Here is a 52,635-nt window from a genome sequence, read left to right on the forward strand (position 1 = left end):
AACACGTCAGGAACGGGATGCTGTCGCCCGTCGAGTTCGAGAAGCAGCAGAAAATCTAACCCGAGGGTGTCTACGAAACTCGGGGCTATTCAAACATCATCAAAGTCAGCGGTACCGTACGCGAAATCAATGGAAGAACCTTTATGGGTCATAACGGTCTGGATGCCATCGATGACATTTGGCACTACGCATATGTGATCGTGGAAAGCGCCGACGGGGAGCTGCTGAAGTTTGAGCGGGTCACAACCAACGAGAAGATCGATCCGGAGATCGAAGTCGGCAACGCCTGCACGCTCTACTTCCGGCGCATCTGGTCGTGGAAACAGTCGATTTTTCACATCATCGCAAGCGAGAGCGAAAGCCGGGGCGTCAATCACTTCGCCTTCGCAAACACAGGCAAGATCGCGCATGTGGCGACGATGGTGAAGGCCGTTCCGGGCGCGTACATTCTCGGACTAATCGCGTTCGCTTTGCCGGCACGCTTCACGGTAGGCATCGGTCATGTCTTCTGGCTGGCACTCATTCCTCCCGTCGCCTTGCTCGTCCTCAACCACGTGACGAGCATCGAACGCGTCCGCGAAGATTCCATCGCACTCCAAAAGGAATTGGAGCGGAACCGCATCGGACAGAAGTTCGATGGCCGCGAACTGAAGACGATGTGATGCGGCCATGATCGACAGTCACACCCGCAAACGCAGGCTCGTTCTCTTCTTCGGCATGCTCTTAGGCATCCCCTTCTTTGCGACGATCGGTATCGCGGCGGTCGTCATCTCCAGTACCATGGGGACCACGATCTGGAATTCGTGGTCCGCCCACTCCGACCGACTGACTCAGGAAGAGGCACGCGGCGCCCGTATTGAGAAGGAGGCGCGTGAGCAGACCTTTCAGACTTTGTGCCCTGACTATTTTGAGGTGTCGTTCTTCGACAGATGGTTGCGATACCGGGATCGCCGCTGGTGCGAGTCCTATCGGCATAAGATAGCACGGCAGTCGTGAACGGAGCGAAAGGACGTCCGGATGCCTAAAAGGAAGACTCTTGGCAAGGCATTCTTAAAGATTGCTAGTAACCCGATTGACTAAAGGAAGGATGGCAGGCAATCACTTCTTTGAAGTTTTATTGACGAGTATCGATGCCTGCACCCTACTTAACAAAGGAAATCTGGCCAGATTTCATACATGCCGAGAATACGCATTCGTTCTCTCATCTTCGGGAAATCCAAATCAATGTAACGGATTCATCGGGCGTCGATCGTGCAATCATTGCAACGTTCAGCGATCACGTATTTACCCGTGATCCTCGAGATGACGATGATCATGCAACAGCTTTCCCCGGATGTAGCCGCAACCCCGGTTTCTTCTGTCCGGAGCGTTACGCCTTTTCGCTGCAATTGCCGACGGTGGTGCCTTTGGTCTGCGGTTCTAAAGTCTGGTGCCTAACGGGGGCAGACCGCTACGCCCAGATACCGGTCGTTACGCAGGAAAGCGTGGAGCGTCTTTACGCAATAATTTTCACGCTAGATAGAATCAAGGGCTTTCCGTTCGACTTGCATATGCAGATTCGTTCTGCGTATCCGTGCACGCGAAAAGCTCCTGACACGTTTGGCGAGGTAAAATTCAAACATCTCGCGCGACTGCGCGTAGAAAATAAACACCCGAAGAAAAATCATGAACGCGGACGAAAAGTCCCGAAGAAGCCGTAAACGGAAAACGGCCCCTTTCGGAGCCGTTTCGACCAACAAAGGCCTCGGAGCGAAGCTCTCAGGATTTCTCCCTTCCCCGCATACGCAGGGACTGAGATTTGCATCTCAGTGGCGTTGGCTATCTCACGCTCAATGACCAACGATCTACACAATGCATACTTTTGCGGAGTACAGAAGTCAACGGGCGAAGCATCAAAGAGTTCAATTTCGATGCAAAACTGCTCTCAATGAAATGCGCTAGCAGACTCTTTTATCGTCGAAAAATCCAATTGGTCAACAATCCGTCCGATAAAAGCAGATCGTGCGAAGGGGACGGCAAGCATGCACGCCCCAACTCTACGGCGACCGGACAACAGTGCGAGAAATGGCTGAAACTCCATCGATCCATGATCTTGCTGCGGGTCATTCTTCGGAAGAGGGATCGTCGGCGATTCCGGCTGATATGAACAGGCCAACGAGATGCGCGAGATTCCGCGCACCAAACCGCGCCTTCAGACGCTCGACTCTATGATGGATCGTCCGGTCGGACCGATGCGACGCCTCGGCGATTTCTTTGATCGTCGCTCCCTCCGCCAGTAATTGCAGGATACCGAGATCGACATCCGCCAGAGCTGTCTTCGGAGTGGGGGGCAAGAGAACCTTCACATCGATCAGTACGAGGCACCAATCGCTCCGGCCTGAAGGATTCTTTTGTGGCAGGATCAGGCGGTCATAGATGATGACCATGCCGAGGATGCTGGTTACGATGCGGTCGGTTTCGGGACGACGGCTCTCGATCACCTTCACGTAGGCTGGAATCATGAACCTGCGCAGGTGCTGGTGGTCCGAAAGCGTTCGAACCTCTTGAAGATGCCGCATGGCAGACATCCCCGTGGGCACTTTATACCTGTGGATGACGTCCAAGGCGAAGTCGTCAGGATCGCTCGCACGCGTATCGACGACGGCGAGGATCATATTCGGCCGCAGCATCTCAAGGATTCGAGCATAGATCCCCGCCGCGTCACGATGACCGTCCAGACTGTAGATCCAGGCATCCGTCATCAGCCGCGATATCAACTTGAACGAGGCTGGCTGCTTCATCGCCTCGTCCCCGACGAGGCAGAAAGTCCGCGATCCGAGGACAGAAACGAACGGTTTTGTCACGACGCACAGAGTTCATTTGTTCCATGCGTAAGCCCCTACGAATGTTGCTTATAATGCTTTTTCTGCCTCCCCGTCAGCCGGTGACGCGAATCCGTTCGTTTCTGTCAAGCCGGTCGGGGCGCAGATGTTGGAAGGATTCATGGCGAGGATTGGATATGCACGGGTTTCCACCATCGATCAACACCTCAACCTCCAGACGGACGCCCTGCTGAAAGCGGGATGTTCGCGTATATTCGAGGATCATGGAGTGTCCGGCGCAAAACGAAAGAGATCCGGTCTTTCTTCAACGATGAGAGCTCTCCGGAAAGGCGACGTATTGGTTGTCTGGAGATTGGATCGGCTGGGTCGTTCGATTCGGCACCTCATTACGGTGATCGATGACCTGAAACGGCGTGGGATCGGCTTTCTTTCGCTGACGGAAAACATCGACACTGCGTCGGCTGGCGGGAAACTGATCTTTCATATCCTCGCGGCGATTTCAGAGTTCGAGAAGTCGTTGATCCGAGAGCGCACCATAGCGGGTATTGAGGCGGCCAAAGCCCGCGGAAAATGTCCTGGTCGGCGGCCAGCATTGAGCCAGGCACAATGTTGTGAAATCCGCGCCGCAGTTAATGCGGGAATTCCAGTCAGGGATGTCGCTCGCGAGTACAACGTTCATCCCAGAACCATCGTCAGGGGAATGGAACGATTGGAATTGGCGCAAGCCTGATCAAGCCGAATCCTACTGGAACAGCTCAGCTTGACGAGATCACAAGCGCGAAGCTTGCTGTCAATGGCGAGGTTGAAGAGCACCAGTTTGCTCGGCTGCGGAATGACGGATGGCAGATTGTCGGAGATCATGTTCAGTTCCCTGTGGGATACGCAATACGACGGGACCTCGCTGAGTGCGGCGAGCGGAAGGTCAGCGTTGTCGTCTTCGCATGGCCCTGAACATGCGGCGGATCGCACCAAGGCGATCGGAAGATAGATCGGTGACGTCCGGCGGAAACACCGACTTGCAATAACTTTAAATGCTATTATTTTAGCAATAAATACGGTTTATATGGATATATGCTATTATGTTGGCATTTAAATTGTTGTCTCCGGCCGAAGTTATTGGAGGCTTGGCGGAAAGAATGAAGCGCCGAAGAATCCAACACGGACTGACCCAGCGTGAACTGGCTGCAAGATCGAATGTCTCCTACGGATCGCTGAGGCTATTTGAGGAAACCGGGAAAATCTCGCTAGAGAGTCTCGTGAAAATTGCGTTTGCCCTTGAGGCGGAGGCTGAGTTCGAAGGCTTGTTTCCATGTCGGCCGCCACAGAATATCAATGATGTCATTGATCGTCCTCTCAAGCAGCGTGTGCGCCGGAAATGAAGTTCAGGTCAATCCAGCAGATGAGCGTTTATCTGGAGCTCGAAGGGAACGAGAGAAGGCTCGGTACGCTTGCCTGGAGTAGCAGGGAACGGAGGGCTTATTTCGAGTACTCCCCAGAGTTTCTGGCTGCGCCGCTTTTGATTTCACCATTCCATATGATAGCCTCCACGGGATTGATTGCAGCGCCTCGCGATCCGTTTGACGGGCTTCATGGGCTATTCAACGACAGCCTGCCTGACGGTTGGGGTCGTCTGTTGGTGGACCGTCGTCTCCAGCGAGCCGGCATCGACTATACCCAGCTCACTCCGATCGACCGTCTCTCGGCAGTGGGCCGAACAGGAATGGGGGCACTCTCATACGTTCCTGAACTGCCAGACGATCAGAAACAACAGAGCATCACTGATCTCGATTGGTTCGCTGATCAGGTGGAGTTGGTGCAGACTGAAATGGACGTTGCCGACATCGACAGCTTGCAGGGCGCGCAGGGTGGATCAGCGGGTGTACGGCCAAAGATCATGATCGGCTTCAACAAGGCGGATAATACCTGTGTTCTGGATTACGGCCAGCCGTTGGATCCGGGGTTTGAAAGGTGGATGGTCAAAGCGCCCAGTCCCGATGATCCGCGGGAGATCGGCGCAGAAGAAAAAGCCTATGCGCTCATGGCGGTCGCTGCAGGATTGACGATGGCCGAAACCCGGCTGTTGGAGACCCGGAAAGGAAGGCGGCTTTTTGCGACGAAGCGTTTTGACAGGACACCCGCCGGCAGGCTCCACATGCACACGGCAAGCGGCCTGCTGAACGCCAGTCATCGTGAGGCCACCCTGAATTATGAGCAACTGCACAAGCTTACGCATATGATGACCCGCGACGCTGCGGAAGTCCTCAAGATGTTCCGGAACATGGTGTTCAATGTCTTTGCCAGAAACCGCGACGACCATGCGAAGAACCACGCATTCCTAATGGACGGGAATGGTCGTTGGTCTCTGGCACCCGCATACGATCTTACTTTTTCGTCCGGACCAGACGGAGAACACAGCGTTGCAATTGCTGGAGAAGGTAGAACACCTAGAATGCCTCACCTCTTGGCGGTCGCCAGAGCGGCTTCAATCTCGGATCAAGATGCCAAGGATGTTATAGAGCAAGTGCGAACGGCCGTGGACAGATGGCCACAGTTTGCTGAGAAAGTCGGGCTATCCAAATCCCGTACCGCTGAAATCGACAAATTCTTGAACGGCAATCGGCCGGCTCGGACCGTTCGCGTACACTATGATCGAAATGACCGTAGCATTTCCAAGCCATCACGAGCAGCAAAACTGTAACCGATGATGATGCGGGTGGCTTCAGCCCAAAGCGTTGAAGCCAATCTAAGAGTTGGTGGCAGTTGCTATCCAATTTTGGCGAATTGCCTGCCGTGTGCCTGCCTGATAGCCAGCGCTTCGCGGACGATGGCGAGCACGTAAGTCTGGGCGCGTGTCGATGCTCGGATCGACGTCGCTTCCAGCATCTGCCAAGTAGCGCCGTCCTCCAGCCACAGGTCCGGCTTTTCGATGATCACGCCGTGCACCGCGAGCAGGAACGGCATCGTTGTCTAATTTCCTGAAGATGCAACTGCGAGACGCCAGTCTCCCATTGAGCGTAATTTCCGAGCGGTGCGGCTACGCGGATCAGAGCCACGTCGGCCGCGCGTTGGCGAAGCGGACCGGCTTTTCGCCAGCATACTGGTAGCTGCGGCTCCTAGCCTATCGCAGCAGTTTTTGCACGGCGCAGATGAAAACTTATTGACACCTTCGAATTTGTTCTTATTTTGTTCACCATGATCAAGATCCTGCGAATATCTCGAATAGGTTGAACGGTAAGGCCGTCCCGTGGCGGCACGAGCGATGTTTTACTGTTTGAGGATGTTCGTGATGAGCTATTCGCCCGTCGATACGTCTGCGGCGCTGTACGCCGCCTATGCACAGGCTTCCAGCAAGCTTTTCTACCCCAGGGGAACCGTCCGTTGCTCTGCAGACCCCATGTTCAGATCGCGCTCCGCCCGTGATCTGGGATGTATTCTTGACGTTGACCCTAACGTCGTCGCCTGGCTCTGCCTCCCGTTTGAGTTCGAAACCGAAGCAGGCCCGCATGTCCCGGACTACTTGGTCGACTATGAGGACGGCACGAGGATCCTTCTGGATGCTGTCGAGGAGAAGGAGCTTCCGGAAATCAAGGAGGGCGCTGCGCTCGCCGGATTCCGGTACCGCGGTGTCACCCGAGACGAAGTTGAAGGCGGCTTCCGCCTCGCGAATTCCCGCGACATGCTTCGATACGCGAATTCCCGGACGCCGTTGAACGACCGCATCCGGTTGCTGTCCGCGCTCGAAGAGTCCGGATCGCTCACTGTCGCCGAGTGCCTCAGCATCTTCAAGGAGGTCCAGCCTATGACTGGAATCTCCTGGATGTTTCTGCATAGGCTGATCGTCCTCGACCTCGATGACGCGATGATCGGACCTGAGTCCGTCATCCGTCGCTTCCAGCGCTAGGAGGGTGCGATGGACCGTCCTACGCATGGTCGCCGTACAGTCACACTTGAGCGCGTGGCCTACTCCTTCGTTCTGAAAGCCGCCGCGCGGCTTGGTGGTGCCTTCAAAAAGAACCCAACCTGCCGTCAGATCGTCGTAGCTCTGCGGCTTCCTCCGGGCTCCATTCTTGACGAATACTTCGCGGCTGCGAGCATTCTCGTACGCGAAACCGTATCCCTCCACGCCTTCGCAATTGCGGCACCGAAGGTCTTGAGCAGGGGTGGGGTCGATATCCAGGCGATTCACGGTGCCTTGAAGTCGAAACGCTCTGTACTCGTCGTCTGGCCGGCAGGACTTTCAATTCCTAGAGAGATTGCTCTGGCGGCAGACCGTGTCGTGGACGTGGGGTCTGTGCGCGCGCACCATATTGTCGCTGCAGCAAAGCAGTTCACAGGTCAAGTCATTGACCTGGCAGATGCCAGGAAGATGGTGGAATATCCTTTGCCGGAACTCTTCGCGGCATTCAGAGCCGGACGCCCGGCCTCCAGCGTGCTGGCACGCTTGGCCGAGGCGGAAGCGAATGCTCCGCTTGATGACGACGGACCCCGCCTTGAAGACCTTGCCGGCTATGGGGAGGCCAAGGCCTGGGGCCTGTCGCTGGCCGAGGATATCGAGGCCTGGAAGGAGGGCACTCTCGCCTGGGTGGACGTAGACCGAGGGCTTCTCCTCAGCGGGGCACCCGGAACCGGGAAGACCACGTTTGCAGGCGCGTTGGCTCGATCATGCGGCACTCATCTGGTTGCGACGTCCGTTGCGCAGTGGCAGGCCGCCGGACATCTCAACGACACGTTGATGGCAATGCGCAAAAGCTTCGAGCAGGCGAGGGCGCGAAAGCCGAGCATCCTGTTCGTGGACGAGTTTGACGGGATCGGCGACCGTACCAGGATTGTCGGCAACGAATACGAAACGTATTGGAGTCAAGTGATCAACTTCCTACTCGAACTGATCGACGGCCACGAAAGGCTGGAAGGCGTCGTTGTCATCGGGGCGACGAACCACCCTGAGGCGATCGATGCCGCCCTTTTAAGGCCGGGGCGTCTCGATAGGCACATCAGGATTCCGCTTCCGGACGTGACGGAGCGCAAGCATCTTTTCCGGTTCTATTTCGGCGATGGAATTTCCGACTCAGACGTCGACGCCGTCGCGGCGGCGACAACCGGGCTGACGGGCGCACATTTCGCGAAGGCCGATCGTGAAGCGAAGAGGATCGCCAGAAAAGCCGGCCGCGCCGTTTCCATGGAGGATATCCTGGCCGTACTTCCTACGCCCAGGAAGATCGCGGGCGGAGAACGAAGAACGGTCGCGATCCACGAGGCCGGTCATGCCGTGGTCGGAGTTCGGCTTGGGGTCGGCAAACTCCAGACGGTCGCCGTACCATGGCAGGCGCACGTGTCGCACCCCCTTGGGTTCGCTCGTTTTCATTTGGACGAGGACCAACTCTGGGACCGGCAGGAGTGCCTGGACAGGATCGCCATCCTGTTGGCGGGTCGGGCGGCCGAGGAGGTTATCCTCGGTACCGCGTTCGAGGGCGCAGGCGCGGCCGAAGGAGCGGACCTTCACAAAGCGAGTGATCTCGCCACCAGAATGGAACTCCAGCTCGGAATGGGAGAGGGGCTCGCGTATTCAAATCTGACATCCGTCGATCAGCGGGACCGCGCCCGCCAGAACAATCCTGTCGTCGCGGCAAGAGTGGAGCGTCTCCTTGCTCGGGAGATGGGGCGAAGCCGGGAGATCGTCACGACGTTCCGAGCAGCCGTGGAAAGGATTGCCGACGTCTTGGTCGAGAATGCGATCATTGAGGGAGACGAAGTCAGGCGCATCATGCGGGAGATGTCGGATGACGAGAGGTAAACCGACACCGAAGATCGACTGGAAACTCGTCGTTCGTAGTCTGAAGGAAAGCGGAACCGGCGAGGGGCGAGTGCTTGTAGAGAAGGCGATACTTGAGGCTAGCGGGATGCCTATTCGGATCCGCGACGCGCGACGTCGACTCTTCATCCTGACGACGCCGGCTTCCAAAGGAGAGCCGGCGATCATCGACAGTGAGGGCGGTCTGGTGTGTCTCGTCGCTCTGGACGATCTGGTGGACGTCGTGATGGCGCGGGGGCCGACGCTGGGGGAGGTGATGGAGAAAGGCGGCGGTAAGCGCCCTCTCACTATGTCCTAGTGGTCTCCGGCGTTGCTGCCGTTGCGAGCAGCGTGAGCGCACTCTCGAACGTCGGTTCTGACTGGCCTAAAGCGCTGGAGGGTCCGAAGAGGCAAAGCCGTCTCCTAAGTCACGGTCGAATGGGTTCGGATCGCCGCTACCGAGACCGATCACCATGAGAGGGTATTCCATGTTCTGCGGCCGGAGTTCTAGCAAGTCTGAAACGTCATGATCGTAGAACGCTGCGGTTGGCCATGTCCTGATGCCGATGGAGGTGGCGACCATCTGTACTGCTTGAGACAAATGGCCCGCATCCAACAACGCGACCCGATACGATCGGGAGTTTTTGTATTTCCACATCAGTTTGTCGAAGCGGCAGGTGATGATTATTGCAGCGCTCAAGTCGTCGGAGGAGCCTTGCTCACCAAACAGTCGAGCAAAGCTGAAGTTTGGGCGAACACGGCGGTCGACTTGGTGATATCGGTCCGCAGTTCGAACGCAGGGCTCTTAGCCGGGAAGGTTGCGGAAGGCAGTGTTTAGCGAGTGCCGGCACTTGCTAAACACTGCCGCAAAACTCGGGCGCAAAAAGCCTAACTTTAGTTGGAAATTTTGCGCCAAAAGCGCCCTGCCTTATTTTGTCCGAAGCGGTAGAGCTAGAAACAAATCACTCAAGGCTTTACAGTCAAACTCGAAAAGGCGGTAAGCCACTCGCTTCCCTGTCCTGAACCTTCAAAGATTCTGGAAAGGCTCACAATGATACGCAGGTTTTCTCTTGTTCTCGCCGGCGCATTGATGAGCGCAACCGCGATGAGCATCGTCTACTCGTCTGTGGCTCCGGCGGAAGCCGCGAATGACGTTACCTACAAGGAATTAGCGATTTTCGGCGAAGTGCTGGAGCGTGTCCGGGCGCAATATGTGACGCCGCCAACAGATGAGCAGCTCATCGAGAATGCCATCAACGGCATGCTGTCATCGCTTGACCCGCATTCCAGCTTCATGAACGCTCAAGACGCCGACGATACACGCACGCAGATCAAAGGTGAGTTCGGCGGCCTCGGTATTCAGGTGACGATGGAAAACGAACTGGTCAAGGTGATCGCCCCCATGGACGATACACCGGCAGCAAAGGCTGGCGTTCTGGCAGGTGATTTCATTTCCGAGATCAATGGTCAGCCCGTGCGCGGCCTGAAGCTGGAGGAAGCGGTTGAGAAGATGCGTGGGCCGGTCAATACACCGATCAAGCTGACACTGATCCGGGAGGGCGCTGACAAGCTGATCGAACTGACAATTGTGCGTGACATCATCGCTGTGGAGGCTGTAAAATCTCGCGTCGAAAACGATGTTGGATATCTCCGCGTCATCTCCTTCACCGAGAAGACCTACGACGATCTGGAAGCCGCAATCAGCAAGATTAAGAAGGACATCCCGGCCGACAAGTTGAGGGGGTATGTGCTCGACCTGCGCCTTAATCCGGGCGGTCTGTTGGATCAAGCCATCAATGTTTTGGATGCGTTTCTTGAGCGCGGTGAAGTTGTTTCCACCCGAGGCCGTACCCCCGATGAGACCCGTCGCTACAGCGCAACCGCTGGCGACCTGACCGATGGCAAGCCTGTTATTGTGCTGGTCAACGGTGGTTCTGCTTCAGCTTCGGAGATCGTCGCTGGCGCGTTGCAGGATTTACGCCGTGCGACCGTCGTTGGAACTCGCTCTTTCGGTAAGGGGTCCGTCCAGACGATTATCCCGATGGGCAATGTGGGCGCGCTTCGTCTAACGACAGCGCTCTATTACACGCCATCCGGAAAATCGATCCAAGGGACCGGTATCACACCGGACATCACGGTCGAACAGCCGCTGCCCCCCGAACTACTAGGCAAGCTGGAAACCACTGGTGAATCGAGCCTGCGTGGTCACATCCAGGGTCAAAGCGAGACGGAAGACGGCTCCGGTTCTTCAGCCTACGTACCGCCAGAGGCAAAGGATGACCTTCAGCTTCAGTACGCGCTGGAACTTATGCGTGGCGAGAAGACCGATGAAGCCTTCCCGCCGAATCCGGAAAAGGCGGTTTCCTTCAAGTAAGAAATATCACTCAGAAATAGACTCTGCATCGTGTCGCAGAAAGGCGCTAGGGTTACCGCGGCCGGTTTTGAAGATCCGGTAACCGGCAGCTTAAACGCTGGCATCGCTCAATGGTTAATTGGCAACGGCATCGCGCCTCCGTCATACATTGCCAGCCAGGGTGCTGTCCTTGGACGCGAAGAACGCGTTCATGTGGAGCAGGTCGAGTGCAAATCAACAGTCTGCCCTAAAGGTGAGCTCAGGGGCCATGGAAAACGGGTATTAGGCTTAGCGTAAAAGAATTTCTGTCGGCGAGTCCTCACTTGGTGCGTTCACGAAAATCGCAATAAGCGTTTACGCAGAACAGAGCAATCGCAATTGCCGACAAAGAAATTCCCCAAGCTACATAATAGAAAATCGTATTTTCAATCCCTATCAAAGTGGGTGAAAGGTATATCGTCATACCCAGGAGACTGATGATCATGGACGTGGTGGCTCGCACTCGACCGATTTCTTCGTTTTTCGCTAAGATCAAAATGCGGCCGTCACAAATGGCTCTCCCCAGCGCAAACATTCCACCGAGAAGCGCATAAAGGATAACAAGGACTGGGATGCTTCTAGACATTGCGAATGCAACCATTACCAATCCAATCAAAGTCAAAATAGCAAGCTCCCAACGGTGCGCGGTAAAAAGCTTGGTTTGTGCGGCCGCTGTTACCAGAATGGCTCCACCTCCGATTGCCCAAGCCGCTTCGAGAAGCCCGTATACGTCGCTACCTTGTCCAAGAGTGTCTTTGACGAAGCCCGGTACTAGAACATTTGCCATTTGGGACGCTGAGAAAAACAACCCCACATTCAGAACGCTGAAAGTCAGAGCGCGCTGACCCAACATTGCCCGTAAACCTTGTTTCCAGCTAGCCAAAATATCATTGGATCTGGCCGCAGGTTCACTTTGATAATCGGAAAAGAAGCGATTGATAATGATGAACTGAACCACCATCAGGAAGACCATTAAGAGGACCGACCATATAGTTGGGAAGTAATGCAGCAAAATCCCGCCGAGTCCTGTGCCGCATAAAATCCCGAGTTGACGACAAATAGAAACTCGAATCGAGAGCTTCATCCGTTGAGAAGCATTCACGGCCAGTTGGACGATTCCATCCAAGGCACCTGCGTTGAGAACTGTTCCTAGTGAGAATAGTGTCGCGTAAGCGAACAGCCATGGCGCAGAGGGACTGACCAACACCCCAATCGCCAAGGCAGCAACGCCCAAAAATCTTAAAGCCTGTCCTCTGCGAATGACTGACAGGCGGTTTTTGCTGTCGACGATCACCCCGGCGTAGATGGAAAAAATAAAGGACGTCGCGCTACTCACAAAGAACAGCTGACCTACCAACGAGATCGATCCCTCTACCGCTGCGATCCAGGAGGTTACAACAAGGCTTAGTCCGATGGTTGCGAAAGAAGAAAATGAAAACGCCATGATTGCGGCTTCGATTTTCCCAAACCGACGTAGATGCGGAAAAAGTCGGGTGAAACGCGTTTGCTCGGTCAAAGTCGCGCCTGTTTTCAGGATTACAAAATAATATTATTTGCCGACGACTCGAAGGCCGGCAAATAACCTGAGCGAAGAATATGCGTATCTATTAAATGACATAACCCGTATTGACCGCGTCCGTCGATACACTGCGAAGATAGTTTCGGGTTTCCTCGTGCCCAATGATCGGGTCTTGAAAAATGTCCCGTGCATGGAAGCCACTTGAATTATTCAACACGATCATCCGTCGAGACTTTTGTTGGGCTGCATATCTAAAGGGGTTACGAGCGATAGCAGCCTGAAACGCCCTCAGGCAACCTCTGAGGTCGCCAACATGACCATCCGTGAGGTCGCACAGGGACTGATGGGCGTCGATGAAAGCGATACCAGCAGGCGCTACGGCGATATGAAGGACACGGCTCGGGGACTGCTCGAAGAGCTTGAGGAGAAAAAGCCTCTCGCTGGCGAAGCATTGGCCGAGTTCGAGAGGAAGCTTGCTGAGGCCACCGGACCGTACGCCGACAATCCCGCGTATCAGGCATTCCTCGAAATGAAGCTTGCGTTCGGTACCGACGAATGAGACCTGTTCAACGCGGTGCCTCCACGCAGGCTACAGACTTCGATCCGTATGGCGATGCAAGGGACCCCCTTCGAGGAAGGCTGGGGCCATACTGCAGTTTTTGCGAACGGCGCGTCGATGCCAGCTTGGCCGTCGAACATATTCAGCCGAAAGGGCTTCCCGCTTATGCGCACCTCAAGGGACGTTGGACAAATTTTCTGCTGGCCTGCGCGAATTGCAACGCTACGAAGGGAACGAAGGATTTTCTTTTAAGCGAGGTCCTCCTTCCTGACAGGGACAACACCTTTCACGCTTTCGTCTATACTGCGGACGGCGCCGTTTCGGTTCGGCCAGGTCTTTCTCCCGCCCAGGAAGATGCGGCGCAAAAGACCCTGGAAATGGTTGGCCTCGACAAAGACGGTTACGAGTATCTCGACGACAACGGAAAGCAGGTCGTCGTCGACAGGATTTCAAAACGCAAGGAAGTCTGGTCGGCCGCCCTCAACACGTGCGAGGACGCCGCGGCTAGCGGACTAAATGAGCGACGTTTAAAGACATTGTCGGATTTCGCACAGGCTTCGGGCTGCTTCAGTGTCTGGATGACCGTCTTCGAAGGAATGAACGACGTTCGCGTCCGTCTGATTGAAGATCATCCGGGCACGGTCGGTAGCGGATGCTTCGATCTAGCGACCGGTGCTTATATCTCCCCCCATCCGAATACCGATGTTCTCGCGAGCGGTTCGAAGATTTGAACGCATGCTCTTACGTCGCCGTCGCAGGCAACGCTAGATCGCCTACGTGAAACGCTCTAACGAGCTGTTCCCGATCAGGAGTGGACGATTGCTTCAGCAATCGCTAGAAGCCTCGTCCCCGTCGTTCGGTAATAGGAAGAAGGATATGATAGTTCGGTCGTCATGGAAGTGTTTGACGTGTAACGCGCCACACACCCTCCGCCTCGGGATGGGTGCAGAGACAAGGCAGATTTTCTGGACTCCGTGTGAAGAATGCGGTGAGGACCTGGTGGTCGCTCTTTGCGTCGACTTCCAGAAGATAGAGCACTGGGTCGAGCCAGTGGAGAACGTCGAATTCATCGATGAGGTGGCCGGCGCTCATATCATCAATCTGCATGCGAACTACTCGGTGCCCGCCAGCGAGCGGAACAAGGATTTCGCGTTCCCGCATCTCCTCCAGATGCAGGAGCACGCCAAGATCGCGGAAGCGAATGGGTCGCTCATACCGGTCAGCCGCGAAGATCTGTACACCCAAAAATTCATGCAACGCCCATTCCGACGGATGGACTTTGCCGAGGAGTGGAAGCTCCTCAAGACGACTTGGTCACTGCACCGCCGAGGACGAGATCATCTGATCGTTCAACGTCTGAAGGACGCATCGGACATATACTACGCGCAAGATCCCCTCAGCACGGTCCAGGATTGGCTGTGGCGCTTCCTGCTATTCTTCAGCCAACCTGAGTTCGAAAAGCCGTTCAGGGACCTCGTTGATAAGGTACAGCCACTAATACGTTCACCCGAGTTTAAGGGTTTTCGGGACCACTATAATGAGCTGGCCCCCCAACGCGCCGAGCGGTATTTTGAACTTATGAAGTCGTATTTCGAGAACTTTGATCAGTTCGGGCAAGTCCATTTCCGAGTTGTGCGCGGGCTTGAGATACCGGACGAGAACATGGCGTCGTCGGTGGACTTTCCGGCAGTGAAGATGTTTTATGGGAACGCTTTCGAAGCCTTCGCATCCAGCATCGACATCTTGGCCTATCTGGGCAACCTGATTGGTGGGCGCTCGTTCGACCAGTTCGAAAGAATGGCACTTAGGGAATATATCAGGCTAGATAAGCCGAGCCGATTCGGGGCGCTTGCGTCAGTGCCGGAATTCGACGCGCTGTGCGTCGAGCGTGACAACCAGCTCCGTAACGCCTCGCATCACGGCGGCACACGGTTTGATGCCCAGACGCAGAAGATCACTTACCAGGCGGGAAAGGGTGGCCAGGGAGCGGCTCAGGAGATCGGCCTCGCTCGGTACTTGGCGCGATGCGACCGGATTTTCCTTCAGGCCATGGTGCTGTTTCGGTTTGAGATCATGCTGACGCAGATCGCTCCCGGATTGAAGCGCCCGATCTGAATGGAAGGCCCCGGCGGGTGAGGCCAGGGTCTTTCTCTCATGGTCTCCGATACCGATTACGGTTCCCGATATGTCGGTGCCGACGTCTTCAACGTCAGGACTTCGACCAAGATGCGATCAATCGGGTTCGTCGTGATCGGGAATGTCGGCTTGGGGCGTGATTGAAGACGGCTCGCGCGCGAAAGAGAGGTGTTAGCAGGCTAGGAATCGAAAGGGGAGTGGGCTTCTGAGCTCACGACAACCTTGAATAGCTCCCTGATCGACTTATCCAGTTGAAAACCCACGCCAGGGCGGCTCCAGAACTCCTCAAGACATCAGCATCAATCTAACGTTGAATGGAGTTCAACGTTCGGGGATCGATTCGCAGATGTTCGAGAGTGCAACCTACTTTCCAGCATTGACCACTCGCGCCGGGGAGCTTGGCGCCTACGACCAGTGTTACGACCCGGTCAAAGATTCGATTGTTCCCATCTTCACCCTGACCAGATACGCGGAAACCGAAAGTCTGGTCGACTCCGCTGAAGCGCTCATGGAAGCCCTCGGCGGACGTCGATCTATTGTTGATTTTGATGGTCGCCCACGGCCCGTGACGTCGCTCGCCGAGGCGGCGGAACGCCGAAGGAGGGAAAACCTGAAGCGGGTAGCCACCGGAAGGAACGAAACCCGTCCTCGATCCGAGAGGGAACTGGCGAACGACGCGCAGCGGATCAGACGAACCGAGGCGTTCAACCGTGAACTTTCCGATCTTCTTGATCCGGCACAAGGGCCGTCACGCTGGCTGCAGCTCCTACGGGGGGTTCCAGAGCTTGTACCGGTGCTGCGCCTAATCGACGTGCAGAGCACGAGGGTCCAATTGCAGTCCATGATCGATGAGGGGCGAGAATGCGCAATCAGGCTCCGTGTAAACGAAGCAGCCGATAGATCGGCCGTGTTGGGTTGCGCAGACCTCGTCACCACGCATGCGGATCGACTTGTCTTGATCGTCGACGCCGGGAACATCTGGGGCAGGGCGGATGCCTCCACCGCAGACGTCCTGAACGTCCTGCGCCAGCTTCGGGCCGGTATTGGAGAAGGATTCGACCGCCTTACGAAGATCGTCCTTTCGACGGCGTTTCCCCGCCAGCCGCTCAGGAACGTGTCGTCGGTACTTCCGATCAAGGATTTGGATTTGTTCCGCAGTGTCGCGGAGGAATTTGAGATTCGGTTTGGCGACTATGGCTCCCTGCCGAACAGGGTCGAAGACAGTATGGCTCGAGGTTTCCTACCGCATGTCGATCTGGTGACCCCCGATAGTTGGCACGTGGCCCTCTATGAAAACAATCGGGATTTTTCGAAGTACGTGAACGCGTGCGTCGACATCATGGCGAAAGCCACCTGGGCGCAGCGGGCCGACTGTTGGGGAACGTCAATCATCGAACAGGTGTCACGTGGCAATCTGACCGTGGCGGGAAAGAAATTCACGCATCCTGCCGCGTGGCTGACCGTGCGCGTCAATCAGCACCTGTCGCAGATGGCTCTGCACAGAGGATGACCGAACGCCCGAAAGCGAGGTCGCCAAACTCGCGTGCCAGCCTCGCCCGGACCTTCAGGATCTTTTTCACGAATGCCGATATGTCCGACACGGACATGGCCGACGAGGCACGTTCAACGAGCACGCGATAGGTTGAGCCCCTGAACCCCTTGTCAAGGTTTGCAGAGGCGAGCATCGAGATCAGCTCGTCGCGCTCCAAGGTCTCGATCAGCGCGACCTTGTCCAGCTTTCTGTTCAGCCTGCCCCTACGCACTCGCTTGAGAACAGCGTTGCCATCCGCGTCGGATGAACACACGATGACGCCCCACCAGTCCGGAACCTCCGCGACCGCCTTGTCGAGATGCCTTTGGCCGACCACCAGCGTCATGCGGTCTGCTACCGCGCCGAACATCGAGGCCTGCCTCGAAAGCCTGTCCAATTTGTCCTTGTCGCTCTTTATTTCATAGCCTTCGATACGACCATTGATCACCGCGACATCGATCCTTCCACTCCCAAAGCTCACCTTGAGCTCGTCGACGATCACGGCGTCCTCGCCCTGATGTGCGGCTGCGAGCGACGACCGGATTGCGCTTCTGATGATCGAGTCGGTAGTGTTGTGCTTCATCGCTCGGCCCTTGTGGAAGTTCTCTGCCAGCTTGGCGCCGCCTGCTGCTACCGGCAACAGCATAGTCTGATGCGACGGCTGGTCGTGTATCTTGTGAAGCTTGCCCGTGCAATTCGAATAATTCGTTACCAGCCTGCGCTGACATGGCTACGGTGGCCCGATGACACGCATGGTGATGGCGGCGGTAAAACATCGGCTACGAAAAGGGCCCGAAACAAGACGCTTTGTCGAGGCTCGACACCGCAATTTCCCGCGCCGAGAAGGCTCGGGATGCGGAAAAAGACGGCCGGATTTCGCAGGCGTTCGACTATTGGAAGTTGGTATTCGACGGGTATTTCCCAAACTATGGGTGAACGCATGGACAGAGAGCTGCTGATTAATGAAGCCAAGCGCCTGGACGAAGACCTGCTATGGTCGATGACCTCGTGCTTTCAAATCGCGACCTGGTGGCGGTTGCTCCATTGGGTTATCGGCGTGCCTAGCGTCGTCGTCGCAGCGGTCACCGGATTGAAGGCCGTGAAGGCCGCTGATCCGCAAACGCTGGTGTATTGGGCGATAACCTCTGCTGTCCTGAGCGCTCTCGCCACGTTCGTCAACCCCAGCCGTTCTGCTCGCGAATTCCACAACTCGGGAGTCAGATGCAGTGCACTGAAAGGTAAAATCCGTAGGTTCTGGCAGATTGATTGCACTACCGACGATGCCAGCCTTCGCAAGACGCTGGAAAAACTCGCAGACGAAAAAACACACCTTATGGAAACGATGCCCCACACAGGGGGGGGCTCGCCTACTGGCTAGCCACCCGCAGCATCAGGAAAGGTCAGAACAAGCACGAGGTCGATATTTAGACGGAGATTCATGTCACAAGGTTATGTCGATTTGCTATGTAGCCTAGTATCCTCTATCCCTTTGTAGTTCTGTCAGACTTTCCATTTGGGAATCGACATTTTTCGATAAGCTGGCACGCGTGAACCACCAGCGCAACCGTGGTGTTGTGACCAACACATCTCGGTTTCCACATCGTACTGTAGTCGACGGAGTAGTGGTCTACTCAGTTTTTCAGCGCGTACCGCTACAGAGCCTCCCGGCGCGAACAGGTCATATCGCACGTGAATAGCAGCTATGCCGACCCTTGCCAATTTATTCGCGCTGCCTGGTTTCAGGCGTGGAGTTGACTGTTGGCTCGATTGGGCACCACAATTATAGATACCCTTTCACAGGCGCTCCCATGACTATTGATTTGACGATACTAGAACACCAGTTTTTTGATCCCTGCTGGGAGCCGGATGACTGCAGTGTCCTCGACACGGCTTCAGGACGGCTTCAAATTTTCTGTCACTTCAGTCAGCGCCTTGTGGCGTGGGTCGACTCCAGAGACGAGGCTTGGGTTCTAATCAACAGGGCCAGGATCGGAGTAATGCTTAGACATCTCAAAACCCTTGAACCAGATGATTTCTTCCATTCTTGGTACGCCAATCGACTGAGGGTTTTCCGCGAATATATCGCAAGCAAAGGATTCCCCGCATCTGAGGGAGGTGCTCCGGAGATAGATGGGGCGGACGACAAGAACAGGACAACCGCGGGCGCTGACTTCATCAAAGGCTGTCTCGGTTCGTCCGACGAAGTTGTCGTCGAATTCACGAGCGACGTCGGAACGCCGAGGATCGTAAAGGGCAGCGCGGTACATGAGATTGACGTATCAGGCCTGAAAGAGTTTCAAAAGCGCTTCATTTCCGAACATAGAATTATTGAGAAGGCCAGAGCCAACGTCCCGCTAGATAATCGAGAGTGTGCCGCAATCGAAGATATCGATTTGGGTAACGGAATCCATTCACTATCCATCATGCGGAAACCCGCTTTCCAGCCTCAGTATCCACATGAGCTATGAGGTGAGGCCGGAGTCGTTAAGTGTACCGCGACCGCATCTGTCCCAAGACGCCTTTCAACGTTTTGGTCGCACTCATTGATTTTACGAAGTCTGGTAGAAAATGCCGCGGGAGTCCGACCTGAAAACACTACCTTGTGGTTGCCCTAGAAGGATGCGTCAGGTGGGCAAAGCGGCAACTACTTCATCTATTCAGTCTTCGTTTTTTCTGGCCGTTGGTTGAGTTATCACCCATCCACGATCGAAACGTACTGTTTGTCGGAGGTGTCGGTGCAGCGATAAATCGGTCTTCTCTCGTCTCGACGTGGGCGCTATACTCCGTCCCGTTCTGCAGAAGGAGACGACTATGGACAAGAACCCTGTCGCTGAACTGGTGGACAAACTGATCGAGGTCGGTTGTGACATTCGTGCGATCGGCACTGTCGGCTATACATTGGTTGATCCGCTGGATGACGAAGAGGTGTCGGCTCGTGTCCACGCCATTCTGGAGGATTTCGGACCGCGTGATCATCTCTTCGGCGATATAATTGCATACCTGAATACGCTCGGACGCGTCGTTCCTCTGGAAACTCATGACGCCATTCCATTGCCGCCCTCTTCGTTACATTAGCCTGCAACGTCCCGGATACGGAATTGTAGGCTTCCCAAGTTGAGTGACCTACGAAGCCGAAACTAGGTTTTTGGCGATCAACAGTGGAACTATCGATTTTGCGCCGGCACGCGCCTTCATCTTCTCAATGCGGTGTTCCACCGTTCTTGGGGAGAGTTCGATGACGTGACCGATTTCACGTGCGGACAGTCCTTCTCGGAGCAATTGAACGATAGACAGATCGATGTCATCGAAACGGACGTCGCGAATGACGGCCGAGATAGAATGGACCTCGCCGAGAATGCCGCACCAGGTCTTTTTTACCGACGGATCGGGTACAACTATGCCATTGGCGACGACCCTCGCATTCTGAATGACTTGATCGATTTTGCCGATGATAGGGCGGCCGTCGGCAATCGCTTTATCCCGCCACGCGCCGGCATCTTGCCGCATGTCCAAGTTTGATCCATACCGCTTCTACGCTGTATTCTCATAATAAAGGGGAAAATGATGTCACAAACTGGCAAGAAACAACCCAATCCGATTGACGTACATGTGGGAGGCCGCATCAGGCTGCGCCGAACCATGAACGGCATGAGCCAGGAACGGCTCGGTGCCAACCTCGGCATCACGTTCCAGCAAATCCAGAAATACGAGCGTGGAACCAATCGCGTCGGAGCCAGCCGACTTCAAAACATCGCCAGCATTTTGAATGTCCCGGTCTCGTTTTTCTTTGAAAACGCCCCCGGACAGGGTTTGTCTCTTGATGACGCTGACCTGTCACATGCTTCGCCGCGCGACGATTTTCAGACATTTCTGTCTTCATCGGAAGGCTTCCGGCTTAATCGCGAGTTCGTAAGGATTACGGATCCGAAGGTACGCCACCGTATCATCGAGATGATCAAGGCAATAGCCGCAGATCAAGACGAGGGGTCGGCATAGCAATAAAAGCACGCCGACACCAGTCGCGCTGCACGAACACAAGGCCACGCCTTTCGGCACCCTTAAAGGAATACGACTTCTTCGGCGGCTCGAAACAAAGAACTTGGTGGCCTGGCAATAGCGGAAAGTGGCGACCGGTCAGTTGGGATTATGGCTGCCGGGGGTAGTGTCCCCACTTTCCGCGATGTATTGATTATGGTATATAATTTTAAATGGCAAGTATAAAGCCCTTTTCGTAGACGCCGTCCTTCTTCTTGCGGGTTATCCTTTGTCGATTGCTGCCAGCATATCGTTGTAGGCATCCTCATCCACATAGGCTACGCCTTCGATCAGCATCCTGGTCAGTTTACTCGTCGGGCGAACGTTATCCGGGTCGAGGACGACAACGATCCGACCGGATGTCATATTCTTCTCATTAACGGGATAAAGGTCACAAAACGGATCATATCCGTCATCGGGAGCAATATACCGCCCTGTGTCCATAGTGGTCGGGATTGCAACTTGCCCTGTGCGGACTGAGGTACCAGCAACGTACTGTGCGTTAACGATATTAATAGCCCACACGTTGCTTTGTGAAATGATCTTGTGATGATCGTTGGCGTCAGGCGCATAAAGTGCTTGTGTTACCGTAACGTGATTGATCAGGAATCTGCCCTCGACACGCTCATGGGAGCCTTCACCCAACAGATTGATTGTATTCGACATAGTCTCACCATTCTGGATTACGGGCGCAAATATGGCGAGCGCAGATGGAAGAGGCAATATTCTCCTCGCAGTGCAGGGACAAAGATTTTTCGCGTTTACTGGAAAACCTGGATGCCGCCGGGATTCGATTTTAAAAACTACGACAAAAATTGTTTGACGATATTGTAGTTGACGTTTGCCATGTATCGATGCCCTTCTTGCGGTTTACAGCTATCCAATGCCTTGATCTCGTTGAGACGCGTGACGACCGCATATTTCGGGGAATAGTTTTTGTCACGAGTTTCAGGTCGGGCATTGATCTCTCGGGAACCGCAGTCAAAAAGATAGTACTGACATCGATATGTACTAGCGGGATGCCGGGTTGGTATTGCCACAGCGATGTCCTGAAGTTTCCCCCCGAACTGTAGATATGCTGGAACGATGTAGATTGGGAAACACCTTGTTTTCCCGGAGGTCAGAAGTGATTCATGCTCAGCTTCGCTCAATAGCCTGCGGAACAACAGGACAGTCTGATCCCTTGCCGACAACCCAAAGAGACTGGTTACGTTGTCGTATCCAGCGTCCAGATCGTTGACGTTGAATGACATATCAACCCCACCACCGTTATCTGTTCAGGTAGTATGGTTGTCTCTGGCAGAAGCTGCAATTCCAAAAATGTACCCGACGAATAGCGCCACGACGTGTCTATACTGAAATACCCCTATCAGGGGCAAGCAACCTTGAACAAAGGCGTTCGCTCCACGAAAAAGGGCTGAGAGCGAGTTGGGAAAAAGCGGCACACTCGAGCGTGGGTGTGCCGCTTTACAGGCTTAGCTATTGTCTTCGGTAGGTGCGTCAGGCCCATATTTCTTGATCGAAGCAATTGCGTTCTGTGCATTCACCTTGGAGGAATAACCCTCCGTCGCAAAGATCACTTCATCGTTGTATTTAAAGCGGACACGAAATTCGCCCGCCTTGTCTTTGTAGATTTCGAACTTATGCGCCATGTTACTTTCCTCGATATGGGCGGTGATTCGTACAATCAAAGCGTGCCATTGGCAAAGACCAGTCGCAAATTTGTTGCTGATCCCCTTTTCGACGCTGGCTTAGGCCCTGTTCAGATCGAGATATTTTGCCCTGAATTCCGCCGACCGCGTTCTCCGTAAAAAAGCCCATCACAGGAGATGCTCGCTCTTGGATTCGACGCCAAATTGCGTATGGTAGCGCACCGATTTTTGACCTCGAGAGGGACCCATGCAGGTTCTAGTACGCGACAATAACGTCGATCAGGCGCTGCGCATTCTCAAGAAGAAGCTCCAGCGAGAGGGCATTTTCCGCGAAATGCGTCTTCGCGAAGCTTTTGAGAAACCATCGATCAAGAAAGCGCGGGAAAAGGCTGAAGCAGTTGGCCGTCAGAGAAAACTTGCCCGTAAGCAGATGCAACGCGAAGGCCTTCTTCCGTCAAAGCCCAAAAAGGGTACGTGATCGCGGTCGCGGTGTTGCGCTAGGGGATCATCTGTACCCAACTCTCGGTCCCCGCTTCCAACGTTCCTTGCAGAAGAGGCTCGGAGGTCGGAAATACGACCGTTGCGTCTGGCCTACGAATGGTAGTCCTGTTCCATTGGCACGACGGTACACGCTCACGGAACGTCCGCCGCTACCCGTTGACAATAAAGAGGCGCGCGAGTGCCGGTTTGAAAGCTGTCAGAATATTGCCGCTGATATACGTTCCAACGCCGCATCGGCGGCACGCCCCTCCGGTGTGGTCGGGAGGAACAGGCCACCACGGTACTTACTCGTATTTGTTGTTTGGCTGTGATTGGAGACGTTGTCGGTTTCGACATACGAACTTACCGCTACCGCCTGCCTCTTCCCGGCTTCTGCAAAACTATTTAATCCGATGTACGATGCCGCCATATAATTGAAACCGTTTTGCGTCGTCATTTGTGAATTCCTGACGAGAGCGACTACCGGATATCCGCGCCGGCGGGCCTCCTTGGCAGCCGTGTGTGTCATTTCGTTCTTGAACTGTTCAGGCGGGGCAGCCGAACTGCCAGTAACGGTGAAGGTTGGGCCGATTGTATTCGACAGCGCAAATTTTGAGCGACTTGCCTGCATCGTCTGACAAGACGTTAACAGGATAAGGGAAAGCAACGTTATTGCGGACTTCATGATTGTCTCTCCGGTTAGGGAGCATTGAGACTAGTAACTACAAATATCTCATTAATTTTAGAAATCTAGTGGCGGTCAATCTCATCATAGTTTCACGGCTCAAGTTAAGATTTCCGCAATCCTAACGTCACTGGCGAGGAACTGACGTCTGATGTCGTCGCCGTGACCTGAGACCCATCGTCCCTCCAGTTTTTTGGGATCAGAGCAGTTGTAGTCGGCCGGGGCCAAACGGACAGGATGAGGTCGAGTGATTCGGTCACACCGCTACGTTCTTGCTCGCTTAGGCCAGGATGCCGGGGGCACTTAATCCTCTGAAAATGGTAAAGCAATGATCTTCTCAATCCCTCATGATCGCGACGAGCCCGGTCCCGCTCCGGATCGAAGGAGTGACGACGCGACTGCTGGAGCCATTTCCAGTCGAAACGGAGGGAGGCCGTGCGGTAGAACTTTTTGTCGAGAGTTTGGCGCTCTTGCAGGCGCCCAGTCGTTCGCGAAATGAGCTGGACGCTGCCGGCGAGATTACCCGCTTGGTTGAGGGCAATCCGCTTCCCAAGCGTTGGAACTCGGCGTGACAACGGTCCTGTAGGAGTTGAGGCGCTCCATCGATGTTCTTTCCGGCGGGGGAGGACGGCACATCCAAAGCATCGGAGCATGAGGGCGTCGATGGACTGGAGTTTCTCCATATTGCGACCGGCGGAATGGCGGGCGCCTGTCGCTCTCTACCGCGGGACCGGGAAGTTGCAGAATCCTGAAGGAGCGATGACCAGCGGCGTGCGGCAGCGTCTGTCGGACATGCATCTCATCGCGGGCAAGACCGAGATCAGGCTTCCGCATCTCGTCGCGTTATTCTGTGCGTCCCTGGCGTAGTGCCGGTCACGCGGCGCCTCCTACCAGAAGAAACCCGTCCTTCCTAGCGCTGGATTTCTTGTGAATTGATGATTGGGATATGGCGCTACGACCTTTTCGTCGGACTTGTGGTTCTCGATCACGATGAACTGCGCCTTCCCACTCAAGCTCTGGAGATGGCGGTAGAAGTGGCCCGCGAGATCGGCCTTTTGAAGCTCTATCTCCTCGGGAGACACTTCCCCAAATCTGGTCTCTTCGGCCGCCCGGTATGCCAGAAGTGGCGCGTCCAGTACCATAAAGCCAGGATGAGGCCTGCCTTTCTCTTGGCAATACAGCAGCACTGCCACCTTGAAGGCCGAGTGTAGGATCGCCCTTATGCCGGCGCCGTTGTCTTTTCGCTGCTTGCCGTCGACAACGATATCCTGGTCCAACGAGGAAAAGTGCACGGCTTCAGCGCCAGGGTAGTTCCATTGGCGAAGGACTTCCTTCACGACCTTCGAAAGCTCGTTGGCTTCGGATGTGGAAAGGTCCATGCTGAGATCGAGGTTGGTGGCCCGCTGCCTAGAGTTCACCGGCCGCGCGAGAATCTGCTGAATTTCGTTCTCATAGCTCGCAAGCAGGGAGCGGTTTCTCTGTTCTGTGCGGATAGCATCCAGTCGAAGCGATGCGTCCGTAAACAAGGCGCGGGCCGAGGTCTCCGAATCGGCGGCGTTGTCTAGCTGCTCGCGTATTTCGGCGCCCTGATCGAACAAGGCATCGAGATATCCCTTGCGTAGTTCGACCTCTTCATTGGCTTCGCCGATGGCAATTTTGAGCTGCGAAAGCTCCCGCTCGATCTTGTTGATCTCGACTTCCACGGCGGCACGCTGCTTCTCCACGTGTGCGAGTCCATGGTCGTGATGCTGGTGCTCCGGAGCGGCCCCGCACCGCGGACAGTTCATCTTGGTAAATTTCTGGAAGAGGAAAGCACCTTCTTCGAGGCCGGCCAAGCGGTCGGCGTCCGAGACGTAGATCTTCCGCAACTCATCGAACCGGATGAGCATCGTACCGAGATCGGCGACCGCGGTCTCCTGCTGACTAATTGACTCCTGAAGATCGATCGATCTGGCCTTGAGCTCATCGAGGATGTTCTGTCGCTCGGTCAGTACGTCGAGAAGGTCCGTGCATTCGCGAGAAGCCGTCTCAAGACGGTCCCGCAGAACGTCGTCATCGATCGACTCGTCGAGCTTTTGACGGAGTCGATCAGCCATCCCTGAAAGGAGCTCCACTTTCCCATCGCGGGCTGCGCGCAACTGGTCGCCCGAACGGACCTGCTCTACCGAGGAACCGTCGACGCCGGTCAAGAGAAACTTGATAAGGCTTTTGTCTTCCGACGTAACCGTCGGTGAATGAGCGAGAAGAATGCTTTTCTCGTCGATCATCCTCGTTTCGTCGACGATCAGATAACGAGCAAGCGTTCGCAGCGAAAACGGGGACTTCTCCGCTCGCTCGTTCTTGAGAAGCAGCGCCGGTCGGAAGCCGGACTCGCCCAGAATGAACTTCGAAACATTCGGCGACTGCGGGGCGTGGGTCGCCTTGAGCGCCTCGCCATACCCAGCCGAGCCAGGCACGACCGGATAGGCGTGGCCGTGCCCCATGTAGACGTCGCCGCCGTGGATCGAACGCCGAAGGGACACTGCTCCAGCCCGCGGCGTCGTCAGCCACAGGACGAAATTATCGTAACCGATACCCTCCCTCGGAACGTTGAAGCGCTCCCCGCCCAGCACGTAGTCGATCGACTTGCGAATGAACGACTTGCCCGCATTCGACGCGCCCCATACGATGTTCACCCCGTCCTCGAAATCGACGTACACCGTCTTTTTCTCAGGGCCGGTCATCGACAGGCGATCGATCCGGATGTGGCTGCTTAGTTTCGTCAAGGCGCGCGTTCCCCCACGACCTCATGCTGCCAGCGCTCTATTCCGGCTCGCAAATTGCTGAAGAAGGTCTCGAGGCCATCGTCGGCCGCTTTCCGGACGAGCCAGTGGCAGGACTTTTTCAGGCGATTATTGTAGTGGCTTCCCATCAAGTCGATGAAGGCGGAAGTCATCTCGCGCGACCGATAGGAGATGCCACGCTCGTCGTGCATTTCGTCGACTAGGAAGCACCCGACCATGAGCGAAAGTCCTTCTTGAATCAGGCTCCGCCGAACGAAATATTCGCCGGCTCGAGCTTCGAGGTCGGGATGGACGCTTTCGTCCGCGCCAGCGTCAGTCGCGTGTACGACGTAATAGTCGAGCAGGGACAGCTCCCCGATATCGAATGACGCCGGTGCGAAGGCGTCGAGGATGATCACCGTTCTCAGCCCGGCCTCGAGAGGCGAGTTGAAGAGTGCAGGGGTGGGTGTGTCGGTCATTTCCACGGCATTTTCCCGGTGTTTGCGAAGTGATGACAGGCGCCTTGCTTGACGCCGGGGGTGACACGATTGTGTTTCCCCAACGGCCCAGAGACAATCACCTTCGAGGCCTCGCTCATGATTTCAGTAAGACGGTCGTAGCTCGAGCCCGCGCTCATCTGATGGTATCGATCGATGACCCCGTCGGCGACGTCCTTGTCGACCTGCAGGATATGCTTCTCGAACAGGCTGTCTCGAAAATGAAGGCCGAACGCCCTGTGCTCGAGATATCGGCGCCTGGCCGTCACCATCTGTGTTCCGTACCGGAGGTCGCCGTTGACGTCGGCGAGGTCCGCGAATTTGGTGCCGCGGTGCTCTCCGAAAACCTCGACGAGCTGCGCGATATATGGGACCTCGTGGTTGTATGGCATCCCTGGGACGTCGTGGTCCTCCACCTTCGGAGCTTCACCTGGGTCGATGTCCATGATCTCGGCCATGACGGTCCGCATTTCAGGCTGTTCGACGAGCTTCTTGGCTTTCCACAACTTGACGTTCGAAAAGTCGTAGGACGTGATCGCCGATCGAATTTTGTCGGTCAAAGGCGATGGCGTCGAAGAAATGCCCCTCAGGCAGTATGCGTCCCAGTGGGCGATGAGATAGGGGCCCATCGTGGAGGGTAGGTCGGTGAGCGAGGTCACCGTACCGGTGCATGAATTCGGCGCTACGAAGACATATTTGGTCGGCAGGGTGAAATGCCCGGCGCAGTGGTAATGAAAGATCTTGCCGAGCTCGAGAACGAACGCACCGATGCCAAGCGGCGAGAGCAATTGCTTGCACTGGTAATTGTGCCACTCGCCCTCGTACCGCCCCTCGGAAAGAAAGCCGACGGCGTCACGTCCCATGTCAGCGGAGGCGCTTGGCTGATCGAAGTCAGGATACGTTCGCTTGAGGCGTACGATCCATTTCTTGACGAGGTCCTCGAGCTCGGCATCGCTCAAGTTCAGGATTAAGCGGTCTTCTTGGAATGGCATCACTAAAGGATTCGGCGGAGTTTGCAGCGTGACGCATCAGTTGCAGAAAGCCTGCGTCTTTGCAACTCCGGATGAGGTGGATAACGCGTCTGCCACAAGCTCTTCGTCGCCCAATGCACCTGTTTGCGCCGGTTTCCCACAGAAAGCGCTCGAATCCTTCAAGGACGGAAAAGCAATAGCAATTATCATCTTTTACAGCAGCCTAGCTACTAGACGTCCTGGAGGGTTCCCCCTCTACCTCCCAGATGCGGCCCGCTCGTCCGCGAACGATGCCGCAATCGACCAAACCTTGGTCGGCAGGACGTAACCAAGCAGGCGCCCTCCCGCTGCAGCGGAAGGACGCCTGCTTTTAGTATGATCAGAGCTTGGAACCGCCGTCCACTCGGAGCGTGTCGCCGGTCAGCAGAATGCGTCGATGGTCGATAAACTAAGGACCACCGCGGTCAGCCTCGCGAAGGAGAGTGCGCATCCACCCCCGACGTCGGACGACGACCCACAGACGCCTAAGTTCTGAACGGGCGTTCTGTGGTCTACCGAAGCGGCCAAGCAAACCTCATCAATATCCTTCTTGAGTGTGGAAAACTAACGCTTGATGCAAGTTTGAATTGCAGACAACGCCGCCGGCTGCATACACTCGACATGGGATAAGGGGGCGCTGGTTGTGAGGGACGATGACTACGGCAAGCTGTCGATCTTGACGCTGGCGAAAGCTGCGTCTCGGCGTCTTGTTGAGGCCCATGCTGAAGCCGATCTTGGCGACGTCTGCCTGAACGTCGCCGACAGCCCTTTGCCTGTCGTGAAAGCCTTGGCGAAGAGGCTAGCCGCCCTTTCCATAAGCGAACGGCATTACTGGATTGGTACGCTTTACACGCTGATGCTCGATCCGCGCCAGCGTAGGAAGCAAGCCGCCTACTTCACGCCGCCGTATCTCGCCGAGTCCTTGATCGACTACGCGATCGCCAAAGGATTCGACCTGGGCCGACATGACGTCCTGGACCCGGCCGCCGGCGGCGCCGCGTTCCTCTCGCTGATCGCCAATCGTATGCGCCGCATCGGACTGTCCGAAGCAGACATCGCGTATCGGCTGAACGGAATAGAAATCGATCCGGTCCTTGCGCGCATGTCCCAATCCCTGATCGAAGAGCGTCTCGAAGGATACGCGGAACGACAGATGGTCCACGTCGGCGACGCCCTGCAAGCCGTCCCATTGGCTTCCTACGACCTGGTCATCGCCAATCCGCCTTACGGTCGCATTCCCGTGGGCGACGCGGTCGGAGATCACTGGGAAAAGGTGGCCCATAGAGGCCACATAAACAAGTACGCTCTGTTTGCCGAACTATGTTTCCGCCTCGTCAAACCAAATGGACTGGTCGCCCTGGTGATCCCGTCCAGCTTCAGATCGGGACCGTTCTACGAGAAGATGCGCTCGTTCGTGCTGTCGCAAGGCCAGATCCTCGCGCTAGGAAGCGTCTCGAACCGTAAGGACGTGTTCGCCGACGTGGCGCAGGAGGTCAGCGTCCTCATCGTGCGAAAAGGATCTGCCCATCGAGTAAGCCGGGACGTGGAGTTTCCAGTCTTTGGGCCATCGGGAAAGCGGCAGCCGGCGGTGAAGGGAAAAATCGCGACAGACCCATCCGCGTCATGGTGGCCGCCTTCAAGATTCGACGATGCCAAAGCCGGCGCGACGATCGCGGACTATGGTGCGATTGCCAAGGCCGGACACTTCGTCTGGAACCGGGAGCAGGACAAGATGTGCTCCCAGTACGATCCGGACGCACGACCGCTCGTCTGGGCGTCCAACATCAGGGCTGGCCGAAAATGCGTGCCCGCGACCCGTCAGGGCGACGGCGTCGACTTCGTGAAAATGGATCGCAGCAGCACGGCGGTTGTCACCGAGCACGCGATCGTCTTGCAGAGAACGACAAACAACAACCAGTCGAGACGTCTCATCGCAGCCGTCGTGGACGAGGCGATCGTTGGGCGCTGGGGCGGCTTTGTCTGCGAGAACCACACGATCGTGCTTCGCGGACACGAAAAAAGACGCATGGCGCTTCTGGCCGGCCTCCTCAACACCAAGGCCGTCGACGACCGATACAGGGCCGCATCGGCGACGTCGAACGTTTCGGTCAATCTACTCAGACAGCTCGATCTGCCCCATCCGGATCTCTACAGGGCTGCGTTGAAGGAGACGCGCGACCCGGAAAGGGCGGCTGAACTCGCCTACGCAAGAGCCGCCGCCGACGCTCCAATGCTGGAGGTCCTTGCAGGATGAGGGACCGGCAGAATTTCCAGCGCGCACCGAGAACAGGGCTCGCCGACCTGCAGCAGCAGCGCCGGGACGCCGTCTCGAAGCGAGCCGAGATACTCTCCGCCATGTCAACCAAAGCAGCCGCGATAAAGGATTCATCGGAGCTTGCCGCGATCGAACAGGCTGCTCATGCTCGACCCGTCACACGTTACTTGGCTGCGCTTTCCGCCGCACCTCTGAAGCGTCTCTCCGGTGAGGACCAGCCGATTTCCAAAGTGTATGCCAAACTCGTCGAGGCGACGCTGGCGTCGATGAACGACAGTTGCGTAACCGTTGCAATGACCTGGCCGGTGCGAGACGTCAGCCTTTCGGCCGTCGCGTCGCTGATTGCCGTCGCGGACATAGGCGCCCAGCCTGAGATGGCGGTGACGAAAGGCGGGATTCCCTATCCGTCCTACGAGCGACCGCGAGGACTGCGAGCGCTGCTGTATCCCTATGCGAGGTCGACGCATAAGCATGCACGCCAGGTACTGCTGGACAAGACCCACCTTCGCACGCTCAGCATCCGGCATGCCGTACGCCATACCCATGGGAACGATACTGACGGTGCGATGAAGGATTTTCATCAGGTGCTTGCCCGTGCCGGGAAGCTGACCGGAATGGGGAGGGACGGGAAGGAATACCCCGAGTTCAGGCATCCCATTCTCGACGAGATCATCCCGCACGGCGCCTGCAACGGCACCCCGCATGGAAACGGGCAGCTCCTGTGGCGATCGTCTACCAAGACTGACCTGAAGCAACACAAGCGGTCCGGCCTGGCGGACCACGGCAAGACCGCCGAATTCTTTCTGCACGGCCTCAGACGAGATGATAATCCGAGACGGTCGCTGAGGGAGGCCGGCGCTCTCGACGTTGTCTTCTTCGATCTGACCAAGACAGGTCAGCAGCGCCTTGGCGACGATTGGCCTGAACTCGCCAGCGAAGTCTTCAAGCTGGTCCGGGAGCGGCAGCCCAAGGCCGGCGTTGTCGTCCTGGTCGACGAACCTTTTTCGTTCGACAAATGCCGCTTCGAGATCTTCAACGAGCAGAAGCCGGAAAAGAAACGGCCCAGGCGCCACCCCGCGAGGTCCGTCGTGATTACCGCGTACGGCGGAGCGGTTCTTGCCAACGACGACGTCCCTTCAAGCTGGACAGGCGCCGTTAAAGTCCAGGCAGTCGGATTTGGAGGCGCGGCGCTAGACCTCGCGGGAAGGCTCCGCGGGATTGGAAGCGAGCTGCGATCGGCCGAAGACAAGGCGGGCCTCCGGGCCGTGCGCGATCTGGTCGCCACCCTTCGGCGCAACGCCTCCTTGCCGGGTTCCCTCTCTTCTTTCAGCGACCATGTGACGTCAGAACAAGGGCCGGCCCTCGCCAACGATTTTCTGGCGTCCTACCGCGTCTCGGGCCACGTCGCGTCGCTGAAGGATCCTAGGGTTCCGGCCTTCCAGATCGGTGGAAGCGAACTCGCCGATTGCCTTGGGACGGCTCAGGAGCTTTTCCGGAAACAGCAGGCAGAGACGCCGATGTCGCTGCTTCTTGATAAGACTATCGAGGTGACCAGGAACTCCTCGGGTCGCTCCCTGTTCATGTTCCAGACGCAGCCGCTCGCCGAGTTCGCCATAGAACAGTTCACCGCGCGGTTTTCCTGGCTCCGGAAGAAGATGGAAAGCCGGATGATCGTCTTCGCGGGGCAGGGCGGCCTCTCCGATATTTCTGGAATGCCTCCCGCTCTCCGAAATCAGTTCAAGAAGCTGTATCTTGTCGCCCCGGCCAGAAACGGCGTCCTCTCCTATTTCGCGCGCCCGTGGCTTCCGGAGCAGGTCATCGTTCTTGCCGACGCGGACACGTTGCGGTTCTCGTCCCGCGACGCGCTGCGCCTTGCCGGAGAGATCGACGAGCCGGCCATCGGCTCCCGGCTCCGCCGCTACGGTCTCGAAACTGCGAAAACCGCCCAGGCATTGGGGTCGCACACCGTTAATCTCGACGGCATTCAAGTCGTCCCGGACGACGTGGACTTCCCGCGGGAGTCGGTAGTCGATCTGACCGGCGGAAGGGGACTGGAACGCGAGCGGATCGAGATCAAGCTCGCGGACGGCCCGCGCGTCATGGCTTTTCCGGGGAGCGCGCTGGTGCTGCATGATCAGTCCAGTGCCGTCGACGAGTTTCGGGAAGTGGTCGCCTCAGCGGTTTCCGAGGGCGACCGTCTCTGCGTGCTGAGCGCCGGCTTCATCGAGAAGGCGCGACTGGTGCTCAACATTCCTACGACGGCCGCCGGCGAAATCCGAGACTACCATGCGCTGGTCATGAAAAAGTTCGCAGAGATTCCTGGCGACAACGACAGCGAAAAGCTTCGCGTGATAGTCGACCGGATAAACGATCCCGACGTCGACTTGAATCGCGCGCGGTACTGGGTGTCGATCAAGAAGGAAATGGAAGCCCGGATCGGCGACGTCGTTCCGCACGCGCCTCAGAAGGTCGACCTTTTCCTGAAGTTCACCGCCGCGCTCGGTATCGGGGAGCGGATGTCCCGAGAGTTCTGGCATTGGGGCGTGCTCGCACAGCGAACAACCAAGCTGAAGGCAGGAATGGCCTTCCATGACGCCTACAAGGGAATCCTGGTCGATCCGTTCGCGGCGATGGCCGACAATCAGAAACGGAAGCAGGAGATCAGGCGCCTGCGGTTGCTGGCGGAAGACTATGTCGCAACGGTGGAGTCGGTGGAAAGGGTGAAGCCATGATGCTGGGCAAGGATTCGAAGGCGCTCGTCGATATCGATGTCGAGCTGAAAGAGGCGGTCTGCGATGCGCTGCTCAATCTGATTTCCAGTCGCGCCAGCGGGTCCGACGAAGACGGCCGTGTGGTCTTTGGTTGGACTCCGCGACGAGGGATCGTATCGGGCCAGCTTCTTCCTCGCTTTTCGGACGCCAACGAAGACGAGACGTCGGACATCAGGATCGCCGCGATCGGGTTCGACTTTCAGATGCGCTCTCGTGCGACCGGTTCGATCAGAGCGATGCCGCGATTTTCCGTCTACCTCCGGGTCCTGCCTAGCTGGGAAGAGCTCTCGGACAAGCGTCATGGCATTGAGATCGACTTCAAGCTCGAGAAGAAGACAAAGAAGGAGATTGATGAAAAGATCCGAACGCGACGGAAGGAGCGGTTCATCCGGCAGGGCATAGATCAGGTCGACTGGCGAGCGCTTGGCCCCGAAAAAAGCGCGGAAGTCCGTGACCAGCGGCAGCGGATCCAAGACGATTTGCGCATCGAAGTCTACGCCGAATACAACATCCTACTGAATGCGGCAGACGTGACGTTGTTCAAGCCGGAAGCTCCTGAACCGGAGGAGCCGGCGGAACAGGTCGCGGAAAGCCCTGACGGCGAGCAGGCAACCGAAGCGCCCGCGCCCGTCATCGGAAGATTGGTGAGGGAAGGAAGGGCTATTCCCTATCACCTCATCCGTCCGGCCCCGATCCCCAGCAAGTGGGTCAGGCTTGACCTCACGCTGCCCAAGATGACCTGGACCGCCGACCTTGCCGGTGAGGATCTGGTCAGGAGGTTCGAGGCTTATTCCATCGAGATGCGGGCGACCGTCGCCCAGCAGATCGATGCCTGGCGCACGTCGGCTGGCATCGAAAACGCTTGGCGCGACCAGAAGGTCAGGCCCGAGGACGCAACCAGCGAGGATAGCTGGAACAAGTTCTTGGCGCGTGTGCGGGAGCTTCCCGTGGAAGCGAACGTCATACCGGACTTCGGAGGTCTCGCACTCAGAGCGGACAGACAGGTCGACTTTCTCGACCCCACGAAAGCATCGATCCGTGTCACGCTGGACAATGGATGTATCGAACTGTCGCCGAAAGATGCCGCCAAGCGGTGCAACGCCATCTTCGGCACGTCGCTCTCGATGGAAATCTCTGTCGCGGAACATGTCCCTCTGTTGTTGGACCGCGTGGAGCCCTCTTACCGCTTCCGCGACTTCCTGCAGTACCCCGCGATAGGAGTGAACTGCGGTATCGAAAGCGACGAGAGAGACGGCGTCAGGCGCATCAGCACGACTTGGGCGCCAAGGTTCACGCAGCCCCGCGTCGTTCCCCGCAACATCAAGGTGGAGACCCGATTCAGACAGTTGGCCGACGGCCATGACATCGGATGCCTTCTCGATCTGCCGCAGGAATATCGCAAGTGGGTTCAGGATCGCGAAGCAGGGCTACGCGACAAGGTAATCGACGGCCTCGACCCGGATGACGCCGATATAGAGCGAAATCGCTTCGCCGCAGACATCGCCGGACAACGGCTCGAGGCCGCGCATATAGAGGCTGGCGTGCGGCTTCTTATGGAGTCTCGTGAGGCTTCGCTGGCGCTGGAGGCAGGTCGGAGCGGCGACGGACTGGTCCGCAAGGCGGCGCCCTGGAAAGCCTGGCTCCTGACCAACGAAGCGTTCGCGAGACGAGATGCGAAGATTGCGGATCGAGGATGGCGGCTTTTCCAGATGGCGTTCGTGCTGTCGCATGTTCCGACTTTCTCCTCGCGCATGACGGAGTACGAGAGATATTTCGACAGCGAGCGCGATGAGCTGACCGCAAGTCTTCTCTACTTTCCCACGGGCGGCGGCAAGTCCGAAGCCTTCTACGGCGCCCTGCTGTTTGCGATCTTCCTGGACCGCCTCCGCGGCAAGGACCGCGGCGTCACGGCGATGATCCGGTATCCTCTTCGCCTGCTCACGCTGCAGCAGGCGCAGCGCCTTCTCCGGCTGATCGCCGTGGCGGAGATCGTCAGGGTCGAGAAAAAGGTCGGCGCCTGGCCGATCGAAATCGGCTTCTGGGTCGGCTCCTCGAATACCCCGAACCGATATGAGGGCATCAAGTCGGGCCTTCCTAAATTCGGCGATCCAGCGCGACTCAACGACCGCGTGCTGGATGGCAGCACGTTCGTCGACGGAAAGATCAAGGAGGAGGCCCTCCGATATCAGGAGGCGGTCGCAGCCTATAACAAGGTTCCCAACTGCCCCTGCTGCGGCAATCATACCGGGCTCAGGCGATACGAGCCGGCCGACAAGATGGCGGCGCGCGCGGTTATCGTTTGCTTCGACGCCGGATGCCCGTGGAACGACGCCCATTGCCAGATCACGCCGCTTCCATTTTTGCTTACCGACGATACGATCTACCAGCGCGCGCCAGCGATCGTACTTGGCACGGTCGACAAGCTCGCGATGCTCGGGCAGCATCCCCGGACCATAACGAACATCCTCGGGATGTTCGGTGCCGCTCGCTGGATCAGCCCGTCCGGGCATCTGACAAGTCCAAGCGACAAGGCCTTGCTCGATGGCGGCGCCGACGCCGCCGGAGCATGGGGAGTGTTTCCTGCCTACCGAAACGGCCGGCACGTCTTCTACGATCCATTTCCATCGCTCGTTATCCAGGACGAGGCTCACCTGCTCGAAGAATCGCTTGGTACGTTCAGCGGATTGTTCGACACCCTTCTTGAGAGGACGTTCTCCGAGATCGCGGCGCTGTCCGGCGACGACCTTCGGATCGCCAAGTTCACTGCAGGTGGAAGGAGCACGCCACGTCTTCCAAAGATGATCGCCGCTACGGCGACCATCAGCGATCCCGACAGGCAGTTGAAGACGCTCTATCAGCGTCGGCCGATGCGGTACCCATACCCAGGCCCGGACATCTACCGCTCGTTCTTCGCGAAGCCGGAAGGCCCGCCTGACATCAATGCAGAACGCGTCGCTCTCGCGGCTTCTCTGCCGCCCTATCTCGCCCCCGAAGCCACCTCGCCATGGTCGAGGCTGTACGTTTCCTTGATGACCAACGACGCCACCCACACGGTGACCACAGTCGGAGTCCTGAGCTCGTTTCATGCGATAATATCTCGCCTCTGGAACGGTCTCCTCGACCCGACGAGGTCGCAGTCAATGGTCGGAGAGATCCGCGGAGCGCTCTCGACAGGAGAGGGCGGCAACTGGCGACGAGACGCGATAGACCGGGCCGTCACCGAAGGTCGTGTCTCGGAAATCATGGCCCTGGTGGACCTCCACCGCATCGCTCTGGCCTATGTCACGAATAAGAAGGGCGGCGACCAGATCATGGACGCGCTGCATACCGGCGTCGCCCAAAGCCATCGGAAAGCTGGCCTTGAGCACGACAGGTTTGACAGCCGCCTGATCTCGGGTGGCGTCGACATGCAGGAGATACAAAGCGTCATGAAGGACGCCGAACTCTCCTTTGCCGGAAAGCCGTATCCCCCGGTGGGCGAAACCCTGAGAAGCATCGTCGCGACGTCCGCCATTTCGCACGGCGTCGACGTCGACCGGTTCAACAGCATGTTCTTCGCCGGTCTCCCGTCGGACATCGCTGAATACATTCAGGCGTCCAGCCGCGTCGGACGAACGCACGTCGGCTTCGTCATGCTGCTTCCGACGCCGCAGAGCAGGCGCGACCGCTACGTCATAGAGACCCACGACGTGTTCCACCGGTTCCTCGAACGAATGATCGCCGCTCCGGCCGTCGAGCGCTGGGCAGAGAACGCAATCCACAGGGTGCTTGCATCGTATGTACAAACCTGGGCGATGCTCAACGACATGCGGGAATTCAAGCAGGCCTCAGACAACAGGAAGTCGGCGTTCAAAAGCTACGACTCCACCCACAGCCTCCGGCAGCTAGCAAACCGCGATCCTTCGGCTTTTTCAAAGGATGTCGCCGGCTTCATGTTGTCGGCAATGGGGCTGGAGGGCAGGGACGGCCTCGGACGGCCGCCCTATCCCGAGTTCTACGAGAAAATGGTGCTACGCGAGGCAGACCGCTTCGGCGAAAGCATGCGGGCCAGCGGCATCACGGCCGACCTCCGTCAGTACTGGGCGGACTTCAATCCGGCGTTCAAGAAGCCGATGACCTCGCTCCGCGACGTCGACGAGGCGGGAGTGATCACTGCTTCGGCAGCGTATCCCGGTGGCGTCGGGCAGACGCAGTGGATAAAGACTTCGCACATGGTCAAGGTAATGAAGACAGTACGAGGCCAGCGCGGCGCCGCCGACGGCGACGTCGAGCGGGACGAGGGAGCGATCTGATGAGTGGCAAAGCGAACCAATTCGGAGACGCGCGCTCGGACTGGGGCAGGTCTTCGGGCGACGGCGAGACAAAGGAACCCAAGCCGCCAACTATGCAGCGATCTCGCTCGCAAATCGCCACCGCCTATGCTCCAGGCGTCCTTCTGACCTGGGAGGGCGGCCGCGGCATCTGCAAGTCTGTGTCCATCCGAAACGACCTTAAGAACACCCTCAGCAATACGACATACCAGATGATCCTCGACGGGATCGGTGAAACTGCGGAGAGCTGGATGGCCCGCGTCCGCGTGGCCTGTCCAGACGCCCCCGCGGAGTTCTGTCTCGACACGGCCTTCCTCGACATCCACTCCGGAAATGCCGTCGTGGACAGCAGTCGCTTCGCAATGACGGGGCCCGACGTCGTAGGCTACGTTCCGTACCCGCTGCTCTACCAATGCGCCGAATGCAAAAGCGTTCGGGAATTCCGCAGCGTTGCAGACCAGGCTGTCAACGGATTGCCCAAGTGCGAAGGGCACGTGTCGCGGTGGATGCAGGTGGACGTCGTATATACGCACTGGTACGGAACCGTGGAGCCGCTCAGCCCTTACAATTACCGCTTCGACAATGAGACACAGCAAGTCGCTGCGCTTCGAACATGCGGCTGCGGGTGGCCGCACTTCCGGCTAAAGAACGACGCCCCCGTCTTCTCCGAGTGGAAATACTCGTGCGAAAGCTGCAAGGAATCGCGGGATCTCGAAAAGGCCGAGCCGAATGTCCTGGAAAGGCTCTTTAACCAGCAGCTACGGACGGGAGCGGTCTTCGAGAAGATCCAGACGAACATGCTGCCTGTCTCATACCGCGCCAGCAGCACCTTCTATCCTCAGCGCGCGAACTTCATTGAATTGAAAAGCAGCGCGGTCGTCGACCTGATGCGCGAAGCGCGCCAGGAGGAACTCTTGCGCGAGCTCGCCCGACTCCATCGCATACCAATCGAGGAACCGTCGGAAGAAGCGATACGGGCTGCCGTCGAGGCTGCGAACCGTTCGTCCGAGTGGGTCGAATATTGCGATTACAAAGAAATGTTGCAGGCCCGCGCGGCGAGGGGCGACGACACCCGGCGTCAGCAACAGTCGATCAACGAGATCCGCGCGAAATGGTTCGACCAGGGCGTCGTCGAAAAAGGAACCGTTGCGAGCAGCGGCGTTACGAGAGCTGTCGCCGTCCGTGCCAACTGGACGAGGAAATACGATCCGGTCCGCCTGACGATCGAGCATGCAGCATTCGTCGACGAGCATATCCGCGCAGGTCTCGAAACGAAGAAGGCCGTAGATGTAATGCACCCCGACGTCACGCTCAGCTCCGCCGCGCTGATCCGGGAGGAACTGGAGCGGTACCAAAAAGCCGTCGGCGAAGTCTTGTCTCTGACCGGCGTCGAGCAGATGGTCGTTCTCCGCGGCTTGCCAATCTGCGACTACAGCTTCGGCTTCACGCGAGTTTCCGCGACGCCGGTCTACAATCGCGAATTCCAAAATCGAAACGTCCCGATGCCCGTGAGGCTCGTGGCATTCGACCCGATCGACGATGGCAAACGTCCCATATACGTGACCCAACAGAACAACGAAGCAATCTACGTGAAGCTCGACGAAGCAAGGGTGCGGCGCTGGCTCGCCGCGAACGGCGTCGGCGACCTCCCGCCAGAGAGCGTAGGTCTCGGACGGGCTTACCTCGAAAGCTACGAGGACTTCGGGCCGTTCCTAGACGATTTCAAGGATAAAGACCGACAGGTCCGGCAGCGCCGGCTCGCTCCCTTCGTCTACATGCTGCTGCACAGCTTCTCGCATCAGCTTATCCACTCGCTTGCCGACGCCTCTGGGCTGGATCGCGACGGCATCGGCGAGTATCTGTTCCCCGCCGACCTGGCGTTCACGATCTACCGGAAGGGCATGTCGCCCGATCTCGGAAACATCTCGGCCATGTGGCGCAACCACGCGATGGAATTCCTGCGACGTTCGGTCAACCAGCGCATGCTTCGCTGCGGTTCCGGGAGCCTTTGCGACAGTAGGGGCGGCGCGTGCCCCGCCTGCATCATGACGAGCGAAGTGAGCTGCTGTTCGTCAAACCTTTTGCTATCGCGGTCGGCGTTGAAGGGCGGCGGCCGGCCGGAATGGGAAGCGGGCGACATGGCCGATCTGGTCGGGTATTTCGAGAGGCGGCTGGACCACTGACCCACGTGAGGTTCTGGGCGGTGGCCAAGAACCCTCCATCCGCTAAATCGCCGAGGTGGCCAGCGTGAGATTTTCAACCGTGTCACGCCGCTGGAACGAGCTTCTGCCCGATATCCGAGAGATCAGGTATGGGCGGCTTTACCGAGTATTCGATGAGCTAGGTGACGCGCCGGAGCTTGGTGACCTCTCCACTTGGACCGCTGAACTTGAAAGCCGGCTTTACCGCGTAGCAGGTTGCCTTCGCGCTGATCCAGGTGCCGCCATTCCGCTTGCCGTGCTTTCACGATTCCACATGATCGCCGGAGGCAGACTGGCTCTGGCCGCGTCACAGCTAGGGAGCACGGGACACGCGCTCGTAGACCAGCTCGTTGCACCGGCGCTCCACAGAAGCCTCATCGAACGCAACCGTTAGCTTCGATGCGGCAAGAAGTCCAGAGCGCAAGCCTCTGAACAGTCGTAGAAATGACGCCTATCAGCTCACCTCAGCAATGAGTTCAGCAGATTGGCCAAGCGTGCACCTGCCAGAGCAATTCGCTCTTCCGCAGCCTTTCTCGCGTTCGTTTCGTAGGTTCGATCCAGTTCGGCTGTCTGGGAAGGCGCGACGGGGGAGGCGTACGCGGTAGACTTGGCCGTCCGCAACTATCTACGTTGGCGCATTTCCAACCAAAAGCCACAATCTTATCGACGGTGCGAGGTCGCCGAACGAGATGACAAGGCCGATGAGCGCCAAAATCGCTCCGATTACCGATGGGATTGTGTTAATAGTAGCCAATGCTCCGGTATAGCTGAGATACTCTTTGAAAGAGAGGCGGTTCGCTTCGGGCAAATGCCCACAATTCTGTAGCTCGTTAGCCTTGCGGATGACGTAATTTCCATCGCGACCCCGAAGGTAGGCTTTCCTATAGACCGATGCAATTGCGAAGAGGCGGCTGCTGTATTTCCCGTAAAATATGACCATTGCGCGCGCGGCGAGTGAGATGCAAATAATCACCGCTCCACACGCGATAAAGATGACGTGAGGCTGTAGCTTCGTCGCAAAGAAACCTGTCTGCAGGAGCAAAACAGTTCCAAAAGCCATATAGTGTTTGACGGTGATGTCGCGCTCGACCGCGAGATTGGCATCCGCCATGCTGTGCTGATGCGTGTACAGACTGAGTAGACCGAATTCTGAGGCTGGTTTGAGACTACTTTCCTCGGTGCTTGTCATTCGCTTCTTCCTGTTAGGTGGATTGTCGAATCCTTGCGCTGCCACTTTTCTCGTTTGCGTCCCAGGTACGTCGAAACCGGTTCGAATGTCGAGCAAGTTAGAGAGAGTGGCTTGCGTCAAACAGACCATGAGCGCCGCAACGATTGCGTGGCGTGATCGCTCTGGAGATATGCAGCTACTCGTGCAAAGCGACCGAACTAAAGCGAAAGCTGAAACCTCCAAGAAATCAGTATTCGGAAATATTTTGCGTATTAAGGGGTTCTCCGCAGCATTAAAACTGGTTTTAAAAAATGGAGTAATACAACGAAAATTATAGCTTTTGCCTTTCTTCCTTAGCTCTGACGTCTGCCGTTGTATTTGCTTAGAGCGAAACCCCGAAACGTAGATAACCGGGAGCGAGCGTCGGTCCGGGCATTGGCCCGCCCAGCAATTCATCAAGGTGCAGAGAAATACATGCGCTGATGAGTCTTCAAGTTTCCTTTCTTGTAGTAGTCGCGCCACCAAAGGTCCTTGATGTCGAGATATGGCAGGTCAGCGTTCGTCTTGTATCTGGTTTCCGCCCATTCGCGGAACACATAGTGGCGATAGAGCCGCATGAATTCCGTCAGGTACACATCCGCCACGCGTGTATCACCTCGAATGACAAGCATGTTTTCGTCATGCTCGAATGTCGAATCGTTCGAGAAATTCGCTGAACCGGTCGCTACCCATGGGTCGTTTGACAAGGGATCCGCTAGGAGAAACTTCGTGTGAAGGTACCGAACATGCGTGCTCAGAGGATTGAGTTTCTCTCTGAGCCAGTGGTCAAAGGCATTCATGTCGAGGAGAGTGGCGACAACGATTTTGTTAGATGGGTTGGCCCTGAGCTGGCGCACGAGCTTGCGCCGTTTTTCGACCACTTCTGCGGCTCCGCTGCCATAGGAGTCAAGCAACACGTATCTAACTGCAATCGACTGCGTCTGGAGAACGGGAACGAAGGCGGCGGGAAGACCGAAAGCTCCGGTGAGGAATGAGGCCTTGGACACTTTCGCCATAAGCTCGACATACCATTCGAGCGAAGTCGGTGTATCCTTTGTGCGAGGGCTGAACAAGTATGTCTTTACGCTGGACGTTACATCCTTTACTGGCGAATTCTTCATGACCCATTTCCTCAGGTCCGAGCTTTTTGGGTCCTTCGCGAGCTCTGTCCAGTAGGCGAGATAGGCCGCTGCCACGTCGGGTTCATGTACGGAATGTCCGACATTGAGGTGGCCGAAAATGGCGCTTTCGGTAATGTTGGTGGAGCCAGTCCAGACCTCGCTGGCATCCAGCGAATTTGAGGTTTTTCTGCCGAAGACGATGAACTTGTTATGAGCAATCGCGCTCTTGTTCTCCCGACGGGGCACGCAGAATTGGTCGAGTATTCCCGCTTCCGCGAGGCTTTTTTCATTCGGATCTTTCGGCGACCACGCTCCCGTCCAAGCTCCACCGCGATCGAGAACCTTCGCGTTCTCACGACCATCATAGACAATTCGAACATCTGCACCTCGCTTCGCCGCCGCCTTGAAAGCCTCGAACACCTTCGGCTCGCGAGTCTCATAAAGAGCGGCCCTTAGGAAATCCCCTTGTCCGGCACGATTGATGAAAGCTAGCAACGCTTCGTTTAATCCACGGGATAACCACTGCCATGCTGGCTCGCCTACGATCCGCGGATCCTGGTTATTAAACTCCTCGGCATATTTCTGGGAGGAGACTGCACCACGATTGAACCAAATCCGGTGAATCCCTTCGTCCTGCCGTTCGGTTCGAATCCTGACCTCGACGGTGCGGCCGAGATCGCTTTTCAATGGATCACCTCGCACTTCACTGATCCTGTAGGTGTATTCATGGTTGGGTTTGGCAGTGAAGTCCTGCCAGAGAAACGACTGTATCGGGTGGAATCTGGTTGAGACCTCGCGTCCCACCAGGCGCTTTTCATCCGCCCATTTGAATCGTTTCTGGCCATCCAGCCAATAGGCCTCGTCCTCGGTGTGATCCGTCCGATGGATCGCGAAACCGAGCAGCCCCTTGCAATGCTCTTCAATCAAGTCGATGCCGAAGATAACTGAATGTGTGCCAGCAATTACCTGCAGCGACAGGCCGTCAGACTTGTCCGAACCCCTCATGCGAAATTCCTCCGACACCTCCCGCGAAAGTTGTTCTACATTCTCGTCACAGTCAAGCGGCAGGACGTGAGATGATGCGTTTTCACGCGTCGGACACTTGCCGAGCGGCACAGGCCAGCGATCGTAGATGGTGACGACCAGGGAAAACTTCCGTTTGCAACGGTTCACTTGGTTGCGCGGCATTGAAAGCATTTACGGCTAGTCACACCAAAGGACTCGACCCTCACGAATCCAGAAGTGGAACCTACATCCCGATTTCCGCCAAACTGACGGATGGAGCGACGGACGTCCAGCCTTGTCGATGCTGATGTCCCAGCGCGGGCTTGCCTCCTTCAAGATCATGAGTTCGATCGTGTCGCCACATCCGCAGGGGCATCGCATGCCGACGCTCCAGTCGTCGCCATCATCTCGCGTCAAGACCAGGTCGCGGGCGGGCAATTCGAACGGAAGCGTATCGCCCTCCACGATCTGCAGATGGCGGGCAGGGCCATACTTGCCCCACAGGTGTCGGAACCAGCGAGTGATCTTCATGCGGCAACCTTTCTTGGCTTGCGAAACAGCGGCAGCCCCAGCAGCGGCTCGGCAGATCCTTGGCCAAGCGGCGCGTTCTCCGTCCGGTCGAAGTCGTCCTCGGGCCAGTTGGTGGCACGTATATTCAGACGGACTACTAACGCAAGCACGGTCATTCGTCAGGGCCGCATGCACGAGCGTTCGCGTCGGAGCGGAGCGCGGTACGCGAGACGAGTAGGCTGAGCCGATCAACTGGCTCGGAAAGCCGCCTTGCTCGCCAGCCAAACGAAAGGCGGGGTAAAACTCCTACCAGAAATATTTGGAGAACGACGTGCATCAATAATTTCGAAAGCTGGATCTTTTAATTAGTGGTTGTAAAGGGCTGGCTTCATATCCATCCTTGTCATCAACTCAAGTATCGCTGGAAATTGTCATGTGGCGCCCGGATTGCTCGCTCGACCAATATTTCACGCTGGGAGCTGTTAGCGACCACCTCATGGGTCTGTTCGATAGCGCCGGCGCGATGAATATACTTGATCTGGGATCAGGCGGAGGCTCGCTGTCAGCAGCGGCCGTCAGGCGCTGGTCGGAAGCATCGATCACCACAGTCGACATTGATTATCGCGTTTCGGGCTTCCTCCGCGAGACGCTTCAGAACAGGACATGTACGCGACACGTTCATCATGTTGCCGATGCCCTCGACGTCGATCTTCCTTCCAGGATGAACGGGGAGGAGTTCGAGCTAGCGATCTGCAACCCGCCATATCGGCGAATTCAGTGGCGCGAAGGATTCGCTCGTATCCTTTCCGAAGCAGGACTGGATGACCTTCACGCTATTCCGAAGGACTCGCTCTCTTCAGAAGTACTTTTCCTTGCTCAGATCCTGCGGCTTGCCCGGCCCGGCGCAGAGATCGGCGTGATCGTTCCGGATGGTTTTGTCTCAGGTCTGCGGACGCGTCCGATCCGGGAGGCCCTGATGCGGCGGACAGATATCAGACGTGTCGTGGAGCTGCCAAGAGGATCATTCCGGGGGACTGAAGCTAAGGCTCACGTCCTGGTTCTGAGGAATTCGAGGCCGTCGGGCATGCCGATATCGGTCGGCACCTTGACAGCAGAAGGCGCGGTCCGGTCTTTTTGTGTCAGCGTCGACCAAGCCGCAATCCGACTCGACTGGGCGCACTACTCGGACGTTCCAGGGGGAGGCCACATCAAATTGGGAGATCTCGGCGCGGAGATTGCTCGCGGTACCATTTCTTCCGTCGGGATTCGGGGTGCACGGCATGCCGTCTTCCACACCTCGGATTTTCCGGCGCAACGGACCACGATCGAACTACCCGGAGATGCAGGCGACGTCCCGCAAGGGCTCGTTTCAGCGGCAGCCGGCGACATCCTTCTTGCCCGCGTGGACCGCAGACTCGAGACAAAGGTCTGTCTGGTCTCGTCCGGCGCGGCAGCGCTGAGCGACTGCGTGTTCAGGATTCGTGTTGGTGAGCAGGACCGCGATGCCGTGTTCATGTTCCTGAAATCCGAAGCCGGACGCGAGGCGCTAGTGCGAACCTCGCGCGGCGTGGGGGCAAGAATGATTTCCAAGACTGCGCTACTCGGGATGGAGATGAATTTGAATGGCTAAACAGCCCAAGGATGTCGGCGACATCCCTTTTGAGGACGACTTCGAAGAGCGTGCTGATCACGTCGAAGAGGACGTTATCAGGGACGGTACGGCGACCAGCGACCATTTCGATGAAGTCGTGCGTGACCTGCTTGGACGAGGTCTGGTACTGCTAGTTGGACCGCGCGGATGCGGTAAGACGCATCTCATGCGCTACGCCTGGCTTCAGGCGCTGGGAGATGCCGGCAGGCCGTTCTGCGTCTACACGACCCTCAATCGTTATCTCAGCCTGGAGCCGTTGTCGACCTCCCGGCGTGACGTGAACGCCCTGTTTCACTCCTGGGTTCTCGCGCGAATCCTAGAGGCGGCAGCAGAAACGCTCTCCCGGATTACGGGGCAAAGCTTCGAACTGGCGGCCGCCCTTGATCTGGACAAGGTTGATCTCAAGAAGCTCCTGACTACCCTCGAGCGGAATTTCGAGCTAGACGAAGCTGACGAGCAACTCCACAGAGCGCTGTCCCTCGAGGCCGTTCAACGCATACTGCGAGACATGGCCGAGGCGGCTGGTCGCAAGCGGATCGTCCTGCTTCTCGATGACGCGGCCCTAACGCTCTCCCCGGCATTCCTCACCGAATTCCTCGATCTCCTACGTGTCGTCAAGGCGAACGACATCTCTCCGAAGTGCGCGGTCTATCCAGGCACTACCGTGTATGGAAGCCGCTTCCACGCCGACCATGAGGGCAAGTTTGTTTCCGCGTGGATTTCCGCATACAGCTCGAACTATCGGGTGATGATGCAGACGATTGCGGAGCGGCGCTATCCGGAGGGGCTGCAGGGAATATCACCCGACGCAAACGCGCTACTGCAATACGCCGCCTTCGGCGTCCCGCGGGCCTATCTCACGCTTCTACGCAGCGTCCGGAGCGACACGGCGGTCACGCAGGCGGTGCTGACCCGCGTGGTGCGCTCTCATCACGACAACCGCATTTCCGAGTTCCGGTCGCTTGGCGACAAGGTGGTCGAACTACGCACGCTGGTAAAGGCTGGCGAGACCTTCTTCCACAAGGCGGTCGAAGGCATCAGGGACTGGAACGACGAGAACTCGGCCGGATCAACGAAGCAGACGATCATCGGCATCAACGACGAGGAACTCAGCCCCCTCAGCGAGCGCATGATAGACCTGCTTACCGAAGCAGGCCTTCTATACCCGATGGCAGAGGTCTCCCACGGCAGGGGACGGCGATACAAACGGTTCGAGCCTCATCTGGCCTCCCTGATTGCTGAACGTGCTTTCTCTGGCTCGCATCGCGGAAACTCGGCGAGCCAAGTGGTGGAGTTCATCGAGCGACCCTCTCATAAGCATCCGCTCCGGCGCAGCCCGAAAACCATACTCGGTAAGGATGGGTTCGCCGATCTAAAGCTTGATCTTCCGCCCTGCCAGAACTGCCTGACACCGCGCGACAACGAACGGCAGCGCTTCTGCCATCAATGCGGCAACCGTCTGGTGGAGGAACTGACCTACAACAGGATCATGTCGCTCGACATCGCCAGCGTTCCATCACTGTCGTACTTCCAGAAATCCACCCTTCGCGGCAGCAACCTTAAGACGGTCGGAGATCTTCGTGCGCTGCGGGATCCGGGAAGCGAACTGCGGAAGCTGCCGCGTATCGGCCAGTCGTATTCCAACAAGATTCTCGTGCGGATCGAGGCATTCGTGGACGAGATGATATCATGAGCGAGCAGGCACATCTGGCAATCGTCGTGCTCATTCCACCTGAGCCGGACAAGGAGCGGGTGGTCACGAAGAACCTATTCCGACAGCCGAGCAGCCAAGGCAGCCCGATCGACAACTTCATCGCCCACACCAATGCGATCAACAAGCTGCTCGCGCAGATCAACGGCGAGCCGGAGCCGGAAGTGTGCTCGGTGGTACTGCTCGGTTACCTCTCGGCAGTCGAAACTTATTTCAGGACGTTGCTCAGCCGCCTCGCGCATGCTGATCCGGTCACAGGAAACAAGCTGGGCGACAGACAGATCACCTACGCCGTCGCAATGTCACGTCCACGCGAGAGCTTGGCTGAAGCTCTCTACGAGGACTCTTTCGCTTCCGCGAAAGAACTCACGAAGAGGCTCAACGAGATCGGCTTCAAGCTCCCGTCCTCGATGGACGACGACCTCAAAGAGTATGACAACATATGCCACCTCCGACATTGCTGCGTGCATCGCTTCGGCTCGTTAGGAACGAAGAACGCGTACGAGCTTGGCATCGACGACCACCGGGGACTCATCGGCCACATCTTCTCGACCAGCCTCGCAGATCTCAACGGCATAGCCGACGCCCTCCAACAGTTCGTGAAGCAGTGCAACAACCATCTCTACAAGTTCGTGGTTGATCGCACGGTAGACGCGCAGAACCAGGGTGACACCTCATTCGATTGGGAGTGGACCTGGACTTGGGGAACGGACAAGCGGAGATACAAGCCGTATTACGATCTCTTTGCGCTTCAGACGACAAAGCCTTCCACGCTCCCGTTGAAGGAAATGTACGATGCATTCAAGGTGGCGAACTCGAGCAAGGTAGCGGCCATGGCTGCCCGCAAGGCAAAGAAGCTTGAGGACGGGGTGGCCTGACTGTCCTTCGCTCGTGAAGATGGACAGCCCGTGCGGTCTTGGGGCGTCGAGAAAGGCATGACTGGCGTTTTCCATCAGATGCCAACGGTCGGCGACCTGCTCGGCGTGTGGCAGGGCTCGTGTGACGGCCTGCGCAAGTCCACCAGATCTCGTGCGACGATCTCGATCTGGGACTTATCAGCTAGGCCTCGGCGGTCGCCTGGTCCCTATCGGGCAACAATGCGATTGCCCTTCGGCGTTCAAGATCGCAAATGATGGTGCTGTATCGATTTTGATTGCGTCGCCATAGCTGAGAATGGCGCGTTCCAGCGCGTTCACCAGCTCCTGAATCTCGGCCGGTACCCTTGCAATCTTCCGGCATTATGGAGCAGTTGCCGGCACTTGCTCCATAATGCCGCTATCTTCTGCAGCCTTTCGGCCAAGGCAGCCCGCTTCTGCTTCAACTCCGCTACACTCATCCGAGGCTACCTTTTCACCGGAACCAGGGTAGTCTGGTTGCTTTTGCTACCTAATGCCGGTTAAGTCTCATATGAACGATGACCGCACCTTTTGGTTGTGGTTCATTCGGGATCGGCGGGTTGTCTTTTTCTTGCTGACGTTGTTTTTTAAAATATATTCCTTCTCATTAGGGTTGAGAATTTTTTTGTTTCCTATAATCAAATATCGACTTGATCAGCAAACGGATTGGGAACAAAGGGAAGATATTTAGACCACAGTGTCTTGCATCTGTTTGAGGCAAAAGATGCGCATTTCTTATTCTTCGGTTTTTATCCTTTTTATCCTTTTTATCCTTTCTATCCTTTTGGGCTACTCGACTGCGGAAGCCCAGAATGCCGGAGCGCACGGTGAAGCGACTAACCTACCTCAGTCTTTCAAAGAGTTGCAGGAAGAGGGAAGTTGCCAAGGATTCGATTTTTCCGGAAAAGTTGTGGACGGCTATTTAGTCCAACATGGGGGAGGAAAGATAAAAGTCCGAATACCGGTTGACTATTTGTTGTTTCCTGAGACCGGCATCACGTTCACTGAAAAGAGTGACGGCATGGCAAACTTCAACTTTCATCGTGACACACTCAAACCCTACCCACGTCGGGAAATGCAAGGGAAGATTGTAGCCGGTGAGGAGGAGTGGATTAGCTTCCTGGTTACGGATTTCATCGAAATGAAATCGCTGGCCAAGCTCTACGCGAACCTGCTTTCAGGAAGAAAAACTAAATCGAACGAGCCGCCATTTCCGGAAAAGCAAGTTTCCGCCAACCTCTTTCAGGTTCAACTTCCCTTACGGGTGCAGCCCGATTGGGAGAAAAAAAACCTGTATTTTGGCCGTGACGGCGCGGCAATGACGGATGTAATTTCCTGTAATGTTCCTCAACCCAATCAGTATCCCCACTGTGAGCATCTTTCCCGCCTCGGTGGCTATGACGTCAAAGTCCTTTACCCTCTTGATCAATTCACGAATTGGAAGGTGATCAAGAAAAATATCCAAAATCTCTTGGAATGTATGACTGACTAATTTCTCAAATGGGGGCATGAAATGAGTGTTGGGCTTTCTGGCGAACAGCTTGCAAAACTTGAAAAAGCTGTGACTGCGGGGGACCGTATCGCCTATTATTCTCTACTAGCTGAGTTTGGCGACATTTACGGGAAGCTGGCACTGGCGGTCGTCAATAACGATTCGGGTGGAGGCGCTTCGGCCAATTATTTCATAACCGCACAGGCGCAACTCGACGGAAATCCGCTGACTAGCGGCGAACTGGCGACCATCAGCATGCAGCTTATGCAAGCCGACTTTGCTGCCCGCTCGGCGGCTAACGGAGCTGAACTGGGGTATGCGCAAATTCAATCATACCACCAGCAGGTTTTCCAGATGAACGGCCTGACCGCGAGTGCCTGGACTGCGAACTTTCCTCTCAATTACCTGGGGACGGTCGAAGAAAAACAACAGCTCTGGACAACACTGATCAATTCAGGTTCGTTTGGCTCTGCGACGGCAATATTGACTGCCCTAGCAGATGGATGGCTCGACAAAGATCCGGATGTCGTTGCGTATTTTGGAAAACTGGCGGTAGCTGGCGCGCGGGGATTGAGCGCGTCCTCCAATGAGTTCGGTGATTATTCTGTTTCCATTGCTAGTGGTGGGCAGGCGATTGGTGGCACGCAGGACAGCGATACGAAGTCCGGCACACTCTATGCTGACGTGTTGATGGGCTTTGATGGTGCGGACACGCTCACCGGTGGTAGCGGTTCGGACCGGCTATACGGTGGGGCAGGCAACGACGCCATCGCCGCGGGAAGCCTATCTTCGGGATTTGATCCCTTCTCTGTCAACTATGATGTGATAAAAAAGGAGTCTCACAGCGAATGGGATGATGGTGAGCAGGACATTCTTGTCGGTGGTGCCGGTAATGACATTTACATAGTAGGTGGAGGTGTCAACATTCCCAATGTGTCGCTGACATCGCAACAGGTGCAGGACCGAGCAAAACTGGATCTGATCGATGGGGCAGACCACGATTTTACGGTTTATGCGCAATGGGTGAAAGAGGTCACGGGTCCTGGCCAAACGAAATTTATGATAAGCGCGAAACTGACAAGCGGTGATCTTGCTGCGGCAACGAATTCCGATGGTCGCCTTTCGTTCGACACGGCGCTTTCTACAGTTTATTTCCCTGAGGATAAGGATGAGTACAGTTCCACCCTCTATGGTCAGAAGGTCTATGATGCAGTTTCGAAGGAAGCGATCCTGTATGTCCATTCCATGTTCACTTCATCGACCAATGTATTTCTTTTCGGCATTAAAAACTACGTGACTTTTAATCCGACCTCGGATTCTGGCGGTTGGTGGATTGAAGGGAATGATGACGACAACCCTGATCTCGAAGGAACAAACGGCGACGATGATGTCTTCGGTCGGGGCGGGGATGACGCGATCGACGCCGCTACAAATGGTGGAGGTTCCGACCGCTACGATGGTGGCGATGGGAAAGACACGATCAGTTATGCTGCCTCGACACAAAACCTGACAATTTCGTACGATGATCTTTGGGGAGAATTCTCTGTGAGTGGTTCTGATGGAGAGTCAGACACTTTTACAAATATCGAGCGTATTGTGGGTGGAAAAGGTAACGACACGATTTCGGGCTCGGCCAGTGACGAAACCCTCGCAGGGGGAGGTGGAAATGATACAATCGACGGTGGCGGCGGGATCAATACGATCGATTTTTCTCTTCATACCTCGTCGGTAACAGTGCAGTTCACATCGACGGGCTCAGGAACGGCAACGGGTTCGCAGAGTGGGCAGGATACCTTCCTTCATATCCAGAATATTGTCGGTAGCCAAGGAAACGACACCATTACGGGTGATGCGGCTGATAACGTCATCGACGGTCAAAATGGCAGTGATCAGATTGACGGCGGCGGTGGCTTTGACACCGTATCTTACTTCGACTCGATTGCCGCTTACACGTTTATTTCGGCTTCAAATGGTTATCTGCAAGTCTGGAATTACGCCTACACCGACATCATCGTAAACGTTGAAGCTTTTTCCTTTGCAGGGGTGGATTTCCTATACTCGGCTATTGCCGGGGCGGTCACCGCGGCGACATATGGAACGAATGGTGCTGACACTCTGACCGGCTCTGGTGCTGATGACGCCATTTTCGGTGGAAGCGGTAACGATACAATTTCGGGTCTGGCAGGGGACGACCTTATTTACGGGGACGGAGGGGATGATGTCATTTTCGCTGGCGATGGCACCAACAACGTAAATGGCGGTGATGGTACGGATACCGTGATAATTAGCGGCGCACGGTCTGAGTTTACCATCGCCGTCCAAAACGACAACTCGATCCTCGTGACGGGATCGGGAGTTACAAATAGGATTGCCGGCGTTGAGTGGATCACATTTGACGCGCCGGAAGCCCAAGAGGACGTAAGTCTTGACGTCGCTCACTACATAGCGGCTAACTCCTCAACAACGACGACAGGCTCAAATGCCAATGACACTCTGACGGGAACTGCGGGGCAGGATACGATCCGTGGACTTGGCGGCGATGACACGATTTATGGTCTCGATGGTGATGATACAATCGATGCAGGCGATGGTAACGATATCATTTTCGCGGGGCGCGGCACCAACAGGATCGAAGGCGGTGCAGGATCGGATACCGTGGTTATCGACGGCGCTTTCGCTGATTTCGTTCTCAACGTTAGAGATGACAACTCCGTCGTTATCAGTGGGCCGGGCGTCTTGAATATTGTCACAGGCGTGGAAACGATCGTCTTTGATGCACCTGCGGGCCAGAGCGACACGTCACTGAGCGTGAGCGACCTTCTTGAGGCAAACTCTTCGACCACACTTGATGGAACCGTGAATGCGGACAGTCTCATAGGGACTGCAGGGCAGGATACGATTTCTGGTCTTGACGGCAACGACACAATCCGTGGCCTGGGTGGCGATGATGTTATAGACGCCGGTGCTGGGGACGACGTGATTTTTGCTGGGAGTGGAACGAATATCATTGATGGCGGAGACGGTTCTGACACCGTCATTATTGAAGGCAACCGCGAAAACTTCATGTTACAACTGGTCAGCAATTCTGAAATCGCTGTTATTGGGCCAAATATCATGAATGTCATTCGGAATGCCGAATGGATTGTGTTTGATGCGCCCGGAAGCGAACCGGATGTGACCGTTGATGTTGCCCAGTTCATACTAGACGGTTCCGCTCAGACGATTGAGGGAACGGCTGGAGCCGATACGTTAAACGGTACTTCAGGGGCGGATACGATCTATGGACTTGGCGGGAATGATGTCCTCTTTGGTCATGCGGGAAATGACAGCATTTTCGGCGGCGACGGTGACGACACCTACACTTACGCACAAGGCGACGGCAACGACATCATTGTTGAGAATTCTTCTGAAGGAAATGCGGATAGCCTGACGGTTTCGGGCCTAAATTTTGATGACGTTGGATTCACTCATCAGGGTGAAGATTTGCTCATCACTGTTCCGGAATCGGCGACGGGCGCCGGAGATGGTGGATCTATTCTCGTGAAGAATACGCTGATCGATGATGACGCAGGCGTGGAGAGCTTCGTATTTACGGACTGGACCTATAGCAAGACGGA

At 56.4% G+C, this 52,635-nt stretch carries 44 protein-coding genes and 4 pseudogenes; 31 read left to right on the forward strand and 17 right to left on the reverse strand.

Going from position 1 to position 52,635, the window contains the following annotated elements; genetic code table 11:
• Positions 1–143: 143 nt before the first annotated feature.
• From ACIQUH_RS25880 to ACIQUH_RS25890, 3 genes are all read left to right on the forward strand, one after another.
• Entirely contained in the window at positions 144–662 is a 519-nt protein-coding gene (locus ACIQUH_RS25880) for a hypothetical protein (protein ID WP_400820612.1), read from the forward strand.
• 7 nt (positions 663–669) lie between these two features.
• On the forward strand, positions 670–996 hold the full coding sequence (locus ACIQUH_RS25885; protein ID WP_400820615.1) for a hypothetical protein: 327 nt from the start codon (positions 670–672) through the stop codon (positions 994–996).
• Positions 997–1,130: 134 nt separating this feature from the next.
• Positions 1,131–1,700: a hypothetical protein gene (locus ACIQUH_RS25890; RefSeq protein WP_400820617.1), complete on the forward strand. Its 570-nt coding sequence runs from the start codon at positions 1,131–1,133 to the stop codon at positions 1,698–1,700.
• A gap of 402 nt (positions 1,701–2,102) precedes the next feature.
• Here ACIQUH_RS25890 and ACIQUH_RS25895 read toward each other — a convergent pair whose 3' ends face one another.
• Entirely contained in the window at positions 2,103–2,780 is a 678-nt protein-coding gene (locus tag ACIQUH_RS25895) for a response regulator transcription factor (RefSeq protein ID WP_400820619.1), read from the reverse strand.
• A gap of 202 nt (positions 2,781–2,982) precedes the next feature.
• On the opposite strand from ACIQUH_RS25895, the gene ACIQUH_RS25900 reads away from it, so the two are divergent.
• The 3 genes from ACIQUH_RS25900 to ACIQUH_RS25910 all read left to right on the forward strand — a co-directional run bounded on the left by ACIQUH_RS25900 (position 2,983) and on the right by ACIQUH_RS25910 (position 5,520).
• A complete protein-coding gene (locus tag ACIQUH_RS25900; protein ID WP_400820622.1) occupies positions 2,983–3,552 on the forward strand; it encodes a recombinase family protein in 570 nt (189 codons plus the stop codon).
• Between the two features lie 349 nt (positions 3,553–3,901).
• Positions 3,902–4,201 carry a helix-turn-helix domain-containing protein gene (locus tag ACIQUH_RS25905; protein ID WP_400820624.1) on the forward strand — a complete coding sequence of 100 codons (300 nt, stop codon included), beginning with the start codon at positions 3,902–3,904 and terminating at the stop codon, positions 4,199–4,201.
• 20 nt (positions 4,202–4,221) lie between these two features.
• Complete coding sequence (locus ACIQUH_RS25910) at positions 4,222–5,520, forward strand: type II toxin-antitoxin system HipA family toxin (RefSeq protein WP_400820626.1); 1,299 nt, start codon at positions 4,222–4,224, stop codon at positions 5,518–5,520.
• A gap of 65 nt (positions 5,521–5,585) precedes the next feature.
• On the opposite strand, the gene ACIQUH_RS25915 is transcribed toward ACIQUH_RS25910, so the two are convergent.
• Positions 5,586–5,783, reverse strand: a complete 198-nt coding sequence (locus ACIQUH_RS25915; protein WP_400820628.1) for a hypothetical protein — start codon at positions 5,781–5,783, stop codon at positions 5,586–5,588.
• A gap of 325 nt (positions 5,784–6,108) precedes the next feature.
• Here ACIQUH_RS25915 and ACIQUH_RS25920 point away from each other — a divergent pair, with 325 nt between their 5' ends.
• The 3 genes from ACIQUH_RS25920 to ACIQUH_RS25930 are packed head-to-tail and all read left to right on the forward strand — an operon-like array spanning position 6,109 to position 8,929.
• Positions 6,109–6,723, forward strand: a complete 615-nt coding sequence (locus ACIQUH_RS25920; RefSeq protein WP_400820630.1) for a hypothetical protein — start codon at positions 6,109–6,111, stop codon at positions 6,721–6,723.
• Positions 6,724–6,732: 9 nt separating this feature from the next.
• On the forward strand, positions 6,733–8,613 hold the full coding sequence (locus ACIQUH_RS25925) for an AAA family ATPase (RefSeq protein ID WP_400820632.1): 1,881 nt from the start codon (positions 6,733–6,735) through the stop codon (positions 8,611–8,613).
• Positions 8,600–8,929: a hypothetical protein gene (locus ACIQUH_RS25930; protein ID WP_400820635.1), complete on the forward strand. Its 330-nt coding sequence runs from the start codon at positions 8,600–8,602 to the stop codon at positions 8,927–8,929. The genes ACIQUH_RS25925 and ACIQUH_RS25930 overlap by 14 nt, the downstream gene beginning before the upstream one ends.
• 66 nt (positions 8,930–8,995) lie before the next feature.
• Here the strand turns inward: ACIQUH_RS25930 and ACIQUH_RS25935 are convergent, their stop codons facing one another.
• A complete protein-coding gene (locus ACIQUH_RS25935) occupies positions 8,996–9,310 on the reverse strand; it encodes a nitroreductase family protein (protein WP_400820637.1) in 315 nt (104 codons plus the stop codon).
• Between the two features lie 351 nt (positions 9,311–9,661).
• On the opposite strand from ACIQUH_RS25935, the gene ACIQUH_RS25940 reads away from it, so the two are divergent.
• Both ACIQUH_RS25940 and ACIQUH_RS25945 read left to right on the forward strand, forming a co-directional pair.
• The gene (locus ACIQUH_RS25940; RefSeq protein WP_400820639.1) at positions 9,662–10,984 is read left to right on the forward strand and encodes a S41 family peptidase; all 1,323 of its coding nucleotides are present in this window, start codon (positions 9,662–9,664) and stop codon (positions 10,982–10,984) included.
• A 54-nt stretch (positions 10,985–11,038) separates the two neighbouring features.
• Positions 11,039–11,260 (forward strand): annotated as a pseudogene (locus ACIQUH_RS25945) (hypothetical protein); the annotation flags it as partial.
• A gap of 22 nt (positions 11,261–11,282) precedes the next feature.
• On the opposite strand, the gene ACIQUH_RS25950 reads toward ACIQUH_RS25945, so the two are convergent.
• Positions 11,283–12,446, reverse strand: coding sequence for an MFS transporter (locus ACIQUH_RS25950; RefSeq protein ID WP_400820641.1), 1,164 nt, complete (start codon positions 12,444–12,446; stop codon positions 11,283–11,285).
• Positions 12,447–12,834: 388 nt separating this feature from the next.
• Here ACIQUH_RS25950 and ACIQUH_RS25955 point away from each other — a divergent pair, with 388 nt between their 5' ends.
• The 4 genes from ACIQUH_RS25955 (at position 12,835) to ACIQUH_RS25970 (ending at position 16,726) form a co-directional block, all read left to right on the forward strand.
• Positions 12,835–13,080 (forward strand): hypothetical protein, encoded by a 246-nt coding sequence (locus ACIQUH_RS25955; RefSeq protein ID WP_400820643.1) that lies wholly within the window; start codon positions 12,835–12,837, stop codon positions 13,078–13,080.
• On the forward strand, positions 13,077–13,811 hold the full coding sequence (locus ACIQUH_RS25960) for an HNH endonuclease (RefSeq protein WP_400820645.1): 735 nt from the start codon (positions 13,077–13,079) through the stop codon (positions 13,809–13,811). The genes ACIQUH_RS25955 and ACIQUH_RS25960 overlap by 4 nt, the downstream gene beginning before the upstream one ends.
• Before the next feature lie 268 nt (positions 13,812–14,079).
• Positions 14,080–15,195 carry a hypothetical protein gene (locus ACIQUH_RS25965; protein WP_400820648.1) on the forward strand — a complete coding sequence of 372 codons (1,116 nt, stop codon included), beginning with the start codon at positions 14,080–14,082 and terminating at the stop codon, positions 15,193–15,195.
• A gap of 367 nt (positions 15,196–15,562) precedes the next feature.
• On the forward strand, positions 15,563–16,726 hold the full coding sequence (locus ACIQUH_RS25970) for a hypothetical protein (protein ID WP_400820649.1): 1,164 nt from the start codon (positions 15,563–15,565) through the stop codon (positions 16,724–16,726).
• Here the strand turns inward: ACIQUH_RS25970 and ACIQUH_RS25975 are convergent.
• Positions 16,686–17,393 (reverse strand): sce7726 family protein, encoded by a 708-nt coding sequence (locus ACIQUH_RS25975; protein ID WP_400820652.1) that lies wholly within the window; start codon positions 17,391–17,393, stop codon positions 16,686–16,688. The genes ACIQUH_RS25970 and ACIQUH_RS25975 overlap by 41 nt on opposite strands.
• Before the next feature lie 207 nt (positions 17,394–17,600).
• Here ACIQUH_RS25975 and ACIQUH_RS25980 point away from each other — a divergent pair, with 207 nt between their 5' ends.
• The 3 genes from ACIQUH_RS25980 to ACIQUH_RS25990 all read left to right on the forward strand — a co-directional run bounded on the left by ACIQUH_RS25980 (position 17,601) and on the right by ACIQUH_RS25990 (position 19,822).
• Positions 17,601–18,125 (forward strand): SLATT domain-containing protein, encoded by a 525-nt coding sequence (locus ACIQUH_RS25980; RefSeq protein WP_400820654.1) that lies wholly within the window; start codon positions 17,601–17,603, stop codon positions 18,123–18,125.
• Between the two features lie 430 nt (positions 18,126–18,555).
• Positions 18,556–19,215 carry a hypothetical protein gene (locus ACIQUH_RS25985; RefSeq protein WP_400820657.1) on the forward strand — a complete coding sequence of 220 codons (660 nt, stop codon included), beginning with the start codon at positions 18,556–18,558 and terminating at the stop codon, positions 19,213–19,215.
• Between the two features lie 343 nt (positions 19,216–19,558).
• Complete coding sequence (locus ACIQUH_RS25990; RefSeq protein WP_400820659.1) at positions 19,559–19,822, forward strand: hypothetical protein; 264 nt, start codon at positions 19,559–19,561, stop codon at positions 19,820–19,822.
• A gap of 48 nt (positions 19,823–19,870) precedes the next feature.
• Here the strand turns inward: ACIQUH_RS25990 and ACIQUH_RS25995 are convergent, their stop codons facing one another.
• A complete protein-coding gene (locus tag ACIQUH_RS25995) occupies positions 19,871–20,254 on the reverse strand; it encodes an AsnC family protein (RefSeq protein WP_400820661.1) in 384 nt (127 codons plus the stop codon).
• Positions 20,255–20,311: 57 nt separating this feature from the next.
• Here ACIQUH_RS25995 and ACIQUH_RS26000 point away from each other — a divergent pair, with 57 nt between their 5' ends.
• Positions 20,312–20,743, forward strand: coding sequence for a helix-turn-helix domain-containing protein (locus ACIQUH_RS26000; protein WP_400820663.1), 432 nt, complete (start codon positions 20,312–20,314; stop codon positions 20,741–20,743).
• A 261-nt stretch (positions 20,744–21,004) separates the two neighbouring features.
• Here the strand turns inward: ACIQUH_RS26000 and ACIQUH_RS26005 are convergent, their stop codons facing one another.
• Together ACIQUH_RS26005 and ACIQUH_RS26010 are read right to left on the reverse strand one after the other, a co-directional pair.
• Positions 21,005–21,448, reverse strand: coding sequence for a hypothetical protein (locus tag ACIQUH_RS26005; protein WP_400820665.1), 444 nt, complete (start codon positions 21,446–21,448; stop codon positions 21,005–21,007).
• Between the two features lie 809 nt (positions 21,449–22,257).
• The gene (locus tag ACIQUH_RS26010; protein ID WP_400820667.1) at positions 22,258–22,434 is read right to left on the reverse strand and encodes a YegP family protein; all 177 of its coding nucleotides are present in this window, start codon (positions 22,432–22,434) and stop codon (positions 22,258–22,260) included.
• A gap of 247 nt (positions 22,435–22,681) precedes the next feature.
• Between ACIQUH_RS26010 and rpsU the strand changes: the two are divergent.
• A pseudogene (gene rpsU / locus ACIQUH_RS26015) lies at positions 22,682–22,937 on the forward strand (30S ribosomal protein S21); the annotation flags it as partial.
• 194 nt (positions 22,938–23,131) lie between these two features.
• On the opposite strand, the gene ACIQUH_RS26020 reads toward rpsU, so the two are convergent.
• A complete protein-coding gene (locus ACIQUH_RS26020; RefSeq protein ID WP_400820712.1) occupies positions 23,132–23,599 on the reverse strand; it encodes a hypothetical protein in 468 nt (155 codons plus the stop codon).
• Between the two features lie 663 nt (positions 23,600–24,262).
• Between ACIQUH_RS26020 and ACIQUH_RS26025 the strand changes: the two genes are divergently transcribed.
• Positions 24,263–24,466, forward strand: a complete 204-nt coding sequence (locus tag ACIQUH_RS26025; protein ID WP_400820669.1) for a hypothetical protein — start codon at positions 24,263–24,265, stop codon at positions 24,464–24,466.
• 20 nt (positions 24,467–24,486) lie between these two features.
• Here the strand turns inward: ACIQUH_RS26025 and ACIQUH_RS26030 are convergent, their stop codons facing one another.
• From ACIQUH_RS26030 to ACIQUH_RS26040, 3 genes are read right to left on the reverse strand one after another with little or no spacing between them, the layout of a single operon-like run.
• Complete coding sequence (locus ACIQUH_RS26030) at positions 24,487–26,364, reverse strand: hypothetical protein (protein ID WP_400820672.1); 1,878 nt, start codon at positions 26,362–26,364, stop codon at positions 24,487–24,489.
• Positions 26,361–26,840 carry an ABC-three component system middle component 2 gene (locus ACIQUH_RS26035; protein ID WP_400820710.1) on the reverse strand — a complete coding sequence of 160 codons (480 nt, stop codon included), beginning with the start codon at positions 26,838–26,840 and terminating at the stop codon, positions 26,361–26,363. The genes ACIQUH_RS26030 and ACIQUH_RS26035 overlap by 4 nt, the downstream gene beginning before the upstream one ends.
• A complete protein-coding gene (locus ACIQUH_RS26040) occupies positions 26,837–27,850 on the reverse strand; it encodes an ABC-three component system protein (RefSeq protein WP_400820674.1) in 1,014 nt (337 codons plus the stop codon). Before ACIQUH_RS26040 ends, ACIQUH_RS26035 begins: the two co-directional genes overlap by 4 nt.
• 661 nt (positions 27,851–28,511) lie before the next feature.
• On the opposite strand from ACIQUH_RS26040, the gene ACIQUH_RS26045 reads away from it, so the two are divergent.
• The 5 genes from ACIQUH_RS26045 (at position 28,512) to ACIQUH_RS26065 (ending at position 39,819) form a co-directional block, all read left to right on the forward strand.
• A complete protein-coding gene (locus tag ACIQUH_RS26045) occupies positions 28,512–30,122 on the forward strand; it encodes an Eco57I restriction-modification methylase domain-containing protein (RefSeq protein ID WP_400820677.1) in 1,611 nt (536 codons plus the stop codon).
• A complete protein-coding gene (locus ACIQUH_RS26050; protein ID WP_400820680.1) occupies positions 30,119–32,875 on the forward strand; it encodes a hypothetical protein in 2,757 nt (918 codons plus the stop codon). The genes ACIQUH_RS26045 and ACIQUH_RS26050 overlap by 4 nt, the downstream gene beginning before the upstream one ends.
• A complete protein-coding gene (locus tag ACIQUH_RS26055) occupies positions 32,872–37,206 on the forward strand; it encodes a DEAD/DEAH box helicase family protein (RefSeq protein ID WP_400820683.1) in 4,335 nt (1,444 codons plus the stop codon). The genes ACIQUH_RS26050 and ACIQUH_RS26055 overlap by 4 nt, the downstream gene beginning before the upstream one ends.
• On the forward strand, positions 37,206–39,407 hold the full coding sequence (locus tag ACIQUH_RS26060; RefSeq protein ID WP_400820686.1) for a hypothetical protein: 2,202 nt from the start codon (positions 37,206–37,208) through the stop codon (positions 39,405–39,407). Before ACIQUH_RS26055 ends, ACIQUH_RS26060 begins: the two co-directional genes overlap by 1 nt.
• Before the next feature lie 64 nt (positions 39,408–39,471).
• Entirely contained in the window at positions 39,472–39,819 is a 348-nt protein-coding gene (locus ACIQUH_RS26065) for a hypothetical protein (protein ID WP_400820689.1), read from the forward strand.
• A 65-nt stretch (positions 39,820–39,884) separates the two neighbouring features.
• Here the strand turns inward: ACIQUH_RS26065 and ACIQUH_RS26070 are convergent, their stop codons facing one another.
• The 4 genes from ACIQUH_RS26070 to ACIQUH_RS26085 form a co-directional block, all read right to left on the reverse strand.
• Positions 39,885–40,046, reverse strand: a complete 162-nt coding sequence (locus ACIQUH_RS26070) for a S1/P1 nuclease (RefSeq protein ID WP_400820691.1) — start codon at positions 40,044–40,046, stop codon at positions 39,885–39,887.
• Positions 40,047–40,050: 4 nt separating this feature from the next.
• Positions 40,051–40,614: a hypothetical protein gene (locus ACIQUH_RS26075; protein WP_400820694.1), complete on the reverse strand. Its 564-nt coding sequence runs from the start codon at positions 40,612–40,614 to the stop codon at positions 40,051–40,053.
• A 434-nt stretch (positions 40,615–41,048) separates the two neighbouring features.
• Positions 41,049–42,941 carry a phospholipase D-like domain-containing protein gene (locus tag ACIQUH_RS26080; protein WP_400820696.1) on the reverse strand — a complete coding sequence of 631 codons (1,893 nt, stop codon included), beginning with the start codon at positions 42,939–42,941 and terminating at the stop codon, positions 41,049–41,051.
• A 15-nt stretch (positions 42,942–42,956) separates the two neighbouring features.
• Positions 42,957–43,289, reverse strand: coding sequence for a DUF6527 family protein (locus tag ACIQUH_RS26085; protein WP_400820699.1), 333 nt, complete (start codon positions 43,287–43,289; stop codon positions 42,957–42,959).
• Between the two features lie 412 nt (positions 43,290–43,701).
• Between ACIQUH_RS26085 and ACIQUH_RS26090 the strand changes: the two genes are divergently transcribed.
• From ACIQUH_RS26090 to ACIQUH_RS26100, 3 genes are read left to right on the forward strand one after another with little or no spacing between them, the layout of a single operon-like run.
• Entirely contained in the window at positions 43,702–44,898 is a 1,197-nt protein-coding gene (locus tag ACIQUH_RS26090; protein WP_400820702.1) for an N-6 DNA methylase, read from the forward strand.
• Positions 44,891–46,612, forward strand: coding sequence for a hypothetical protein (locus tag ACIQUH_RS26095; RefSeq protein WP_400820704.1), 1,722 nt, complete (start codon positions 44,891–44,893; stop codon positions 46,610–46,612). Before ACIQUH_RS26090 ends, ACIQUH_RS26095 begins: the two co-directional genes overlap by 8 nt.
• A complete protein-coding gene (locus tag ACIQUH_RS26100; protein ID WP_400820706.1) occupies positions 46,609–47,508 on the forward strand; it encodes a hypothetical protein in 900 nt (299 codons plus the stop codon). Before ACIQUH_RS26095 ends, ACIQUH_RS26100 begins: the two co-directional genes overlap by 4 nt.
• 36 nt (positions 47,509–47,544) lie before the next feature.
• Here ACIQUH_RS26100 and ACIQUH_RS26105 read toward each other — a convergent pair.
• Positions 47,545–47,794, reverse strand: a pseudogene (locus tag ACIQUH_RS26105) (transposase); the annotation flags it as partial.
• 456 nt (positions 47,795–48,250) lie between these two features.
• Here ACIQUH_RS26105 and ACIQUH_RS26110 point away from each other — a divergent pair.
• Together ACIQUH_RS26110 and ACIQUH_RS26115 are read left to right on the forward strand one after the other, a co-directional pair.
• On the forward strand, positions 48,251–49,018 hold the full coding sequence (locus tag ACIQUH_RS26110) for a hypothetical protein (protein ID WP_400820708.1): 768 nt from the start codon (positions 48,251–48,253) through the stop codon (positions 49,016–49,018).
• Positions 49,019–49,039: 21 nt separating this feature from the next.
• Positions 49,040–52,635: pseudogene (locus ACIQUH_RS26115) on the forward strand (hypothetical protein); the annotation flags it as partial.

This window comes from Agrobacterium sp. NPDC090283, from assembly GCF_044769685.1.
Lineage (GTDB): Bacteria > Pseudomonadota > Alphaproteobacteria > Rhizobiales > Rhizobiaceae > Agrobacterium.

Bases quoted from the DNA above. Each gene is read 5' to 3' on its own strand.
- ACIQUH_RS26040 (WP_400820674.1), bottom strand. From the start codon at position 27,850: ATGCCATTCCAAGAAGACCGCTTAATCCTGAACTTGAGCGATGCCGAG.
- ACIQUH_RS26035 (WP_400820710.1), bottom strand. From the start codon at position 26,840: ATGACCGACACACCCACCCCTGCACTCTTCAACTCGCCTCTCGAGGCC.
- ACIQUH_RS25895 (WP_400820619.1), bottom strand. From the start codon at position 2,780: ATGAAGCAGCCAGCCTCGTTCAAGTTGATATCGCGGCTGATGACGGAT.
- ACIQUH_RS26095 (WP_400820704.1), top strand. From the start codon at position 44,891: ATGGCTAAACAGCCCAAGGATGTCGGCGACATCCCTTTTGAGGACGAC.
- ACIQUH_RS26075 (WP_400820694.1), bottom strand. From the start codon at position 40,614: ATGACAAGCACCGAGGAAAGTAGTCTCAAACCAGCCTCAGAATTCGGT.
- ACIQUH_RS25900 (WP_400820622.1), top strand. From the start codon at position 2,983: ATGGCGAGGATTGGATATGCACGGGTTTCCACCATCGATCAACACCTC.
- ACIQUH_RS26025 (WP_400820669.1), top strand. From the start codon at position 24,263: ATGGACTGGAGTTTCTCCATATTGCGACCGGCGGAATGGCGGGCGCCT.
- ACIQUH_RS25905 (WP_400820624.1), top strand. From the start codon at position 3,902: ATGTTGGCATTTAAATTGTTGTCTCCGGCCGAAGTTATTGGAGGCTTG.
- ACIQUH_RS25970 (WP_400820649.1), top strand. From the start codon at position 15,563: ATGTTCGAGAGTGCAACCTACTTTCCAGCATTGACCACTCGCGCCGGG.
- ACIQUH_RS26055 (WP_400820683.1), top strand. From the start codon at position 32,872: ATGATGCTGGGCAAGGATTCGAAGGCGCTCGTCGATATCGATGTCGAG.
- ACIQUH_RS25890 (WP_400820617.1), top strand. From the start codon at position 1,131: ATGCCTGCACCCTACTTAACAAAGGAAATCTGGCCAGATTTCATACAT.
- ACIQUH_RS25995 (WP_400820661.1), bottom strand. From the start codon at position 20,254: ATGCGGCAAGATGCCGGCGCGTGGCGGGATAAAGCGATTGCCGACGGC.
- ACIQUH_RS26010 (WP_400820667.1), bottom strand. From the start codon at position 22,434: ATGGCGCATAAGTTCGAAATCTACAAAGACAAGGCGGGCGAATTTCGT.
- ACIQUH_RS26020 (WP_400820712.1), bottom strand. From the start codon at position 23,599: ATGAAGTCCGCAATAACGTTGCTTTCCCTTATCCTGTTAACGTCTTGT.
- ACIQUH_RS26100 (WP_400820706.1), top strand. From the start codon at position 46,609: ATGAGCGAGCAGGCACATCTGGCAATCGTCGTGCTCATTCCACCTGAG.
- ACIQUH_RS25885 (WP_400820615.1), top strand. From the start codon at position 670: ATGATCGACAGTCACACCCGCAAACGCAGGCTCGTTCTCTTCTTCGGC.
- ACIQUH_RS26050 (WP_400820680.1), top strand. From the start codon at position 30,119: ATGAGGGACCGGCAGAATTTCCAGCGCGCACCGAGAACAGGGCTCGCC.
- ACIQUH_RS25960 (WP_400820645.1), top strand. From the start codon at position 13,077: ATGAGACCTGTTCAACGCGGTGCCTCCACGCAGGCTACAGACTTCGAT.
- ACIQUH_RS25980 (WP_400820654.1), top strand. From the start codon at position 17,601: ATGCGGAAAAAGACGGCCGGATTTCGCAGGCGTTCGACTATTGGAAGT.
- ACIQUH_RS25940 (WP_400820639.1), top strand. From the start codon at position 9,662: ATGATACGCAGGTTTTCTCTTGTTCTCGCCGGCGCATTGATGAGCGCA.
- ACIQUH_RS25880 (WP_400820612.1), top strand. From the start codon at position 144: ATGGGTCATAACGGTCTGGATGCCATCGATGACATTTGGCACTACGCA.
- ACIQUH_RS26005 (WP_400820665.1), bottom strand. From the start codon at position 21,448: ATGTCGAATACAATCAATCTGTTGGGTGAAGGCTCCCATGAGCGTGTC.
- ACIQUH_RS26060 (WP_400820686.1), top strand. From the start codon at position 37,206: ATGAGTGGCAAAGCGAACCAATTCGGAGACGCGCGCTCGGACTGGGGC.
- ACIQUH_RS25950 (WP_400820641.1), bottom strand. From the start codon at position 12,446: ATGGCGTTTTCATTTTCTTCTTTCGCAACCATCGGACTAAGCCTTGTT.
- ACIQUH_RS25925 (WP_400820632.1), top strand. From the start codon at position 6,733: ATGGACCGTCCTACGCATGGTCGCCGTACAGTCACACTTGAGCGCGTG.
- ACIQUH_RS26080 (WP_400820696.1), bottom strand. From the start codon at position 42,941: ATGCCGCGCAACCAAGTGAACCGTTGCAAACGGAAGTTTTCCCTGGTC.
- ACIQUH_RS26110 (WP_400820708.1), top strand. From the start codon at position 48,251: ATGCGCATTTCTTATTCTTCGGTTTTTATCCTTTTTATCCTTTTTATC.
- ACIQUH_RS25975 (WP_400820652.1), bottom strand. From the start codon at position 17,393: ATGCTGTTGCCGGTAGCAGCAGGCGGCGCCAAGCTGGCAGAGAACTTC.
- ACIQUH_RS26085 (WP_400820699.1), bottom strand. From the start codon at position 43,289: ATGAAGATCACTCGCTGGTTCCGACACCTGTGGGGCAAGTATGGCCCT.
- ACIQUH_RS25910 (WP_400820626.1), top strand. From the start codon at position 4,222: ATGAGCGTTTATCTGGAGCTCGAAGGGAACGAGAGAAGGCTCGGTACG.
- ACIQUH_RS25990 (WP_400820659.1), top strand. From the start codon at position 19,559: ATGGACAAGAACCCTGTCGCTGAACTGGTGGACAAACTGATCGAGGTC.
- ACIQUH_RS25915 (WP_400820628.1), bottom strand. From the start codon at position 5,783: ATGCCGTTCCTGCTCGCGGTGCACGGCGTGATCATCGAAAAGCCGGAC.
- ACIQUH_RS26090 (WP_400820702.1), top strand. From the start codon at position 43,702: ATGTGGCGCCCGGATTGCTCGCTCGACCAATATTTCACGCTGGGAGCT.
- ACIQUH_RS25930 (WP_400820635.1), top strand. From the start codon at position 8,600: ATGACGAGAGGTAAACCGACACCGAAGATCGACTGGAAACTCGTCGTT.
- ACIQUH_RS26000 (WP_400820663.1), top strand. From the start codon at position 20,312: ATGTCACAAACTGGCAAGAAACAACCCAATCCGATTGACGTACATGTG.
- ACIQUH_RS25955 (WP_400820643.1), top strand. From the start codon at position 12,835: ATGACCATCCGTGAGGTCGCACAGGGACTGATGGGCGTCGATGAAAGC.
- ACIQUH_RS25985 (WP_400820657.1), top strand. From the start codon at position 18,556: ATGACTATTGATTTGACGATACTAGAACACCAGTTTTTTGATCCCTGC.
- ACIQUH_RS25920 (WP_400820630.1), top strand. From the start codon at position 6,109: ATGAGCTATTCGCCCGTCGATACGTCTGCGGCGCTGTACGCCGCCTAT.